This is a genomic window from Candidatus Eisenbacteria bacterium, from assembly GCA_035712145.1.
GTDB lineage: Bacteria > Eisenbacteria > RBG-16-71-46 > RBG-16-71-46 > RBG-16-71-46 > DASTBI01.
Genome location: DASTBI010000252.1, coordinates 57,672 through 115,342, shown reverse-complemented (window position 1 = coordinate 115,342; position 57,671 = coordinate 57,672). Strand labels below are relative to the sequence as shown.

The 57,671-nt window shown below is 69.2% G+C and carries 55 protein-coding genes (2 of these 55 cut by a window edge); 51 read left to right on the top strand and 4 right to left on the bottom strand.

The features are described 5' to 3' along the window. The 35 genes from VFQ05_17895 to glyA all read left to right on the top strand — a co-directional run. Nucleotides 1-1,577 carry the 3' portion of a bifunctional (p)ppGpp synthetase/guanosine-3',5'-bis(diphosphate) 3'-pyrophosphohydrolase gene (locus VFQ05_17895; GenBank protein HET9328645.1) on the top strand. The gene continues 625 nt to the left of window position 1, outside the view, so the window shows 1,577 of its 2,202 coding nt (coding positions 626-2,202); its start codon lies beyond the left edge, outside the window; its stop codon occupies nt 1,575-1,577. An 8-nt stretch (nt 1,578-1,585) separates the two neighbouring features. Beyond that, complete coding sequence (gene dtd, locus VFQ05_17890) at nt 1,586-2,044, top strand: D-aminoacyl-tRNA deacylase (protein HET9328644.1); 459 nt, start codon at nt 1,586-1,588, stop codon at nt 2,042-2,044. Further along, nucleotides 2,041-2,634, top strand: coding sequence for a Maf family protein (locus VFQ05_17885; GenBank protein HET9328643.1), 594 nt, complete (start codon nt 2,041-2,043; stop codon nt 2,632-2,634). Before dtd ends, VFQ05_17885 begins: the two co-directional genes overlap by 4 nt. 131 nt (nt 2,635-2,765) lie before the next feature. After that, complete coding sequence (gene rplM, locus VFQ05_17880; protein ID HET9328642.1) at nt 2,766-3,200, top strand: 50S ribosomal protein L13; 435 nt, start codon at nt 2,766-2,768, stop codon at nt 3,198-3,200. Between the two features lie 18 nt (nt 3,201-3,218). Continuing rightward, nucleotides 3,219-3,614, top strand: coding sequence for a 30S ribosomal protein S9 (gene rpsI / locus VFQ05_17875; GenBank protein HET9328641.1), 396 nt, complete (start codon nt 3,219-3,221; stop codon nt 3,612-3,614). A gap of 98 nt (nt 3,615-3,712) precedes the next feature. Then, nucleotides 3,713-4,486: a 30S ribosomal protein S2 gene (gene rpsB, locus VFQ05_17870; protein ID HET9328640.1), complete on the top strand. Its 774-nt coding sequence runs from the start codon at nt 3,713-3,715 to the stop codon at nt 4,484-4,486. Nucleotides 4,487-4,561: 75 nt separating this feature from the next. Then, complete coding sequence (tsf, locus tag VFQ05_17865) at nt 4,562-5,158, top strand: translation elongation factor Ts (protein HET9328639.1); 597 nt, start codon at nt 4,562-4,564, stop codon at nt 5,156-5,158. 4 nt (nt 5,159-5,162) lie between these two features. After that, nucleotides 5,163-5,882 (top strand): UMP kinase, encoded by a 720-nt coding sequence (gene pyrH / locus VFQ05_17860; protein ID HET9328638.1) that lies wholly within the window; start codon nt 5,163-5,165, stop codon nt 5,880-5,882. Beyond that, a complete protein-coding gene (gene frr, locus VFQ05_17855; GenBank protein HET9328637.1) occupies nt 5,879-6,436 on the top strand; it encodes a ribosome recycling factor in 558 nt (185 codons plus the stop codon). Before pyrH ends, frr begins: the two co-directional genes overlap by 4 nt. A 32-nt stretch (nt 6,437-6,468) precedes the next feature. Then, nucleotides 6,469-7,212 (top strand): isoprenyl transferase, encoded by a 744-nt coding sequence (locus tag VFQ05_17850; GenBank protein ID HET9328636.1) that lies wholly within the window; start codon nt 6,469-6,471, stop codon nt 7,210-7,212. A 1-nt stretch (nt 7,213) separates the two neighbouring features. Then, complete coding sequence (locus VFQ05_17845; protein ID HET9328635.1) at nt 7,214-8,137, top strand: phosphatidate cytidylyltransferase; 924 nt, start codon at nt 7,214-7,216, stop codon at nt 8,135-8,137. Beyond that, nucleotides 8,134-9,285 (top strand): 1-deoxy-D-xylulose-5-phosphate reductoisomerase, encoded by a 1,152-nt coding sequence (gene dxr / locus VFQ05_17840; GenBank protein ID HET9328634.1) that lies wholly within the window; start codon nt 8,134-8,136, stop codon nt 9,283-9,285. Before VFQ05_17845 ends, dxr begins: the two co-directional genes overlap by 4 nt. Further along, nucleotides 9,282-10,328 (top strand): PfkB family carbohydrate kinase, encoded by a 1,047-nt coding sequence (locus tag VFQ05_17835; GenBank protein HET9328633.1) that lies wholly within the window; start codon nt 9,282-9,284, stop codon nt 10,326-10,328. The genes dxr and VFQ05_17835 overlap by 4 nt, the downstream gene beginning before the upstream one ends. After that, entirely contained in the window at nt 10,325-10,819 is a 495-nt protein-coding gene (locus VFQ05_17830) for an adenylyltransferase/cytidyltransferase family protein (protein ID HET9328632.1), read from the top strand. Before VFQ05_17835 ends, VFQ05_17830 begins: the two co-directional genes overlap by 4 nt. Next, entirely contained in the window at nt 10,816-11,865 is a 1,050-nt protein-coding gene (locus VFQ05_17825; protein HET9328631.1) for a glycosyltransferase family 9 protein, read from the top strand. Before VFQ05_17830 ends, VFQ05_17825 begins: the two co-directional genes overlap by 4 nt. Beyond that, entirely contained in the window at nt 11,825-12,595 is a 771-nt protein-coding gene (locus tag VFQ05_17820) for a glycosyltransferase family 2 protein (GenBank protein HET9328630.1), read from the top strand. Before VFQ05_17825 ends, VFQ05_17820 begins: the two co-directional genes overlap by 41 nt. Then, nucleotides 12,592-13,698, top strand: coding sequence for a glycosyltransferase (locus VFQ05_17815; protein HET9328629.1), 1,107 nt, complete (start codon nt 12,592-12,594; stop codon nt 13,696-13,698). The genes VFQ05_17820 and VFQ05_17815 overlap by 4 nt, the downstream gene beginning before the upstream one ends. A 161-nt stretch (nt 13,699-13,859) precedes the next feature. Continuing rightward, entirely contained in the window at nt 13,860-15,227 is a 1,368-nt protein-coding gene (rseP, locus tag VFQ05_17810; GenBank protein HET9328628.1) for an RIP metalloprotease RseP, read from the top strand. Next, on the top strand, nt 15,208-17,187 hold the full coding sequence (locus VFQ05_17805; protein HET9328627.1) for a BamA/TamA family outer membrane protein: 1,980 nt from the start codon (nt 15,208-15,210) through the stop codon (nt 17,185-17,187). The genes rseP and VFQ05_17805 overlap by 20 nt, the downstream gene beginning before the upstream one ends. Before the next feature lie 15 nt (nt 17,188-17,202). Beyond that, entirely contained in the window at nt 17,203-21,351 is a 4,149-nt protein-coding gene (locus tag VFQ05_17800; protein HET9328626.1) for a translocation/assembly module TamB domain-containing protein, read from the top strand. An 87-nt stretch (nt 21,352-21,438) separates the two neighbouring features. After that, entirely contained in the window at nt 21,439-24,630 is a 3,192-nt protein-coding gene (locus tag VFQ05_17795) for a BamA/TamA family outer membrane protein (protein ID HET9328625.1), read from the top strand. 99 nt (nt 24,631-24,729) lie between these two features. Next, complete coding sequence (locus tag VFQ05_17790; protein HET9328624.1) at nt 24,730-26,973, top strand: UvrD-helicase domain-containing protein; 2,244 nt, start codon at nt 24,730-24,732, stop codon at nt 26,971-26,973. After that, complete coding sequence (gene gatC / locus VFQ05_17785) at nt 26,963-27,262, top strand: Asp-tRNA(Asn)/Glu-tRNA(Gln) amidotransferase subunit GatC (GenBank protein ID HET9328623.1); 300 nt, start codon at nt 26,963-26,965, stop codon at nt 27,260-27,262. The genes VFQ05_17790 and gatC overlap by 11 nt, the downstream gene beginning before the upstream one ends. Next, nucleotides 27,259-28,728: an Asp-tRNA(Asn)/Glu-tRNA(Gln) amidotransferase subunit GatA gene (gene gatA, locus VFQ05_17780; GenBank protein ID HET9328622.1), complete on the top strand. Its 1,470-nt coding sequence runs from the start codon at nt 27,259-27,261 to the stop codon at nt 28,726-28,728. The genes gatC and gatA overlap by 4 nt, the downstream gene beginning before the upstream one ends. Then, nucleotides 28,710-30,158: an Asp-tRNA(Asn)/Glu-tRNA(Gln) amidotransferase subunit GatB gene (gatB, locus tag VFQ05_17775; protein ID HET9328621.1), complete on the top strand. Its 1,449-nt coding sequence runs from the start codon at nt 28,710-28,712 to the stop codon at nt 30,156-30,158. The genes gatA and gatB overlap by 19 nt, the downstream gene beginning before the upstream one ends. 99 nt (nt 30,159-30,257) lie before the next feature. Then, nucleotides 30,258-30,620: a YciI family protein gene (locus VFQ05_17770; protein ID HET9328620.1), complete on the top strand. Its 363-nt coding sequence runs from the start codon at nt 30,258-30,260 to the stop codon at nt 30,618-30,620. A gap of 9 nt (nt 30,621-30,629) precedes the next feature. Continuing rightward, nucleotides 30,630-31,886 carry an RNA polymerase sigma factor gene (locus VFQ05_17765; GenBank protein ID HET9328619.1) on the top strand — a complete coding sequence of 419 codons (1,257 nt, stop codon included), beginning with the start codon at nt 30,630-30,632 and terminating at the stop codon, nt 31,884-31,886. Nucleotides 31,887-31,979: 93 nt separating this feature from the next. Beyond that, nucleotides 31,980-32,534 (top strand): hypothetical protein, encoded by a 555-nt coding sequence (locus VFQ05_17760; GenBank protein HET9328618.1) that lies wholly within the window; start codon nt 31,980-31,982, stop codon nt 32,532-32,534. A 56-nt stretch (nt 32,535-32,590) separates the two neighbouring features. Then, nucleotides 32,591-33,892: a phosphoribosylamine--glycine ligase gene (gene purD / locus VFQ05_17755; protein ID HET9328617.1), complete on the top strand. Its 1,302-nt coding sequence runs from the start codon at nt 32,591-32,593 to the stop codon at nt 33,890-33,892. A 5-nt stretch (nt 33,893-33,897) separates the two neighbouring features. Continuing rightward, entirely contained in the window at nt 33,898-34,386 is a 489-nt protein-coding gene (purE, locus tag VFQ05_17750) for a 5-(carboxyamino)imidazole ribonucleotide mutase (GenBank protein HET9328616.1), read from the top strand. Nucleotide 34,387: 1 nt separating this feature from the next. Then, complete coding sequence (locus tag VFQ05_17745; GenBank protein HET9328615.1) at nt 34,388-35,041, top strand: L-threonylcarbamoyladenylate synthase; 654 nt, start codon at nt 34,388-34,390, stop codon at nt 35,039-35,041. A 35-nt stretch (nt 35,042-35,076) separates the two neighbouring features. Next, nucleotides 35,077-35,568 carry a low molecular weight protein arginine phosphatase gene (locus tag VFQ05_17740; protein ID HET9328614.1) on the top strand — a complete coding sequence of 164 codons (492 nt, stop codon included), beginning with the start codon at nt 35,077-35,079 and terminating at the stop codon, nt 35,566-35,568. 29 nt (nt 35,569-35,597) lie between these two features. After that, the gene (locus VFQ05_17735) at nt 35,598-36,545 is read left to right on the top strand and encodes a branched-chain amino acid transaminase (protein HET9328613.1); all 948 of its coding nucleotides are present in this window, start codon (nt 35,598-35,600) and stop codon (nt 36,543-36,545) included. A gap of 10 nt (nt 36,546-36,555) precedes the next feature. Continuing rightward, nucleotides 36,556-37,011 carry a ribose-5-phosphate isomerase gene (locus VFQ05_17730; protein ID HET9328612.1) on the top strand — a complete coding sequence of 152 codons (456 nt, stop codon included), beginning with the start codon at nt 36,556-36,558 and terminating at the stop codon, nt 37,009-37,011. 1 nt (nt 37,012) lies between these two features. After that, nucleotides 37,013-38,266, top strand: a complete 1,254-nt coding sequence (glyA, locus tag VFQ05_17725) for a serine hydroxymethyltransferase (protein ID HET9328611.1) — start codon at nt 37,013-37,015, stop codon at nt 38,264-38,266. Here the strand turns inward: glyA and VFQ05_17720 are convergent. Genes VFQ05_17720 through VFQ05_17710 form a run of 3 tightly spaced genes read right to left on the bottom strand, consistent with a single transcriptional unit; the run spans nt 38,263 to nt 41,473 of the window. Continuing rightward, the gene (locus VFQ05_17720) at nt 38,263-39,882 is read right to left on the bottom strand and encodes a sulfatase-like hydrolase/transferase (GenBank protein ID HET9328610.1); all 1,620 of its coding nucleotides are present in this window, start codon (nt 39,880-39,882) and stop codon (nt 38,263-38,265) included. The genes glyA and VFQ05_17720 overlap by 4 nt on opposite strands. Then, nucleotides 39,879-41,312: a methyltransferase domain-containing protein gene (locus tag VFQ05_17715; GenBank protein ID HET9328609.1), complete on the bottom strand. Its 1,434-nt coding sequence runs from the start codon at nt 41,310-41,312 to the stop codon at nt 39,879-39,881. Before VFQ05_17715 ends, VFQ05_17720 begins: the two co-directional genes overlap by 4 nt. After that, complete coding sequence (locus VFQ05_17710; GenBank protein ID HET9328608.1) at nt 41,312-41,473, bottom strand: hypothetical protein; 162 nt, start codon at nt 41,471-41,473, stop codon at nt 41,312-41,314. The genes VFQ05_17715 and VFQ05_17710 overlap by 1 nt, the downstream gene beginning before the upstream one ends. A gap of 276 nt (nt 41,474-41,749) precedes the next feature. Here VFQ05_17710 and VFQ05_17705 point away from each other — a divergent pair, with 276 nt between their 5' ends. From VFQ05_17705 to VFQ05_17660, 10 genes are all read left to right on the top strand, one after another. Beyond that, nucleotides 41,750-42,745 carry a MoxR family ATPase gene (locus VFQ05_17705; protein HET9328607.1) on the top strand — a complete coding sequence of 332 codons (996 nt, stop codon included), beginning with the start codon at nt 41,750-41,752 and terminating at the stop codon, nt 42,743-42,745. Beyond that, a complete protein-coding gene (locus VFQ05_17700; GenBank protein ID HET9328606.1) occupies nt 42,745-43,629 on the top strand; it encodes a DUF58 domain-containing protein in 885 nt (294 codons plus the stop codon). The genes VFQ05_17705 and VFQ05_17700 overlap by 1 nt, the downstream gene beginning before the upstream one ends. Beyond that, the gene (locus VFQ05_17695) at nt 43,629-44,648 is read left to right on the top strand and encodes a DUF4381 family protein (GenBank protein ID HET9328605.1); all 1,020 of its coding nucleotides are present in this window, start codon (nt 43,629-43,631) and stop codon (nt 44,646-44,648) included. Before VFQ05_17700 ends, VFQ05_17695 begins: the two co-directional genes overlap by 1 nt. Next, nucleotides 44,648-45,628, top strand: a complete 981-nt coding sequence (locus tag VFQ05_17690) for a VWA domain-containing protein (protein HET9328604.1) — start codon at nt 44,648-44,650, stop codon at nt 45,626-45,628. The genes VFQ05_17695 and VFQ05_17690 overlap by 1 nt, the downstream gene beginning before the upstream one ends. Before the next feature lie 10 nt (nt 45,629-45,638). Further along, a complete protein-coding gene (locus VFQ05_17685) occupies nt 45,639-47,324 on the top strand; it encodes a VWA domain-containing protein (protein HET9328603.1) in 1,686 nt (561 codons plus the stop codon). Then, nucleotides 47,321-49,612: a BatD family protein gene (locus tag VFQ05_17680; protein ID HET9328602.1), complete on the top strand. Its 2,292-nt coding sequence runs from the start codon at nt 47,321-47,323 to the stop codon at nt 49,610-49,612. The genes VFQ05_17685 and VFQ05_17680 overlap by 4 nt, the downstream gene beginning before the upstream one ends. 13 nt (nt 49,613-49,625) lie before the next feature. Beyond that, the gene (locus VFQ05_17675) at nt 49,626-50,195 is read left to right on the top strand and encodes a phosphatase PAP2 family protein (protein ID HET9328601.1); all 570 of its coding nucleotides are present in this window, start codon (nt 49,626-49,628) and stop codon (nt 50,193-50,195) included. Nucleotides 50,196-50,249: 54 nt separating this feature from the next. Then, on the top strand, nt 50,250-50,714 hold the full coding sequence (locus VFQ05_17670; protein HET9328600.1) for a PTS sugar transporter subunit IIA: 465 nt from the start codon (nt 50,250-50,252) through the stop codon (nt 50,712-50,714). Further along, nucleotides 50,711-51,055, top strand: coding sequence for a hypothetical protein (locus tag VFQ05_17665; protein ID HET9328599.1), 345 nt, complete (start codon nt 50,711-50,713; stop codon nt 51,053-51,055). Before VFQ05_17670 ends, VFQ05_17665 begins: the two co-directional genes overlap by 4 nt. Nucleotides 51,056-51,118: 63 nt before the next feature. Further along, nucleotides 51,119-51,541 carry a hypothetical protein gene (locus VFQ05_17660; protein ID HET9328598.1) on the top strand — a complete coding sequence of 141 codons (423 nt, stop codon included), beginning with the start codon at nt 51,119-51,121 and terminating at the stop codon, nt 51,539-51,541. On the opposite strand, the gene VFQ05_17655 is transcribed toward VFQ05_17660, so the two are convergent. Then, the gene (locus tag VFQ05_17655) at nt 51,538-51,957 is read right to left on the bottom strand and encodes a hypothetical protein (protein HET9328597.1); all 420 of its coding nucleotides are present in this window, start codon (nt 51,955-51,957) and stop codon (nt 51,538-51,540) included. The genes VFQ05_17660 and VFQ05_17655 overlap by 4 nt on opposite strands. A gap of 1 nt (nt 51,958) precedes the next feature. Here VFQ05_17655 and VFQ05_17650 point away from each other — a divergent pair, with 1 nt between their 5' ends. From VFQ05_17650 to VFQ05_17625, 6 genes are all read left to right on the top strand, one after another. Then, complete coding sequence (locus VFQ05_17650) at nt 51,959-53,416, top strand: HD domain-containing protein (protein HET9328596.1); 1,458 nt, start codon at nt 51,959-51,961, stop codon at nt 53,414-53,416. Between the two features lie 86 nt (nt 53,417-53,502). Further along, complete coding sequence (locus VFQ05_17645) at nt 53,503-54,477, top strand: polyprenyl synthetase family protein (protein ID HET9328595.1); 975 nt, start codon at nt 53,503-53,505, stop codon at nt 54,475-54,477. A 25-nt stretch (nt 54,478-54,502) separates the two neighbouring features. Continuing rightward, complete coding sequence (gene rsfS / locus VFQ05_17640) at nt 54,503-54,889, top strand: ribosome silencing factor (protein ID HET9328594.1); 387 nt, start codon at nt 54,503-54,505, stop codon at nt 54,887-54,889. Continuing rightward, nucleotides 54,867-56,609 (top strand): arginine--tRNA ligase, encoded by a 1,743-nt coding sequence (locus VFQ05_17635; GenBank protein ID HET9328593.1) that lies wholly within the window; start codon nt 54,867-54,869, stop codon nt 56,607-56,609. The genes rsfS and VFQ05_17635 overlap by 23 nt, the downstream gene beginning before the upstream one ends. Next, a complete protein-coding gene (locus VFQ05_17630; protein ID HET9328592.1) occupies nt 56,606-57,529 on the top strand; it encodes a PfkB family carbohydrate kinase in 924 nt (307 codons plus the stop codon). Before VFQ05_17635 ends, VFQ05_17630 begins: the two co-directional genes overlap by 4 nt. Nucleotides 57,530-57,608: 79 nt before the next feature. After that, on the top strand, nt 57,609-57,671 hold the start of the coding sequence (locus VFQ05_17625; GenBank protein ID HET9328591.1) for a hypothetical protein. The gene runs 759 nt beyond the window's last position; the window shows 63 of its 822 coding nt (coding positions 1-63); the start codon lies at nt 57,609-57,611; its stop codon lies off the right edge, out of view.

The following is a 57,671-nucleotide window of genomic DNA, read 5'->3' as shown; positions in this document are numbered from 1 at the left end:
CCCGGCGCATCCAGGCCAAGCGCGACGAGCGCGAAGCGTTCCTCGACGCGGTGCGCAAGCGCCTGGTCGAGGCGCTCAAGGCCGCCGGTCTCAAGGCGGAAGTGAGCGGCCGGCCCAAGCACTTCTATTCCATCTATCTCAAGATGAAAGCCGGGCGGGAGCTGGAGGGCATCTACGACCTCCATGGACTGCGCATCCTCACCCAGACCCGGAACGACTGCTATCGCGCGCTGGGCGTGGTGCACGACGCGTTCACTCCGGTGGCCGACCGCTTCAAGGACTACATCGCGACCCCGAAGAGCAACATGTACCAGTCGCTCCACACCACGGTGGTGACCGAGGGGGGCGAGATGGTCGAGGTGCAGATCCGCACCTGGGAGATGCACCGCACCGCCGAGACCGGCATCGCCGCGCACTATGTCTACAAACAGGGCGGCCAGTTCGACCGCGAGCTGGACGCCAGGCTCGGCGGCTTCGTGACCCAGACCGTGGACTGGCAGCAGGAGGCGACCGACGACGAGTACATGGACTTCCTCCGCACCGCGCTCTACCAGGAGGAAGTCTTCGTCTTCACGCCGCGCCGCGAGCTCAAGCGCCTTCCGAAGGGCGCGACGGCCCTCGACTTCGCCTTCCTGATCCACACCGAAGTCGGACAGCGCACGATCGGCGCGCGGGTGAACGGCGAGCTGGTGCCGCTGCGGCACGAGCTGAAGAACGGCGATACGGTCGAGATCATGACCTCGCCGCAGGCGCAGCCGCACGACGATTGGCTCAAGATCCTGCGCACCGCCGGCGCGCGCTCGAAGGTGAGGCATTGGATCCGGCAACGGCGCCGGACCGACAGCGTCGAGCTGGGCAAGGAAATGCTGGAGCGCGAGCTCAAGAGGCTCCGCTTGAAGCCGACCGACCAGGAGCTCGAAGACCTGGCCCGCGGGCTCGGCTGCCAGGATCTGGAGCAGATGAACGCGCGGCTGGCCGAAGGACAGCTCTCGCTCACCCAGGTGGTGCGCAAGCTCTCGCCCGAGCCGACAACGTTTGCCGAGCGGTTCGCCAAGGGCCCGCTCGAAGCATTCGGTCTCGGCAAGAAGACCGTCGGCGGCGTGCGGATCCAGGGCCTCGACAACGTGATGCTCACCTTCGCGCGCTGCTGCCAGCCGGTGCCCGGCGATCGCGTGGTGGGCGTGGTGACGCAGGGCCGCGGCGTCTCGGTGCACCGCCTGGACTGTCCGAACACGTTCGACGACCGGATCCCGCCGGAGCGGAAAGTGGCGGTCGAGTGGGATGCCGGCCGCGGGGAGACGTTTCCCGTGCGGCTCCTGGTCTATGGCCAGGATCGCACGTCGCTGCTGGCCGACATCGCCAAGGCGATCTCGAGCGCCCAGGTCAACGTCCGCACCGCGGGGATGGCGAGCGAAGACAAGACGGCGCGCGGCATGTTCGTGGTGGAGGTGCCGCATCTGGCCAAGCTCCAGGAAGTGATCGGCGCGATCCGCAAGGTCAAGGGTGTCGCGCGAGTCGAGCGGCGCCAGCGCATCCTCAAGATCAAGCCCCAGCGCCGCGCCCGCGGCAGCGCGTAGGGATCGCGGTGCGCGCTCTGGTTCAACGCGTGTCGCGGGCCAGCGTGCGCGTCGACGGGGATCTGACGGGTGAGGTCGGCCCCGGGCTCCTGGTGCTGGTCGGCGCCACGCACGGCGACGACGAAGAGGCGGCGCGGTGGCTGGCACGGAAGGTCGGCGAGCTGCGGATCTTCAGCGACGGGCTGGGCAAGATGAACCTCGACGTGCGCGAAGCGGGCGGCGCGGTGCTGGTGGTTCCCCAGTTCACTCTCTATGGCGACGCACGCCGCGGCCGCCGGCCGGATTTCATGGCCGCGGCGCGGCCCGAGCTCGCAGCGCCGCTGGTCGACGCTTTCGTCGCCGCGCTCGAAGCCCTCGGTCTCGAGGTTGCGCGCGGCGTGTTCGGAGCGCACATGGAAGTGGCGCTGGTGAACGATGGTCCCGTGACGCTCATGATCGAGAGCCCGCGCGAAACGGCGGCGCCGTGAGCCGGCGGCGACCGTCGCTGTTCTGGAGCGGAAGCCGCCCGCTGGTGCTGGCCTCGGCCTCGCCACGCCGGGTCGCGCTGCTGCGGCAGGTGGGGGCGGAGTTCGTGGTCGTCGATCCGGGCCCCGACCGAGCGTGGCCGGGCGAGGCCGAGCCGCGTCACGGCGTCCGCGCGCTGGCGCTCGACAAGGCGCGCCGAGTGGCGGAGCGCCGCGCGGGCGCGGTGGTGGTCGGGGCCGACACGGTGGTGGTGCTGCGCGGGCACCGGCTCGGCAAGCCGAAGACTCCGGGAGAAGCGGCGCAGATGCTCGGGCGGCTCCACGGCCGCACGCACGAGGTGTGGACCGGCATCGCGGTCGTGAGCGGCACCGAGCAGCGCACCGCGTCCGAGGTGACGCGCGTGTCGTTCGTCCGCATGCACCTCGACGAGATCCACAGCTATGTGGCCAGCGGAGAGCCGCTCGACAAAGCGGGCGCTTACGGCATCCAGGGAGCGGCCGGGCAATTCGTGAAGCGGATCGAAGGGGATTACTTCAACGTCGTGGGACTTCCGCTGGCGCGACTGCGGGCGGTGCTGGCCGAGTTCACATGAGCCGCACCCCCTGCGCTTGACAGCTTTTCGACGGGCGTGCTAGGTTCCGCCGCTTCTTATGGATAGGGGCGACTGCCCCGCGCGCTTCCCACTATCGCGCACCGTCGCCCCGATGGGACCGGAGGAACCGCATGAAGACGTACACCGCCCGGCCGGCGGACATTCAGCGGCAGTGGCTGCTGGTGGACGCGAAAGGCAAGACGCTGGGCCGGCTGGCCACCCAGGTGGCGACGGTGCTGAAGGGCAAGCACAAGCCCATCTTCACCCCTCACATGGACACTGGCGATCACGTCATCGTGATCAACGCCCGCGAGGTGGCGCTGACCGGGCGTAAGCCCGAAGACAAGCGGTTCTTCCACCACACCCTCTATCCCGGCGGCGCCTACTGGGTCTCGATCCAGACCTTGATGGAGAAGCATCCGGAGCGGGTGGTGATGCAGGCGGTGCGCGGCATGATGCCGAAGACCAAGCTCGGCCGCGCCATGATCAAGAAGCTCAAGGTCTACGCGGGTCCCGAGCACCCCCATGCGGCGCAGACGCCGGTGGCGTGGGAGCCCAGGATCTAATCGGAGGAAGGTCTTCGCATGACGGTCAGCACTCAGCCCGGCACCACCGGCCGCCGCAAAGAGGCGGTCGCGCGGGTGCGTCTGGTGGTCGGCACCGGCCGGCACCTGGTCAACGATCGGCCCATCGCCGACTACCTCACGCGCGACTCGCTCGTGCGGCAGGCCCTCCACGCCCTCAACGTCACCCAGACCATGGAGAAGTTCGACATGCTGGCGCGCGTCCGGGGCGGCGGACTCACCGGGCAGGCGGGGGCGCTGCGGATGGCGATCGCGCGCGCGCTGGCGCGGGAGGATCAGAGTCTTCGGCCGCAGCTGAGCCGTGAAGGACTCCTGACTCGCGACGCGCGCATGAAGGAGCGTAAGAAGTACGGGCAGCCAGGCGCCCGCAAGCGGTTCCAGTTCAGCAAGCGGTAAGACCGCGCGAGCGGTCATCTCACACGTCCGCCGATCAAGGCTGGGGTCCCGGAGACGGGCGCGCGGACGGAGGACCAAACCCCAGGAGGAGGAACACGGTGGCTGAGATCACCATGAAGGACCTGCTCGAAGCGGGTGTCCACTTCGGGCATCAGACCCGGCGCTGGAATCCGAAGATGAAGCGCTTCATCTTCATGGAACGGAACCGGATCTACATCATCGATCTGCACAAGACGCTCAAGTGCATCCAGGACGCCAAGGCCGCGATCGAGAAGGCCGTGCGTGGCGGCGGCCACGTGCTGTTCGTGGCCACCAAGAAGCAGGCCAAGCAGGCGCTGGTGGAAGAGGCGGCGCGCTCCAACCAGTTCTACATCACCGAGCGCTGGCTGGGCGGCATGCTCACCAACTTCAAGACCATCCGCACCAGCATCAAGCGCCTGAAGGAACTCGACGCGATGGCGACCGACGGCACCTTCGAGAAGCTCTCGAAGAAAGAGGTGTCGCGCCTTTCGCGTGAGCGCGAGCGCCTCGAGTTCGCCTTCGCCGGCATCAAGGAGATGCCCGGGCTTCCGGCGCTGGTGTTCGTGGTCGACACCAAGAAGGAAAAGATCGCGGTTGCGGAAGCGAACCGCCTGGGAATCCCGATCGTCGGCGTGGTGGACACCAACTGCGACCCCGACGTGATCGACTACCCGCTCCCCGGCAACGACGACGCGCTGCGGGCCATCCGGCTGTTCACCAAGCTGGTCGCGGACGCGGTGCTCGAGGCGCGGGCGACGGCGCTCGAGGGCCGGGACCAGGAGACGGTGTCGTTCGGTGGCGAGGGAATGGACGCCGAGTCGGAGTCGACGCCGGCCGCCAACGTTCGTTAGCAGTCTGTCGTTCAGCACCGTTCGCCCGTCGGACCTCAGTGTCTGGCGGGCGTTGCGACGCACAGGGGATCATCCATGCAGATCACAGCCGATCAGGTGAAGCAGCTTCGGGAGATGACCGGGGCTGGAATGATGGAGTGCAAGAAGGCGCTGGCCGAAACCGGCGGGGACGTCGAGAAGGCCGTCGACGCGCTTCGCAAGAGCGGCGCCGCCAAGGCCGAGAAGCGCTCGGGACGGATGGCCAACGAAGGCCGCGTCGACAGCTACATCCATCCGGGGAATCGCGTGGGTGTGCTGATCGAGGTGAATTGCGAGACCGACTTCGTGGCCCGCACTCCGGAGTTCGAAGAGCTGGTGCGCAATCTCGCCATGCAGGCCGCCGCGGCGGGTGCGGAGTACATCCGGCGCGAGGACGTTCCGGCCGAGCGCATCGAGCGGGAGCGGGCGATCTACGCCGCTCAGCTCGAGGGTCAGGGCAAGCCTGAGGCGATCGTCGGCAAGATCGTGGACGGCAAGCTGGACAAGTTCTACTCCGAGATCTGCCTGCTCGAGCAGGTCTACATCCGCGACGACAAGAAGACGGTCGGCGACCTCCTCAAGGAGGCGGCCTCCAAGACCGGAGAGAACCTCGTGGTCCGGCGCTTCGCGCGTTTCCGCCTCGGAGCGGAGTGACGGCGTGGTCCCGCGGTATCGCCGCATCCTCCTCAAGCTGAGCGGCGAGATCCTGGCCGGGAGCGCGGGCCACGGGATCGACGAGAAGGTGATCGGCGGGCTGGCCGACGAGATTCGCGACGTTCAGCGGCTCGGCGTGCAGATCGGCATCGTGCTCGGAGGCGGCAACATCTTTCGCGGTCTGGCGGCCAGCGCCCGCGGCATGGATCGCGTGGGCGCCGACTACATGGGCATGCTGGCCACGGTCATCAACAGCCTGGCCCTGCAGCACGCACTGGAACACCGGGAAGTCATCACCCGTGTCATGTCGGCGATCGAGATGGCCCGGGTCTGCGAGCCCTACATCCGCCGCCGCGCCGTGCGCCACCTGGAGAAGGGGAGGGTCGTGATCCTGGCGGCGGGGACCGGCAATCCCTACTTCACCACCGACACCGCTGCCGCGCTGCGCGCCATCGAGACCGGGGCCGAGTTGATCCTCAAGGCCACCAAGGTGGACGGCGTGTTCAGCGACGATCCCAAGAGGACGCCCGAGGCCACCTTCTTCCCTCGCATCACCTATCTGGATATTCTGACGCGCGGACTCAAGGTGATGGACTCGACCGCCATCTCGTTGTGCATGGACAACCGTCTGCCGCTGGTGGTGTTCAACGTCGGCACGCCGGGGAACCTGCTGAAGGTCGTGCAGGGCGAGCCGGTCGGAACCGTGGTCGGGAGCGAGACATGACCCACAAGATGCTGATCGAGGCCGAGGAGCGGATGAAGAAGGCGCTCGAGGGCGTGCGGCGCGAATTCACCGGAATCCGGAGCGGCAAGGCATCGCCCGCGCTGCTCGACACCGTGCGCGTCGAAGCCTATGGGCAGGCGATGTCGCTGAAGGAAGTCGGGCAGGTGAGCGCCCCCGAAGCACGTCTGCTGGTGGTACAGCCCTACGACAAGTCGCTGGTCAAGGCGATCTCGCGGGCCATCCAGCAGTCCGAGCTCGGCCTGAATCCGACTGACGACGGCCTGGTCGTGCGGGTGCCGATTCCCACTCTGACCGAGGAGCGCCGCAAGGACATGGTAAAGCTCGTGTCCAAGCTGGCGGAGGAAGGGCGCGTGCACATCCGCCAGGTGCGGCACGATCTCAACAAGGACGTGAAGCACCAGCAGGACGAGGGCGCGGTCTCCGAAGACGACGCCAAACGGCTCACCGCCGACGGACAGAAGCTGACCGACCGCTACGTCGGTTTGGTGGACGAGCTCCTGAAGAAGAAGACGGCCGAGGTGATGGAGGTCTGACCCGCGCGGCACGCCCGCCGCCCGGAGGTCCATTGTCGAGCCGAAGTCTGACGCCTCACGAGCTGTTGCGGCGCGGCAACGTCCCGCGCCACGTCGCCATCATCATGGACGGCAACGGCCGCTGGGCGAAGGCCCGAGGGGTGCCTCGCTTGATGGGTCATCGCGCCGGACGTGAAGCGGTTCGTGAATCGGTCAAGGGCTGCGTCGAGCTCGGCATCGAGGTGCTGACCCTCTACACGTTCTCCACCGAAAACTGGGAGCGTCCCGCGCGCGAGGTCAAGGCGCTCATGAACATCCTGCGGCAGACGCTCAAACAGGAGCGGCGGGAGCTGCGGGAGCGCAACGTCCGGCTCCAGGTCATGGGTCGCCTGGAGGACCTGCCCGCCGAGGTGCGGGACACGCTCCAGGAGACCCAGGACTACCTGTCGCGCAGCTCCGGCCTGCTGCTCAACCTGGCGCTCTCGTACAGCGGACGCACCGAGATGGTGGACGGGGTGCGTCGCCTGATGCGCGACCAGGCAAGCAACGGTCTCAAGCCGGACGACGTGGACGAGGCGCTGGTGTCGAGCTACCTCTACACCGCCGGTCTTCCAGACCCCGACCTGCTGATTCGCACGAGCGGCGAGATGCGCATCTCCAACTTCATGCTGTGGCAGCTCGCCTATACCGAGCTGTGGATCACCTCGACGCTGTGGCCCGACTTTCGGCGCCGGCATCTCTACCAGGCGGTGGCCGAGTACCAGGGGCGCGAGCGACGCTTCGGGCGGACCGACTGAGATGACCGAAGACACGCGCGGCTTCGTCCAGGCGCTCAGGGCCGAAGGCTCGGACCCCGCATCGGGCGAGCCGGCGCCCAAGCGATCGTCCTGGGCGCTGTCCTGGCGGGTGGCGAGCGGAGTCGCGTTCGTGCCACTCCTCGTGTTCCTCGCCTGGATCGGGGGGCTGACCTTCCTCACCTTCGTGGCGGTCCAGGTGACGATTGGTCTGATCGAGTTCTACTCCATGATGCGGGGCCGCGGACTGCGTCCTTACCGGCGGCTCGGCGTATTGGCTTCGCTGGCGCTCCTGTGGATCTGCTACCAGCGCCACGTGCCCTACGTCGGTTTCCTCACGACCGCCGTGCTTCTCCTCGTGCTCGCGCTCGAGCTGCGCCGTCCGGAGGCGCGTCAACGGGTCGAGGACATCGCGGTGACCTGCTTCGGCGTGCTCTACGTCGGCTGGCTGTCCGCGCACATGGTGCTGCTGCGAGAGCTGCCGTGGTCGGCGGGCACTTCGTACCGCGACGGCGCGGCATTCGTTCTGCTCGCGTTCTTCGTCACCTGGAGCTGCGACACCGGCGCCTACACCGTGGGCCGGCTGTTCGGGCGCAATCGTCCGTGGACGCGGATCTCGCCGCGCAAATCGGTGGAAGGCTCGGTCGGCGGCTGGATCATGGCGGTGGCGGCAGCGTTCATCGCCCGCGTGTGGTTCGCTCCGTTCCTGCGACTGGTCGACGCGCTGGCGATCGGCCTCCTGGTCGGTGTCTTCGCCCAGGTCGGCGACCTGGTGGAATCGCTGCTCAAGCGGGATGCGCGGCACGGCGACTCCTCCGACCTCATTCCGGGGCACGGCGGCGTGCTCGACCGCTTCGACAGCCTCTTCTTCGCCGCCCCGGTGGTCTACTACTACCTGGCTCACGTGGTGTTCGGAGTGCCGCGTTGAAGCGCCTTGCGATCCTCGGCTCGACAGGCTCGATCGGTCGCCAGGGCCTCGAGGTCGCCGCGCGGCATCCCGACCGCCTGGAGGTGGTGGCGCTCGGGGCCGGCAGCGATCTGAATGGCCTGTGCGATCAGGCGCGCCGGATGAAGCCGCGGGGCGTGGCGCTCGAGCGCGCCGCGGACGTGGAGTCCGCGCGGGCGGCGCTGCAGGCAGCCGCGCCGACCGCGCGGGTCGAGATCGGGCCGGGCGCCGCGACGCGGCTGATCGAAGGGGTGCCGTGCGATCAGGTGCTGAACGGCATCGTCGGCGCCGCCGGGCTCGCGCCTTCGCTGGCCGCGCTGGACGCCAAGGCTCGTCTCGCGCTCGCCAACAAGGAAACGCTGGTGGTGGGCGGCGCGCTGATCCAGGGAGCCCTCGCGCGTGGCGGGGAGCTGATCCCGGTGGACAGCGAGCACAGCGCCGCGCTCCAGTGCCTGGGCGGCCGGCCGACGGCCGAGGTCGCGCGCCTGACCCTCACCGCGTCGGGAGGACCGCTGCGCCGGCATCCGAGCTGGCGGAACGCCACGCCCGCCGAAGTGCTGGCGCATCCGGTGTGGGCCATGGGGCCGCGGATCACCGTGGACTCGGCCCTGCTCTTCAACAAGGGGCTCGAGCTGATCGAAGCTCGCTGGCTCTTCGCGCTCTCCTGGCCGCAGCTCGCGGCGGTGCTGCATCCGCAGGCGCGGGTCCACGCCATGGTCGAGTTCATCGATGGATCGGTGATCGCGCAGGCCGGAGCGCCCGACATGAGGCTGCCGATCCAGCTCGCGCTGAGCTGGCCCGAGCGCTGGCCGGACGAAAGTCTGCCGCGGCTCGAGCATCCGCTCGAAGCGCTCGAGTTCGAGCCGATCGTCCCCGGCCGGTTTCCCGCGTTCGAGCTGGCGGTGGCGGCGGGTCGGGAGGGAGGCACGGCGCCGTGTGTCGTCAACGCCGCCGACGAGGTGGCCGTGCAGGCGTTCCTCGACGGTGCGATTTCGCTCGGACAGGTCCCCGAGGTCATCGCGCGCGTGCTCGGCGCGCACGAGACGAAGACGGTGGAGTCGCTGGCCCAGCTGCAGGAGGTCGACGCTTGGGCGCGCGCGGAGGCGCGAGGACAGGCGGTGCGCGTTTGAAGCTGCTGCGCGCGCGGCCGCCGGCTCCCGATCGGCTCGTGCGGTGGGTCGAGCGGCTGAAGGATGGCGTGGCCGTGGTGTGGGGCGACTTCGTGCTCGACGAATACTGGCGCTGCCTGTCGCGCCGCGTCTCGCGCGAGGCGCCGGTGCTGATCCTCGAATACCTGGGCCGCAGCACGCAGGGCGGAGGCGCCGCCAACGCGGCGCTCAACCTGGCCGCGCTGGGCATGACCACCCGGGCGGTGGGCTTCGTGGGGCAGGATCCGGCGGGTCGCGAGCTGACGGAGATGCTGAGCAAGGCCGGCGTGGACTGCGCGGGCTTGATCCCGCTGCGGCGCGCCTCGACGGTGGTGAAGACGCGCGTCGTCGCCGGCAGCGTCCACACCGCGCTGCAGCAGGTGGTGCGCGTCGATCGCGGCCGGCCTTTCACGCTCGATGCCGCGAGCCGGCGTCGTCTCGACGGCGCGCTGCGGAGCGCCGAGCGGGAGGCGCGCGTCGTGCTCCTCTCCGACTACGGCTACGACTCCGTCACGCCCGCGCTGGCCGCGCCGCGCATCCGGCGATGGCGCGCCCGGCGCGTGACCGTGGCGCTCGATGCTCGCTACCGCATCACGGATTACCGCGGGGTCACCCTCGCCACGCCCAACGAGAGCGAGGCCAGCGCGGCGGCGGGTCTGGCCGTGGCCGACGACCGCGACCTGGCGGCCGTCGCCTCGCGGCTGCAGGAGCGCATGCGCGCCGCGCATCTCGTGATCACGCGCGGACGCGACGGGCTCACGGTGTGGGGAAGGAGCAGCGGCCAGAGTCTCGGCGCCTTTGGGGGGCACGAGGCGGTCGACGTGACCGGCGCGGGAGACGCGGTCGTCGCGGTGAGCGCCGCGGCGCTGTCGGCCGGAGCCTCGGCGCTCGAGGCGGCGGCGCTCGCCAACGTCGCGGGCGCGATCGCGGTGAGCCGGCGTGGGGCCGTGGCGGTGAGCGGCGGCGATCTCGAGCGCGCGCTCCGCACCGGCGCCTCGCGACGCGCCACGAAGGTGCGCTCGTGAGAGCCCGGACCGCCGAGCGTATCGTGACGCGCGACCGTGCCGTCGAGATCGTGCGGGCTTACCGATCGGACGGCCTGCGCGTGGTGCTGGCCAATGGCGTGTTCGATCTCCTCCACGTCGGACACGCGCGCTACCTGGCGGGCGCCCGCTCTCTCGGCGACCGCCTCGTGGTGGCGGTCAACGGTGATCGCTCGGCGCACGCGCTCAAAGGTCCTGGCCGGCCGGTGCAGGACGCGCGCGAGCGGGCCACGGTGGTGGCGGCGTTGCGCGCGGTGGACCACGTGGTGATCTTCGAGGAGCCGAGCGTCGACTCGCTGCTCGTCGCCCTGGCGCCGGATGTTCACGCCAAGGGAACCGATTATCGAGTCGACACCGTCCCGGAGCGCGCCACCATGGCCCAGCTGGGGGGCGTCACCGCGATCGCCGGTGACGTCAAGCAGCACGCGAGCGGTGAGTTGTATCAGCGTATCCGGCGCGGAGATGCGGGTTGAGCAGGAAACTCCTCGCGATCCGCCTGAGGGCGCTCGGCGACGTGGTGCTCACGATCCCCGCGCTGCGGGCGCTGAAGCGCGGGCATCCCGGCGCGGATCTCGAGGTGGTGACCGATCCCCGCTACGCGGCATTGCTGGAGTGGGTGCCCGAGGTGAGCCGCGTGCGGCCGCTCGAGCGCTCGACGCTCGCGGTGTGGCGCCTGGCCTCGGAGTTGCGCCGCGAGCCCCGCGAGTGGGCGATCGACTTCTTCGGCAATCCCCGCAGCGCGACGCTGCTCCGAATCAGCGGCGCCCGCCGCACCGCCGGATTCGACCTGCGCGGCCGCCGCCACGCCTACCAGGTGCGGGTTCCGCGAGACGCTCCGGGGCCAGGCGGTGGCCGCGAGCACGCGTCGAGCGCGCACCTGCGACTGGCGCTCGCGGCAGGCGGGATCGCGGATGGCCAGGGAGCAACGCTGACGCCGCCCGCCGAGGCGCTGGCGGCCGGGGCGCGTCTGATCGATGCCGCCGGCGTCCGCGCCCCGTCGCGCGCCATCGGGCTCGTGGCCGCGGGAACCTGGCCCACCAAGACCTGGCCGGCCGCGAATGCCGCCATGCTGGCGCGACTCCTGACCCAGGGACGCGAGGTGGTGCTGATCGCGGGACCGGGCGAAGAGGGGGTGACCACGGTGGTGAAGCGGCACGCTCCGGATGTGCGCGTGATGCCGCCCTGCGACGTGGCCGGGCTCGCGGGGGCGATCGCGCACCTGGGTGCCTTGGTGGGCACCGACAGCGGTCCTCGGCATCTGGCGGCGGCGCTCGGCGTCCCGACCTATGCCTGGTTCGGTCCCACGCATCCCGACACATGGCAGCCTCCGGGCGAGGCCCACGGCTTCTGGCGCGCGCCGGTTCCCTGCGCGGGGTGCGATCGCACGCGCTGCCCGCACTGGATTTGCATGCCGAGCCTCACGCCCGCCGAAGCCGCGCGACGCGTCATCGATCATCTCGACCGTTTCGAATCCCACCGTGAACCCACTGCCGCTCTCCGTCCTGCTGCTGGCGCGTGACGAGTCGGCGCGCCTCGCGGCGCTGCTGCCTCGACTCGCCTTCGCGCGTCAGGTGCTCGTCGTGCTGGACGCCGCGACCCGCGACGACAGCCGGGCGGTGGCGGCGCGCGCGGGCGCGGACGTGGTCGAGCGTCCACTCGAAGACTTCGGCAAGCAGCGACAGTTCGGCCTCGAGCACTGCCGCGAGCCCTGGATCTTGTGGCTCGACGCCGACGAGCGTCTGGATCCCGCCGCGGAAGCCGCGCTGCGGCGCGCCGTCGAGAACGATGGACCCGCCGCCGGCTACCGCCTCGAGCGCCGCACCTGGTTCCTGGGACGGCGGATTCGCTACTGCGGATGGCGGGGAGAGCGAATCGTGAGAATCTTCCGGCGCGATCGTGCGCGCTTCGAGCCGGCGGCCGTGCACGAGCGCGTCACCGTCGAAGGCGCGATCGCGGACCTGCCGGGCACGATGGAGCACCACAGCTACGAGGACTGGCGCGCCTGCCGGGACAAGCTGGTGCGCTACGCCGCGCTCGGCGCGGAGAAGGCGCGGCGCGAAGGCCGCCGGAGCGGACCTCTGGACGTGCTCCTGCGGCCGCCGCTCCGCTTCTTCCGCATGTACGTGCTCCAGGCGGGATTCCTCGACGGCGCGCATGGCCTGGCGCTGTGCGCGCTCGCTTCCGCCCAGGTGATGCTCAAGTACCTCGAGCTCTGGGCGGATCCCGCCGGCGCCGAACGCCGCGAATGAGCGCCGCGGCCGTCCGGCGCGTGGTCCACCTCGACACCGGCCGAGAGTGGCGAGGGGGACAGGCGCAGGTCCACATGCTGATCCGCGGCCTGCGCCGCCACGGGGTGGAGTCCATGCTGCTCGCGCCCGACGCGCCGCTGCTCCGGCGCGCGCGAGCCGCAGGCGTGATGGCGGAGCCGTGGGATCCGCGCTTCGATCTGGATCTCGGCGCCGGGTTCGCCGCGCGCGGCATGATCGGCGCGTGGAAGCCCGATGTCGTCCACGCGCACACGGCGCGCGCGCATGCGCTCGGCGTGCCGGCCGCGCGCATCGCCCGGGTGCCGGCCGTCGTCGTGTCGCGGCGCGTGGCGATGCCGGTGCGCGGCGGACTCCTGGGGCTCAAGTACCGAATGCCGGTGGACCGCTATCTGTGTGTGAGCCGCGGCGTCCTCGAGACGATGGCGAAGGGCGGCGTGCCGCGCGAGCGATTGGTGGTCGTGCCGAGCGGCATCGAGCCCGCGCCTTCGTCGTCGATCGACGTGCGCCGACTGCTCGGAGTCGCGAGCGATACCCTGCTGATCGGGACCGCGGCGGCGCTCACCGCCGAGAAGCGTCACCGTGATCTGCTCGAGGCTTTTTCCCTGGTGGTCGCCTCGACAGCGGCCGACGTGCACATGGTCTGGCTGGGCGAGGGTCCCCTGCGGGAGAGCTTGGAACGGCAGGCCAGGGCGCTCGGCCTCGAGAAACGCGTCCATCTGCTCGGGTTTCGAGAGGATGCCCGCGTCCTGATCGCACAATGCACGATGGCCGCCCTGGCTTCGGACTCGGAAGGGATCGCCACCACCTTGATCGAGGCCCAGGACGCGGGAGTCCCGGTCGTGGCGACCGCGGTCGGAGGGGTCCCCGAGGTGGTGCAGGATCGCGTCACCGGTCGCCTGGTTCCACCACGGGACCCCCGGGCGATGGCCGGGGTCCTGACGGAGCTGCTGAATTCGCCGGAAGCGCGCGCGGCGATGGGCAGAGCGGGAAAACAGGCAGCCCAGGAATTTCACATCGATCGGACGGTCGAGCGCACGCTGGACGCGTACCGTTCGGCGCTGGGCGCGGGCCGCTCGAGCTCGTGATCGAGCGGCATCTTCGCGGCACGAAACCTGCCTTTTTGGCTTGGTCATGGCTGGCCGCCGAGTGGCAGGAGTCGGCATCCAAGAAGGCGGTCCCGCGCGCTTGACGCTGTCGAACCGCAGGGCGTAATCTCGCAATCGCCTTGGCCCATAAGGAGTTGCCCGTGATCTGGTCGCTCGTTCTCCCTGGTTTGCTCCTGCTCGGGCTCGTGATCTTCGTGCACGAGCTGGGGCACTTCCTGGTGGCCAAGTGGCGAGGCGTCCGAGTGCTCAAATTCTCGCTCGGATTCGGCCCGCCGCTGATCAAGTGGACGCATGGCGAGACCGAGTACCGGCTCTCGATCATTCCCCTCGGCGGCTACGTGCAGATGGCGGGCGACAGTCCCGAGGAAGACGGCACGATGCCGGGCGGGAAGGATGAGTTCCTGTCGCATCCCTGGTTCGGCCGACTCCTGATCGCGGTCGCCGGACCTGCCGCGAACCTCGTCACCGCCTTCGTGGTGATGGTCCTCGTCGGATTGATCGGCGTGAGCTATCCCGACTATTCGAACCAGCTCGGAGCCGTCCCCGACACGAGCCGCGCCTATCAGGCCGGATTGCGCGAAGGGGACCGTATCGTTGCGGTCGCCGACCGACCGGTATCGAGCTGGATCGCGATCTTCGTCAAGGCGTCCGAGCACCCCAAGAACGAACCGATGAGTCTCACGGTGTCGCGCAGCGGACAGACGCTCCGGATTCCGATCGCCGCCGACGCGCGCGAGCCCGTGCTGTCGGGCCTGCATCGTCCCCCCGAGCCGCCGGTGGTGGGCGGGGTGGTGACGGGCATGCCCGCGTACAAAGCCGGCCTCAAGGAAGGCGACCGCATCCTGGCGATCAATGGTCAGTCGATCGCGGTCTGGGAAGACCTGCCGCGCGCGCTGCAGGGCAACGCCGACAAGCCGATGACGCTCACCATTCAGCGCGGCAGCCAGCAGTTCGATCTGCGGGTGACGCCGATGAACCCCGACGGGCGGCGCGGCAACGATGCGCGCATCGGCATCGAGGCTCCGCGGCACGGCGTCTACGTGGAACGTCACCCGTTGCTCGAATCGCTGCAACTCGGATTCCGGGCGACCGGCGCGCTGGTGGCCAACGTCTACGGCGGGCTCTGGCTCACCTTCACGCGGCCTCTCTACTACCGCGAATACCTCGGAGGTCCGCTGTTCATCGCCCAGGCGGCCAGCGAGCAGGCTCGCCGGGGCATCGACTCGTATCTGCAGTTCCTGGCGATGATCAACGTCGCCATCATGGCGTTCAATCTGCTCCCCATCCCGGTGCTCGACGGCGGTCACATCCTGCTTGCGCTGGTGCAGGCAGTCCGCCGCCAGGCCATCTCCGCACGGGCGTACATCCGGTTCCAGAAGGTCGGTCTCGCGGTGATCGCGACGCTGTTCATCCTGATCGTCTTCAACGACCCTCTGCGTCTGGTGCAACGTCAGCGCGCGCTCGACAAGGCTCCCCAGGAGGGGGAGGTTGCGCCGAGCCCGCCGTAGCGCGCGGCGCGCGGCGATCATCCTGGGGGGGTTGCTCGGCGTCTGCGGTCTTGCCGCGGCGGCGAGCGCCCAGGAGGAGCTCCTCCAGGAGCTGAAGAAGGTGTCGCGGGTCGAGCTCATCGGCCGGCGGCAACTGAGCGCGGGAGCGATACGCAAGGTGTTGAAGACGAAGAGTCCTTCGTTCTGGCCGTGGCGCGAGAAGCCCACGCTGCGCTTCGACTACCTGACCTCGGACGTCGAGGCCATCAGGCAGATCTACCGCCACAACGGCTTCCTCGACGCCACCGCGTCCTACCGCGTCAGCTCCAGCGATTCGATCGATCTGGTGACCGTGGACTTCCTGATTCGCGAAGGCGAGCGCTCACGAATCCGCAGCGTGACGTTCCAGGGAACGAACGTCTATCCGGCGAAGGACCTGCGCAAGAAGGTATGGGCAAGGGAAGATCGCCCGTTCGATCCCGGCTTCCTCCAGCTCGACACGCTCATCATCTCGGCCATGTACCAGGAGCGCGGCTACCGCCCGCACGCGGCCGCGAGCTATCGCCGGGGCGATCCGGATTCGACGCAGGTGGACGTCACCTACGTCGTGGAGGAAGGCGAGCGGTACAAGGTGGGCGAAGTGACGGTCTCGGGGCACGACAAGGTGAAGGACCGGCTGATCACGCGCGAGCTGTTGCTCAAGCCGGGCGCCAACTACCAGCTGTCGCGCGTGACCCGGACCCAGGAGCATCTGTACGAGTCAGGGCTGTTCAGCCAGGTGCAGATCGAGCCGCTGCCCGATTCCACCCACACCACGATGAACTTCGACGTGCGCCTGCGCGAGCGGCGGCCGCGCTGGATCGATGCCGGCGTCGGCAGCGGCACCGACGAGCGCCTGCGCATGCTGGGCGCGTGGGGACACCGGAACCTGGCGGGCCAGGGGCTGCAGGGAACGATCTCGTCGCTGCTGGCATTCAAGCCCGACGACAAGAAGTTCATCATCTTCAAGCGCTGGCACATCGAGGGCTCGCTGATCGAGCCGTGGTTGTTCGGCACGCGCACGCGCGGGATCGTGACGCCCTTCTACGAGCGTTACGACGACCGCGAGGACTTCCGCTGGGTCGTGCGCCAGGAGTTCAAAGGCCTGAACTTTCAGCTGCGGCGCGAGCTCAACCGCTTCGCGCGGCTCACCCTCAGCCAGGAGAATCAATTCGTGCGGCAGGAGCTCTCGATCCGCTCCGGCATCGCCGACACGATTCCTCCCGCCACGCTCGACTCGCTGCTGAACACCGCCGAGCCCGACTACACGACCCACCGGCTCTCGCTCGCCTTCGAGCGGGATCTCCGCGACAACCCGTTTTCGCCATCCCGAGGCTCGACCACGCGCCTCGTTGCCGAGCTGGCCGGCGGTCCCTTGCGCGGGACCAGCAGCTTCAACAAGTTCGAGGTGAGCGCCTCCTGGTACACCCCTCTGCGGAACGGATGGACGCTGGCCACGCGAGCGCTCGGCGGCGTGATCCATCCCACGGGATCTCCGCCGAACTTCACCCCGGTGGCGGGCGCCGCGAGCGATCCCGAGGTGGCGCGCGTGCCGCTCGAGGACCGCTTCCGGAGCGGCGGCGTCAACTCGATCCGCGGATACGTCGAGAACGTGATCCCGCCTCCGGGCTCGGGCGGGCTCGCCCAGCTGCAGAGCAGCGTCGAGCTGCGCATCCCGACCCCGCTCCGCATGCCCCTGCTCGGGACCATCGGGCTCGAGGTCTATTCCGACATCGGCAACGTATGGCCGCAAGCGAAGTTCGTTCGATGGGACAACTTCGCCGCCACGCGCGACCTCGATCCGAATGCCGTTCGCATGGTGGTGGGCTTGGGCCCCCGCGCCGAGCTGCCGATCGGGCCGCTGCGTGTGGACGTCACCTGGCGCGTGTTGCCGGAGCGCTGGCAGCCCATCGTTCAATTCGCGCTCGGTCCATCCTTCTAGCCGGAGCAGACCCCCGTGACCAGTCCCCAAGAGCCCGCTGAACAGCTGCCGGAAGAGCCCGAGCGCCCCGGCATCGGCGAGCGCGTCGGCGAGGCGGTGGAGCGCGTCGAGGAGCGGGTCGAGAGCGCCGTCGAGGAAGTGGCGGAGGAGGTCGCCGAGCACGTCCCGGAGCAGATCCGTGCGCCGGTCCGGTGGACGGTTCGCAAGCTCCTGCTGGTGGGCGGGCTCTCGCTGGTCGCGGTCGTGCTCATCGCGCTCGGCGCCACCATGTACTACGTCTGGAACCACACCCAGTGGGCTTCACACGAGCTGACCTGGCGCGTGAACCAGGTGCTGCGCGAGCACAGCGATCTGGCCCTGACGGTGCAAAGCGTGCGCGGCAATCCGCTGCGATCGGTCCGGGTGCTGCACCCGCAGGTCAATCAGAAGGGCGGCGGCGCACCGCTGTTCGAAGCCCAGTCGATGACGCTGCGCTATTCGACCTGGAACCTGTTCGCCGGCCAGCGTGGCGCGCTGGTGATCGAGGTCGACCGTCCGGTCGTGCGTCTGGAGCGCGGCGCCGACGGCAAGCTGCGCGTGCCCGAATGGCGGCCGGGCAAGGGCTCGGCGAAGAGAGGTCGCGCGTTCGACTACGAGATCCGCATTCGCGACGGAAGTCTGGCGTTGCCGGAGGGCGAGCACTCGATCAGCGGGTTCGATCTCGACGCCGCCGTCACCACTGGAGGCGCCACCGAGGTCGAGATCCGCTCTCTCTCATGGAACCGCGGGCCCTGGGGAATGCCGCTCCACAAGCTGGTGGCGAGCATCACCGCCGGCGACAGCGTCACGATCGACGTGCAAAGGCTCGACTCGCCTCCGCTCGCGCTCCATGGCCAGGCGAGCTGGAAGCGCGGCGAGACGCGGCGAGCCCTGGCCGGCGAGATCGAGCGTGTGCAGTGGCGCTGGCTGGCGAAGGTCTTCCGCAACCGCACCTTCGAGGTCGACGGCCAGGGCGCGTTCTCGTTCCAGGCGACGCAGGAGGAGTTCGGATGGACCGGCGCCGCGACCAGCCGCGCGATCTGGGCGGATCTCCCGCTCGAGTCGCAAGGAACCTTCTCGTTCCGCGACGGCAAGCTCACCATGCCTTTGCTCTCCGGCACCTCGCCGGCGGGGGACCTCGAAGGCGGCCGGCTCTCATGGTCCAAGGCGGGATGGGAGATCAGCGGCCGCGCGCAGAAAGGCGACCCGGCGCGCTGGACCGTGCTGGGACTCAAGGACTGGCCCGCGGGCGATCTGAAAGGACGCTTCCGGTACGTGGTCGACACCCGGCGCACGCCGAGCTCGGTGCTCGACGCCACGCTGGAGCCCAGCATGCTGGCGGGCTGGCGCGCCGACAGCGGCGTCGTCCGGGTCTCGTTCCCGCCCAATGCTCCCGACAGCTTTCGCGTCGACGCGGTGCGGCGTGGCGGACGCTTCGGCCTCCGCGGCCGCACGCTGCCGGGCGGATGGAGCGGGAGCTATCGGGTGGAGAGCTTCCCGCTGGACGAATGGCCCGACGGCCGCGCCAGCGGTTTGACCGGCACGCTGGCGAGCGGCGAGGGAACGGTGGAAGGTCGCGATGGCGGCCTGCACGTGACCGGAGCGCTGGAAGGGCGCGCCACGAAGTGGTTCGGCATCGACGCCGGAGGATGGAGGCTCACCGATCTCCAGGGACGGCTGCTGCCGACCCCCGATCTCACCGCGCAGGCACGGCTGCGCGACGTGATGTACCTGGGCGTCCACTTCGACAGCGCGGCGAGCCCGGTCCATCTCGGCGACGGCACGCTGACGATGTCCGCGCTCCGCGGCGCGGCTTCCGACACGCTGCTGACCATGGCGGCGGAGACCTCGTGGGACGAAGGAGGCGGCTGGCGCATGACCGCGGATCAGGCGGCGGTGAAGAGCCGGCAGTTCTCGTGGCGCGCCGTGGAGCCGATCCGCCTCTCCGGCAACTCGCAGGGGGTGACGTTCGAGCGGCTGATCGCGGAGGACGGCGAGGCGCGTCTCGACATCGGCGGACGCTGGGCGATTCCCGGCGGCTCGTACGACTGGCGCGCTCACGCGACCGCGCTCGATCTGTCGCGGCTCGGCCTTCCCGAGTCGCTCCAGATCCGCGGTCGCGCCAACGTCGACCTCGCGGTCCGCGGCGCCTCGGGCGATCCGCGCTGGGAGTTGCACGGCATTGCGTCGCGCCCAGGGATGCAGCGCACGCAGCTGGACTCGCTCGAGCTGGATCTTGCCGGAGCGCCGTCGCGCCTGGACGTGTCACGCATGGCGCTGCGCCTGGGCGGAGGGTGGGTCGAGACCCACGGGCAGTTCCGCGACACGCAACGCGACTGGCCCGACACGCTGACCCCCGAGGGCGTCACGGAATGGCTGGCCGACGCACGGCATTGGAGCGGGGACGTGGCCGTGCGCACGGTTTCGCTGGCGCCCGCGGCGCGCTCGTTCGGGATCGTGCCCGACTGGTCGGGGACGCTGAACGGCACGCTGCGCTTTTCGGGCCGGCCTTCACGGCCGGAGTTCGAGACCCATCTCGAGGCCAAGCCTCTGGCGTGGCGCAACGTGAGGCTCGATCAGGCGGTGGCCGATGCCCGCTACAACGGGCAGCGCCTGCACGTCGAGCGGCTGCGAGGCACGCGGGACTCCACGGTCTCGAGCGCGAGCGGAGACATCGACGCCAAGCTCGCCTTCGGCCGCGCGGCCGAGGTGATGGACGCGCCCATGCACTGGGTGGTGGACATCCCCAACGGCAACCTGTCCATGCTCACCCTGGTGGTGCCCCAGATCGGCTACGCCGACGGCCGCTTCGTCGTGCGCGGAGACGTGCGGGGCACGCCGCGCCACCCCGAGATGGAAGGCTACGCCCAGATCGACAACGGGAGGCTGCGGCTGGCCGGCCGCAGCGAGCTGCTGGAGGACGTGCGCGCGCGGATTCGGTTCGCCAGCTCCAGCATCACCCTCGACACGCTGACCGCGGTGCGCCGCTCCGAGGAGCGGGAACGCGAGCGCGGGCGCGTGCGCGCTCGCGGCAAGCTGGACCTGCCGGGCGAGGGCCCCGCGCACTACCGCTTCGACGTCTCGCTCCGCGATTTCACCGCGTCGGAAGACGGGCTGTACGCCGCGCGCTTCGACGGCGACTTCGTGATCCGCGACGGCGTCCGCGTCGACGGCCAGGTGTTGCCGCACATCACCAGCGACAACGTCGAGATCAGCCGCGCCGTGATCCTCTGGGACTTCACGCGCCAGAGCCAGGCCGAGGTGGTCCAGGCCAGCACGCAGAAGCTGTTCTGGACGTATCGCATCCATCTCCACGCCACCGACAACCTGCGCTGGCAGCCCGCGGACGGCGACATCGAGTTCAGCGCCGACCTCAACGTCGAGCAGCGGCCGGACAAGCTGGTCATCTTCGGCGACATGGAAGCGCTGCGCGGCACCTACTGGTTCCTCAGCAATCGTTTCAACATCACCAACGCGCGGCTGACGTTCGACAACGTGGGCGGGGTGGATCCGCTGGTCGACGCGAGCGCGACGACGCGGCTCACCCCCACGGCCATGACCACTTCGAACTCGAGCCCCGAGCCGCACACCATCACGGTCAACATCTCGGGGCGCTCCAGCATCCCGAACATCGAGTTCGTGAGCCAACCCGACGACCTCGACGAGGCGCAGATCCTTCGCGAGCTGACCATCGGGCGAGTCACACCGAACGATCCGGACGCACGGACTCGGGATCGCGCCATGGCCTACACCGACCCGCTCGACAGCTATCTCACCCGCGCGCTCAACCGCCAGCTCTCGGGCGAGCTGTCCCGCGCGTTCCGCGGCTACATCACCGACTGGGAGTTCGCGCGCCAGCAGGGCGGCGTGATCGGCGGCCAGGGCGGCCTCCTGGTGGGAGCCGGCGCCCAGCTCAGTCCGCAGTTCATGGTCCGCTACCGCCAGCTCCTCCCGGGGACCGCCCACACCGCCGTCACCAGCAATGACGACTTGGTGGAGCGTGACCTGGAGGCCGAATACCGGATCAACCGGTACTTCTACGTGACCAGCCAGCTCACCCAGAAGAAACCCGGTTCGGGCAATACCTCGAGCGTTTCCTCCTATCCGGACTTCAACCTCAACCTCAAGGCCCGCTGGGAGTACTAGCGTCTTACCCGAAGAATCTGCGAACCTATGGGCCCCTCGACGGTACCTAACAAAGGCACGACCGCGGCCGGGTTGGGAAGGACAGGCATGAAGGACGGTAGAAGGCTGAGGGGCCTTCGCGGAGCTCGGCTCGCGCTCGCGGTGGTCTTCGCCGCGCTCGGAATCGGCGCCAGCGCCCCAGCACACGCGCAGTACTTCGGGCAGAACAAGGTCCAATACCGGACCTACGACTGGCGCTCGATCGAGTCGGATCACTTCCAGATCTACTTCTATCCCGAGCTCGACAGCCTCGCCCGCCGGGTGCTGGACCTGGCCGAGAAGACCAACACCACCCTCACCAAAGTGATGGGGCACCAGCTCACCCGCCGGATCCCCATCATCCTCTACGGCTCCCACAACGACTTCGCCCAGACCAACGTCACCCCACAGCTGATCGACGCCGGCACCGGCGGCTTCACCGAGCTGCTCCGCAATCGCGTCGTGCTGCCGTTCATGGGTCCGTACGAGGATCTGCGACACGTCGTGGTCCACGAGCTCGTCCACGCGTACATGTTCGACATGCTCTACGGCGGAGCGGCCGGCGCGATGCTGGCGCGCCAGAGCTTCTATCAGGTGCCGCTCTGGTTCGCGGAGGGGCTCGCGGAGTACGTCTCGCTGGGCATGGAGTCGAACGCGGAGATGTTCCTGCGTGACGGGACCATCTCGGGCTACCTGCCGCCGCTCATGTATTCGGGCGGCTACATCGTTTACAAGCAGGGCCAGTCGGCCGTCAGCTACCTGGTCGAGCGCTTCGGCGACGAGCGCCTGCGCGACCTGCTGCAGCGGATCCGCCAGATGCGCAGCTTCGAGGGCGCCTTCCAGAAGAGTCTCGGCGTGTCGATCGGACGCTTCGACGAGCAGTGGCGTTCGTGGCTCCGCAAGCGCTACTGGCCGACGGTCGCCAGCAAGCAGGACCCCGAGCACTTCGCGCGCCGGCTCACCGACCACCGGCGCGAGCAGAACTACGTGAACACCGCGCCCTCGGTGTCGCCCCAGGGCGACCGCGTGGTGTTCGTCTCCGACCGCCGCCAGTACACCGACGTGTATCTGATGTCGGCGTTCGACGGGAAGGTCCTGCGCCGGGTGATCCGCGGCGAGCGCAATGTGCAGTTCGAGTCCATCCCGAGCTTCCGCGCGTCGCTGACCTGGTCGCCAGACGGCAGGGAGCTGGCGCTGGTGGCCAAGAGCAACGGCTACGACGTGCTCTACGTGATCTCGGCCGAGAGCGGGAAGATCATCAAGCGCTTCGACCTGGGCTGTCCTTCGATGTCGTATCCATCGTGGTCGCCGACCTCGGACTCGATCGCGGTGGTCGGGGTCAGAGGGGATCGCGCCGACATCTACATGGTCGATCGCACCAGCAACAAGGCCTGGCGCCTCACCAACGACACCTACGACGAGATGGAGCTGACCTGGCGCCCCGACGGCAACGGCATCACGTTTTCGTCGGATCGGCTGGCCCCCGTGGTGCTGCATCCGCTGCGCCGCGAGAAAGGGCACGGCGCCTATGGCATCTTCGGCATGGATCTCCAAACCCGTGAGATCACTCAGGTGCTCGACACGCAGGGCGAGGATCACTCACCGGCCTGGTCCTCCGACGGCTCGAAGCTGGCCTTCATCTCCGACCTCGGCGGCACCCCCAACATCTATCTGTGGGACGCCAAGGACGCGTCGATCACCCAGCTCACCGACGTGCAGGGCGGAGTGACCAGCCTGAGCTGGTCCCGGCAGCACGACCGCCTGGTGTTCGCCGCATTCAACAACGGCGGCGTCGACATCTTCGCGGTTCGCGAAGCGCTGTCGCTCGATCCGGTCATGGAGCGGCTGCGCGCCAATGCTCCGCACGCCGTGGTGAGCCCCGAAGGCATGCAGGAGCAGGTCGATTCGATTACCGTGACCGAGCCCGAGACGAAAGGGGCTCTGGCGGTGAGCTGGCCGGACACGCTGAGCGGTCCCGATTCGACGCTGATGGCGCGCGAGGATCCGCGTTCCGCGGGAAGCGGCGCGGCCCGTGGGGTCCAGGTGGAAAACCCGTTCGAGACCTCGCCGTGGGCGATGGGGGGCCAGCCCCAGGGCTGGGCGCCGCCGGATACCGCCGGCCCGCTGCCGACGCGGTCTCCGCTCCACGACAACGGGGGTCCGTTCGCGGTCGCCGACAGCGTGCTCTGGCAGAAACCCACCAAGTACCGGGGACGGCTGTCGGCGGACTACGCGGGCGCAGGCTTCTACGCCTCGACCCTGGGGGTCATCGGGCAGACGCAGTTCGCGTTCAGCGACTTCCTCGGCAATCACAATCTCTATCTCGCCACCGACGTCATCAGTGACGACCTGAGCGAGACCAATGCGTTGCTGGTCTACACCTACCTGCCGCGCCGCTGGGATTTCTCGACCGGCGTCTTCCACTTCAAGAACTACTACTCCTCGCAGGTCTCGCCGCTCGGCGAGCAGCTCGGCACGCCGCGGCTGTTCTCGGAGCGCAGCTACGGCGCGCTCGTGTCGACCGCGTATCCCTTCGACCGCTTCCGTCGCCTCGAGTTCGGATACACGCAGATGTTCGTGGAGCGTCAGTTCTACGACGAAGATGCCAACGGCGTGCTGTTCGAGGGGCGGAAGGAGCACCTGGCGGTCAGCTCGCCGTCGATCTCGCTGGTTGGGGACAATGCGCTGTTCGGCTACTACGGCCCGGTCAACGGCGGTCGCTACAACTTCACCTACAGCCCGTCGTTTCCGGTCAACCGCCGCGGCCTCTCGTATCAGACCGCGGTGCTCGACATGCGTCGCTACTGGGACATGACCCATGGCCACTCCTTCGCCACGCGCGTGCTGGCGGGCGTGAGCGGCGGCCGCAATCCCCAGACCTTCGAGATCGGCGGGTTCTCGACGCTGCGGGGCTACGATGACTTCTCGATCTACGGATCGCGCGTGGCGCTCGCCAACTTCGAGTACCGCTTCCCGTTCATCCAGCAACTGGGGCTCGTGGGACCGCTGCCGCTCGGGTTCTTCAACCTGCGAGGCGTCGGTTTCCTCGACGTCGGCAACGCCTGGTACCAGGACTACACGCCGCGGCTCAGCAGCGTCGTCGACGGCAAGCGACGGCTGCAGGACCTCAAGGTCGGCTACGGCACGGGGATTCGCACCGCCCTGTCGTTCTTCATCGTCAAGGTCGACGTGGCGTGGAACACGGACTTCGTGAGCAACAGCAAGCCTCAGTGGTACTTCAGCATCGGTCCCGAGTTCTGAGTGAAACGGCCGCGGGTCGGCCGAGGTTGGACGGGTTCGCGCCGGTTCGTTAGAGTCGGCGCATTCCTTTTTTTCCCGCGCCGCGACCGGACCCTGCCCTTGTCGAACTCCGTATTCCTGAACGACGCCCAGCGAGCCGCCGTCGAGCACCCCGCTGGCCCGCTGCTGGTGCTGGCGGGAGCGGGGAGCGGCAAGACGCGCGTGCTCACCGAGCGGGTCGGCCGCCTGCTGGAATCGGGGATCGCCGCCGATCACGTGCTGGCCTTCACCTTCACCAATCGCGCCGCGCGAGAGATGCGGGAGCGCATCGAGCGCCGAGTCGGGCGCGAAGCCTCTCGCCGGCTCTGGGTGGGCACCTTCCACGGCACCGGGCTCAGGATCCTGCGCCGCGAGGCGAGGCGTGAAGCGGTCGCCGGGCGCGGTGCGGACTTCGTGATCTACGACCGCGAGGACCAGGAAGGCGTGCTGAAGGAAGTGCTGAAGAGCATGGGACTGACCGAGGAAGCGGCGCGTCCGGGAGAGTTCCTCGGCAGGATCAGCGATGCCAAGAGCGCGCTGGTGACTCCCGCCGAAGCGCTGCCGGTGGCGATGACCCCGCTCCAGAAACGGGTGACCGAGGCCTACGCGCTCTACGAAGAGGCGCTGCGGCGCCGCTCGGCGTTCGACTTCGACGACCTGATCGCGCAGGTCGTGTGGCTGTTCCGCGAACGTCCGCAGGTCGGCGAGTATTACGCGAAGCGCTTCGAGCACGTGCTGGTGGACGAGTACCAGGACACGAACCACGCTCAGTTCCGTGTGGTCGAGGCGCTGGGGAAGGGGCACGGCAACGTGTTCGTGGTCGGTGACGACGACCAGATGATCTTTTCCTGGCGCGGCGCAGATCTCACCAACGTCCTCGATTTCGAGCGTGCGTTCTCGGGCGCCGCGGTCATCAAGCTCGAGCAGAACTACCGCTCGACCGGGAACATCCTGGCTGCGGCCAACGCGGTGATCGAGAACAATCGCGACCGCAAGGGCAAGCGACTGTGGTGCGAGCGCGACGCAGGAGCTTCGCTCCGTTTCGTGCTTGCTCCCGACGAGACGGAAGAGGCGCGCCGGGTCGTCCAGTTCATCCACGACCGCGCGCTCGCGCCCGGTGCGAGCCAGAAGCTCAGGGACTGCGCGGTGCTGTACCGCACGCACGCCCAGTCCCGCGCGCTCGAGACCGAGCTGCGGCACCGGAAGATTCCCTATGAGCTGGTGGGCGGCATCTCCTTCTACCAGCGCCGCGAGGTGAAGGACCTGCTCGCCTACCTGCGGCTGGCGGTCAATCCCAGCGACACCGCCGCCTTCTGGCGCGCGCTCAATACGCCCAAGCGCGGTCTCGGCGAAGCCGTCCGCGCCCGCATCGAGGCGCGCATGGAGTCGGGGGCCAAGGCCCCGGTCGAGGCCCTGCGCGGAGCGCTGCAGGAAGGCGCGCTGGCACGGGGCGCTGGGTCGGCAACCGCGTGGCTGTCCTTGCTGGACGAGCTGCGGACTCGCGTCGCCGAGCCGGCCGATCAGCTGCTGCGGCTCGTGCTCGAGCGCACCAGCTATCTCGACTGGATCGCGGAAGAGGACGAGCGCCTGGCCATGGAGCGCGTGGGCAACGTGCAGGAGCTGCTCGAGTCGGCGGCGGCCTTTGCGGCCACCGCGGCGGATCCCGGGCTCGCGGCGTATCTGGCGGAGGCGGCGCTGCTGACCGACGCCGACCGCCTCGAAGAAGGCGCCGACCGGCTGCTGCTGCTCACCGCTCACAATGCCAAGGGTCTCGAGTTCGACGTGGTGGTGGTGGCCGGGCTCGAGGAAGGACTGTTTCCGCATGCCAGCTCGCTCGAAATTCCCTCCGAGCTGGAAGAGGAGCGCCGCTTGTTCTACGTCGCGCTGACCCGCGCGCGCGACCAGCTGCTGCTGACCGCCGCCGCGTTCCGCCACCGCTACACCTCGGGCGGGTACGGCGCGGCGGGCGGGCAGGTGTCGCGCTTCGTGGACGAGATCCCGAGCGAGCTGCTGGACCGCGATGAGCCGGTGGCGGTGAGGCGTGCGGTCGAGGACGACGACTATCCGGACGCCTGGCGGCCACGGCGCGGACCGCGGGAGCCGCGCGAGTGGGACAGTGGGTCGCCGCGCGATTCGTGGACCTCGTCCGGGCCGACCAAGCGGTCGCCTGCGGTCGGTCGCGAAGTGTTTCACGAGAGCTTCGGACGCGGAATCGTCATGGCCGCCGAAGGCCAGGGCGACACGCTGCGCTACACCGTGCGCTTCGGCACCCGCATCAAGAAGGTGCTGGCGCGTTTCCTCACCGAGGGCAGCCATGTCGATTGATCGTGCCGAAGTCGCCCGCATCGCCGAGCTGGCTCGGCTGCACATCCCCGAGGACCAGGTCGAGCGTCTGGCTTCGCAGCTCTCGCAGGTGCTCGACTTCGCCGCGACCATCCAGCAGCTCGACTTGGAGGGCTGCGAGCCGACGGTGTTCGCGCCGGCCGACGCTCCTCTCCGTCAGGACCAGCCCGATGGTCGGCGGCTCACGCCCGAGCAGGCGCTGGCGGCCGCACCGGAAGGCGAGCACGGCTTCTTCCTGGTGCCGCCGATCGTGGAGAACGTGAACCCGTGACCGATCTCTGGAAGCTGTCGGCCAAAGCGCTCGCGGAGCGGGTGAGAACCGGCAAGGCCAAGGCCGTCGAGGCCGTCGAGTCGGGGTGGGAGGGACCCGCGAAGACGTGGGAGTCGGACGTCCACGCGATCCTCGCCGCGGACCCGAAGGCACGCGCTTCAGGCGCCGCCGCCGTGGTGGACGGCCCGCTCACGGGCGTACCGGTGGTGGTGAAGGACAACCTGTGCACCACCGACTACCCGACGACGTGTGGCTCGAGGATCCTCGCCGGCTATCGCTCCCCTTACGACGCCACGGTGATCCGGCGACTGCGCGGCGCCGGTGCGGTGGTGACCGGTAAAGGCAACATGGATGAGTTCGCGATGGGCTCGTCCACCGAGTACAGCGCCTTCGGACCGACTCGCAACCCTTACGACCTCGAGCGTGTTCCCGGCGGCTCGAGTGGCGGCCCCGCGGCGGCGGTGGCCTATGGGCTCTCGCCCGTCTCGCTGGGCTCGGACACCGGGGGCTCCGTGCGGCAGCCTGCGGCGTTCTGCGGCGTGCTCGGCCTCAAGCCCACGTACGGCCGGCTGTCGCGCTACGGGCTGGTCGCGTTCGGCTCGTCGCTCGATCAGGTCGGGATCTTCGCCCGCCACGTCTCCGACGTCGCGACCACGTACACGTCGCTTGCCGGTCCCGATCCGTGTGACGCCACCACGCGGCAGACGCCGGCCCCCGATGTGAGCGGCTGGGACACGGGCGTGCGCGGGTTGCGATTCGGCTGGCCGGCGAATCTCTGGAAGGCCGGCGTCGAAACCGACGTGGTGCGCGGGCTGGAGGAGGCGGCCGAGTGGCTCGAGAAGGCGGGAGCGGTGCGTGTGCCGCTCGAGTTCATGCCCGGAGAGTTCGCGGTCGCGACGTACTACCTGGTGGCGACCGCGGAGGCCAGCTCCAACCTGGCGCGCTTCGACGGCGTTCGCTACGGCTTCCGGCACGCGGACAGCGAAGACGTGAGGGCGCTCTACACGAAGACGCGCAGCGAGGGCTTCGGCCCCGAGGTGCAGCGCCGCATCCTGCTCGGCACCTATGCATTGTCGGCCGGCTACTACGACGCCTACTACCTCACGGCGCAGAAGGCGCGCACCCGCATCCGGCGCGAGTTTCAGGAGGCCTTCGCCCGAAGCGACTTCATGGTGCTGCCGGCGTCGCCGACTCTGCCCTTCAGGATCGGCGAGAAGACCGACGATCCGCTGGCGATGTACCTGAGCGACATCTTCACCATCGGCGCCAACCTGGCCGGCATTCCGGGACTCACCGTGCCGGTCGGGCTGACCGCGAGCCGGCTGCCGAAGGCGGTGCAGCTGCTCGGGCCGGAAGACGCGGAGCCCACGCTCCTGCGCGCGGCGCGCGCCATCGAGGTGCGGGGCGACATCGCGCGCATGGCCGCCGCTCACGAGACGGAGTTCGCATGGCCTACGAAGCGGTAATCGGGCTGGAGTGCCACATCCAGCTCCGCACCCGCACCAAGATGTTCTGCGAGTGCCCGGCCGAGTTCGGGGCGGCGGCGAACAGCAACGTGTGTCCGGTGTGCCTCGGGCTCCCCGGAGCGCTGCCGATCGCCAATCGCTCGGCGATCGACTTCGCGCTGCGGCTGGGACTGGCGCTGAAATGCGAGGTCCGCGGCGAGAGCGTGTTCGCCCGCAAGAACTACTTCTACCCCGACATGCCGAAGAACTACCAGATCACCCAGTATGACCGGCCTCTGTGTGAGGGCGGAGCGCTGCCGGCACGCATCGAGGGGGAGGAGCGAAGCTTCGCGCTGACTCGCATCCATGTCGAGGAGGACACGGGAAAGTCGTTCCATCCCGAGAAGCTCGGCGACCGCAGGATCTCTCGCGTCGACTTCAATCGCGCCGGCGTGCCGCTGCTCGAGATGGTGACCGAGCCCGTCTTCCACGCGCCGGCCGAGTGCGCGGCATTCCTGGCGGCGCTGCGGCGCCTGGTGCGCTGGCTCGACATCTCGGACGGAGACATGGAGAAGGGCCATCTGCGCTGTGACGCGAATGTCTCGATCCGCGCGCCGGGGACCACGAAGCTCGGGACCAAGACCGAGATCAAGAATCTGAACTCGATCAAGGGGGTCGAAAGAGGGATCGCCGCGGAGATCGCGCGGCAGACCTCGGTGCTCGATTCGGGCGGCAGGATCGAGCAGGCGACGCTCCTGTACGACGCGGACCACGACAAGCTCGCGGTGATGCGCTCCAAGGAGCACGCACATGATTATCGATACTTTCCGGAGCCCGATTTGCCGCTGTTGAGAGTGTCCGGCGAGTGGATCGCCGAAGCCAAGGCTTCCCTGCCCGAGCTGCCGTGGGAGCTGGAGGCACGCTTCGTCTCTGGATTTGGATTGCCGGCCTACGACGCCGCGGTGCTGTCTCAGGATCGCGGCCTCGCGGACTACTTCGAGAAAGTGGCCGCGATCGCGTCCGCCAAGGCCGCCAGCAACTGGGTGATGGGAGAGGCGCTCGGCCGCATGAACGCGCGCGCGTGGTCCCTCGCGGAGTGGTCGAAGCGGGTCACGCCGGTTTCACTCGGCGAGCTCGTTCGCCGGGTGGAGAGCAAGGAGATCACCGGTCCTCTGGCCAAAGTGGCGCTGGACGCGATGGCCGACGAAGGCGCGGATGCGATCACGGTGCTGGAGCGCGCCGAGTACCAGGTGCGCCGCGGCGCCGACGAGCTGTTGCCGCTGGTGAGAGAGGTGATCGAGGAGCACCCCGGTCCGGTGGCGCAGTATCGCGGGGGAAAGGCCGCCACGATCGGCTTCCTGGTGGGCCAGGTGATGAAGAAGAGCGGCGGCCAGGCCGTGCCGCAGGTGGTGAAGGAGCTGCTCGAGAAGGAGCTGGTGGGGAAGAGCTAGCCCCCCTCAGCGCTCGTCCGTCCCTGTCGAATTCGCCCCCTCTCGTTCGACTACCTGGCGTCCACAGTCCAATTTCACCCCAGGAACGGGAGGCGAAACATGAAGTACCTGTGCCTGATCTACTCCGACGAGTCGCAATGGCCCAAGCTGCCTCAGGCAGAGACCGAGCAGGTTCTGGCCGAGTACGGAGCCTTCGGGGAGAGCATCAAGTCGAGCGGCCATTGGGTTGCGGGACATCGACTGCACTCGACCTCCTCGGCGACGACGGTCCGGATCCGCAACGGCAAGCTGTCGACCACCGACGGCCCATTTGCAGAGACCAAGGAGCAGCTCGGCGGCTTCTACATGATCGAAGCCAAGGATCTGAACGAGGCCATCCAGATCGGCTCGCGTATCCCAGGGGCCAAGTACGGCAGCATCGAGGTGCGGCCGGTGTGGGAAGTGCCGGTGGCCGTCCGTTAGTCTTGCGGCATGAGCGATGAGGCGGCCGATCGGGCGCGGGAGACGGTCGACGCCGTCTATCGCACCGAGTCGCGCCGCATCCTCGCCACGCTGATCCGCCTGCTCGGCGATTTCGATCTGGCGGAGGAGGCGCTGCACGACGCCTTCACCGCGGCGGTCGTCCAGTGGGCGCGCGACGGCGTGCCCACCAAGCCCCGCGCGTGGCTGGTCTCCACGGGCCGGTTCAAAGCAATTGACTCCATGCGGCGCCGCGCGCGGTTCGATGCGTCATGGGGGGAGATCGCCGAGCGCCTGGAGTCCACTCCGCCCGATCCGGCGAGCCTCGACGATGAGTGCGCCTTCGACGATCGCTTGCGGCTGATCTTCCTTTGCTGTCACCCGGCGCTGCCGCCGGACGCCCAGGTGGCCCTGACGCTGCGCGAGGTCTGCGGACTCACCACCGAGGAGATCGCGCACGCGTTCTTCACGCGGCCCCCGACGATCGCTCAGCGCATCGTGCGCGCGAAATCGAAGATTCGCGACGCCGGCATCTCTTATCAGATTCCGCCGCGGAACGAGCTGGCCGAGCGCCTCGACATGGTGCTGCATGTGGTCTACCTGGTCTTCAACGAGGGCTACCACGCGACGTCGGGCGGGTCCCTGACTCGCCATGATCTGTCGAGCGAGGCGATCCGGCTGGGTCGCCTGCTGGTCGAGCTGCTTCCCGAGCCGGAGTGCGCGGGACTGCTGGCGCTCATGCTGCTCCACGAGTCGCGTCGCGCCACGCGCACGACCGAGGACGGCAGGATCGTGCTGCTCGACGAGCAGGATCGCTCTCGGTGGAACTCGGCGATGATCGCCGAAGGCCTCGACCTCGTACGCCGCGCGCTCCAGTCCAGGCGGTTCGGGCCGTACGCACTGCAGGCCGCGATCGCCGCGGTTCATGCCGAGGCGCCCACCGCGGCAGCCACGGATTGGCCGCAGATCGTCGGGCTCTACGACGTCCTGTCGCGGGCGGCGCCTTCCCCGGTCGTCGAGCTCAACCAAGCCGCAGCGATCGCGATGCGGGATGGGCCACTGGCCGGACTGGAGCTCATGGACGCGATCCTGGCGCGCGGGGATCTGAAGGATTATCCGTTCGCGCACTCGGCACGCGCCGAGCTGCTACGCCAGTTGGGGAGAAATCATGAAGCGAGAGTCGCGTACACGCGCGCGCTCGAGCTGGCACGACAGGAGCCCGAGAGACGGTTTCTGGAGGAGCGACGACGTGACCTCTCGGTCTCATGAATCTGCGCGTGTCTGAACGCGTGGAGGGTGCTACTCGGCCCGGGCGCCGCGGGTCCCTCGAGATGGCCTCGCTCGCCGCCGATAACCAATTGCATGGGCCCCATTCTCACTGCTCTGGTCACGGTATGCGTCGTCACCACGACGACACCTCCATACGGGAACGATGCCGGCCTGGCGACGTTCAAGAACTGGCTCGATCGGACGCGTCCTGGATACGGATGCGACGAAGGTCCCGCACGACTTCGCAATTCGGCGGTCGAAGCGGCATACCCAGGGCGGCGCTTCTACTATGTGCTCACGCACGCGCGCGGGATCCAGCCGCCGTTCGAGAGCTCCGTCACGATGGTCGCCGAGGTGAACGAGCAAGGCCAGGTGCGGCCGCTCCGAAGCGTGGAAGAATTGCGGGTGGGGTTGATGAAAGTGTCCTCGGCCAGGAGCGCAAGGCTCGCGGCGGCCGCGGTGATGTCGCTGGGCTCCTGTGGCGAGCGCCGCTGGAATTACTCGCCCGAGTCGTTCACCGCCAAGCGCAAAGGCGGCGGCTGGGTTTGCTCCTACGAGCACGGAGCTCGTCATTACCTCTCACAGGTGACTTTCGACCGAAAGGGCCTGCTTGCCGCCATGTCGAATGGAGCGCCTCCGGTCCCCTGAGCCGAAGGCTCCGGCAGGCTTGACCCCCTCGGACGCCCGCTTCTAGATTCCGTCCTGTGAAGGGACTCCGCATTCTCGTTGTCGGATCGGGCGGTCGCGAGCACGCGCTCGCATGGCGCCTCGCGCAGGACGCGGAAGTGTCCGAGATCATCGTGTCACCGGGGAACGACGGCATGGGTCGCTCGTTCCGGCGCCTCGACATTCCGGACACCGACGGCGCCGCCTTGGCCAAGACGGCCGAGGACGAGAAGATCCAGCTCGCCGTCATCGGACCGGACGCGGCGCTGGCCGCGGGCGTGGCCGACGCCTTCGACGCCAAGCGCATCCCCGTCTACGGTCCCACGCGCAGCGCGGCCAAGCTCGAATGGAGCAAGTGGTTCGCGAAAGAGGTCATGACCCAGGTGGGCGTGCCCACGGCTCGCGCATCGCGCTTCGATCGACTCGACGATGCCCGGCAAGCGCTCCCCTCATTCGGCCCTCCGTGGGTGATCAAGGCCGACGGCCTCGCCGCGGGGAAGGGGGTCCTGGTGTCGCGGGAGCGCGAAGAAGTGCTGGACTTCCTGGCCGGCTCTCTCGAAGGCGATCGCTTCGGCGAGAGCGGCCGTACCGTGGTGATGGAGGAATATCTCGAAGGCGACGAGCTGTCGTTGACCGCGGTGTGCGACGGCCGCGCCTACGTGCTGCTCGCTCCGGCGCGTGACTACAAGCGCTCGCGCGAAGGCGACCAGGGCCCGAACACGGGTGGAATGGGCGCGTACGCGCCCGCGGTGGAGCGCGCGATCGCCGACCAGGCCGGGCGCCGCATCATCGCGCCGCTGCTCACGGTGATGTCGCGGCGCGGGATGCCGTTCCGCGGCACGCTCTACGCCGGTCTCATGATCACCCGTGACGGGCCCAAGGTGCTGGAGATCAACGCACGCTTCGGCGATCCGGAGACCCAGGCGGTGCTGCCGCTCGTCGAAGGCTCGTTCGCGCGGCTCTTGATGAGCGCGGCGCGCGGAGATCTCGAGTCGCAATCGATTCGTCCGAGCGACCAGCATACGGTGGTCGTGGCCCTGGTGGATGAAGGGTATCCCGAGGCCGTGCATGGAGGCGGAACGCTGACGGGGCTCGACCGCGCCGCCGAGCAGCACGGGGTCACGGTCTTTCACGCCGGCACGCGGTGGGAGAACGAGGAGTGGGTGGTGCGCGGCGGGCGCGCGGCTTATGTCGTCGCCAAGGCTGCGACCCGCGAGGAAGCGAGAGACCACGCGTACGCGGCCATCGCGGACGTGGGAAGGAACGGTTGGCGATATCGAACCGACATCGCCTTTGACGGCGTCTCGGCCGCCACATCGCGGCCGGGTACAAACTCGTGAGGGGGATGAGCGTGGCTTCGAGGAAGCAGGCTTCAAAAGTTCGGGTCGGCATCGTGATGGGCAGTGAGTCGGACCGGCCGGTGATGGAGGAAGCGTCCCGCGTCCTCGACGATTTCGGCATCGGCAACGAGATCGCCGTGCGCTCCGCGCACCGCACGCCCGAAGCCGCGGCCGAATACGCGCGCACCGCGAGGGCGCGCGGCCTCGAGGTGATCATTGCCGGGGCGGGAGGGGCCGCGCACCTGGCCGGCGCCATGGCCGCCAACTCGAAGCTGCCGGTGCTGGGCGTGCCGCTCGCGAGCTCGCCGCTCTCGGGGTTCGATGCCTTGCTGGCCACGGTGCAGATGCCGCCCGGAGTTCCGGTCGGGACGCTCGGCGTGGGATCGTGGGGAGCGCGCAACGCGGCGCATCTGGCGGTGCGGATCCTGGCGGTGTCCGATCCGGCGCTGGCCCGCCGCCTCGAATCCCCCAAGCCGGCCGCAAGGAAACGCTGATTTGGATCTCTTCAAGATCGATCCCGACTCGCCCGACGAGGAGGCGCTCGACGCCGCCGCCGAGACGGTGCTGCGCGGGGGCGTCATCGGGTTCCCGACCGACACCCTCTATGGCCTCGGGTGCTCGCTCTTCGATGTGCGGGCGGTCGAGATGGTGGCGCGTCTCAAGCGGCGTGATCTGTCCCTCGCGGTGATCTCGCTGATTCCGACGCCTTCGCAGGTCTATGGACTCGCGGCCGACGTGCCGCCGGTCGCCGAGCGGTTGATCCAGCGTTTCTGGCCGGGGCCGCTGTCGATGATCTTCCTGGCCGCCGCGGTGGTGCCGCCGCCGGTGCGCGGGGCCGGAGGCACCATCGCGCTGCGCTGCCCCAAGGATCGGCTGTGCGAGCGGCTGCTGTCGCGCATCGGCGGGCCAGTCGTGGCCAGCAGCGCCAACCTCACCGGCCAACCCCCCGCGCGGACCGCCGAGGAGGTGATGCGGATCTTCGGCAATCAATTGGATCTGGTGCTGGACGGCGGACCCCGGGACAAGCGGTTCCCTTCGACTCTGGTGGACGTGAGCGCAACGCGTCCGCGTCTGCTGCGGCGCGGCGCCGTCGACGTCGAAGCCGAGCTCGGCGAGTTCGACGACGAGACGAAGGCCGACGCCGATTGACTCGCCCGCGCGGGGCCTCCTATCCTTGGCCCAGCGTGTCGCGCTCCGAATCCCTCTTCCGCGTTCTCCTGGTGTGCACCGGGAATACCTGCCGCAGTCCCATGGCGGCCGGTCTGCTGCGCCGTGAGCTGGGTGCGGACACCGAGCGAGTGGAAGTGGAGTCGGCGGGAACGGCGGCCTGGGAGGGACAGCCGGCCACCGAGCCCAGCATCAAGATCGCAAGCGACAACGGAGTGGATCTCACGAGCCATCGATCGCGACGCCTGACTCCGGCTCTCGTCCGTGAAGCCGACCTCATCCTGGTCATGGAGCGGGCCCACCTGGCCGCGGTTCACACGCTGGGCGGCGATCCCAAGAAGGTGCACCTGTTGAGCGACTACCCACCGCCGGGGGAGCCCGCCTGGCCGGTGTCGGATCCCTTCGGGGCCTCGATCGAGGCGTACGAAGAGTGCTGGCGCCGGATCCAGCGTCACCTCCAGCGGGTCGTTCCTTCGATTCAGGAGGCATTGCGGACCCGGTCCGCCTGAGGTCCCGGGACCGCAGCCAGAGGTAAGCCATGGCCATCACCAAGGTCGAGAAGATCTGGATGAACGGGAAGTGGGTGGCTTGGGAAGACGCCACCATCCACGTTCTCGCCCATGTCGCGCACTATGCCTCGAGCGTTTTCGAAGGGATCCGCTGCTACAAGACCAAACGCGGACCCGCGATCTTCCGGCTCGACGAGCATCTCGACCGGCTGATGGGCTCCGCCAAGATCTACCGCATGGAGCTGCCGTTCACGCGCGAGCAGATCCGCAACGCCTGCCTGGAGGTCGTCGCGGTCAACGACCTCGGCGACTGTTACCTGCGTCCGCTGATCTACCGCGGCTACGAGAACCTGGGCGTCAACCCCTTCGGCTCTCCGGTCGAGGTCGCGGTCGCCGCCTTCCCGTGGGGCAAGTATCTCGGCGAGGAGGCGCTCAGCAAGGGCGTGGCGGTCAAGGTCAGCTCCTGGTGGCGCTTCGCGCCCAACACGCTTCCGGCGCTGGCCAAGGCCTCGGCCAACTACATGAACTCGCAGCTCATGAAGATGGAGGCGCTGGTCGACGGATACGCCGAGGCCATCGCGCTCGACGTGCGAGGCTTCGTGAGCGAAGGCAGCGGCCAGAACGTCTTCGCGGTGCTGAAGGGCGATCTGGTCACGCCGCCGATCACCAGCTCCATCCTCGCCGGCATCACCCGCGCCAGCGTCATCCAGCTCGCCGCGGACCTGGGCTACACGGTCCGCGAGCAGGTGATCCCGCGCGAGCAGCTCTACCTGATGGACGAGATGTTCTTCTGCGGCACCGCCGTCGAGATCAATCCGATCACCTCGGTGGACCGGATTCCGATCGGCACCGGAGAGCCGGGGCCGATCACCAAGGCGCTGCAGACCGCGTTCTTCGGAATCGTGCGCGGCGAGACGCCCGACCGCCATCAGTGGCTGACGCCGGTGCCTCAGCCGGCGGCCTCGCGGACACGCTGAGCCCGGGCGCGTGCGCGTCGCGATCGGAAGCGATCACGCCGGCTTCGCGCTGAAAGAGCGTCTCGAGCAGGAGCTGATCCGCGCGGGTCACGAGGTCGAAGATCTCGGCACCCATGCCGCCGAGCCCCCGGTGGACTATCCCGACTTCTGCATTCCGGTCGCCGAGCGGGTCGCCTCCGGTCGCGCGGAGCGTGGCATCGTGCTCGGCGGAAGCGGAATCGGCGAAGCGATCGTGGCCAACAAGGTGAATGGCGTGCGCGCGGCGCTCGTGTACAGCGACGAGACCGCGCGTCTCACGCGGCAGCACAACGACTCCAACGTGCTCGCGCTCGGGGGACGGCTGGCGAATCCCGACGACGCGGCGCGCTGGCTCGAGATCTGGCTCCAAACCCCCTTCGAAGGCGGCCGTCACGTCGCGCGGATCCAGAAGATCAGCGCCTACGAGCACCGCCTGATCAGGAGCTGACGTGTCGGAACTGAGGGATCAGGATCCCGTCATCGCCGAAGCGATCGCCGCGGAGCGCCGGCGTCAGATGCAGACGCTCGAGCTGATCGCCTCCGAGAACTTCGCCAGCGCGGCGGTGCTCGAGGCGATGGGCTCGGTGATGAACAACAAGTACGCCGAAGGCCTCCCGGGGAAGCGCTATTACGGCGGCTGCGAATTCGTCGACGTGGCCGAGAACCTGGCGCTCGAGCGCGTCGGCCGGCTGTTCGGTGCGGGGCACGCCAACGTGCAGGCTCACTCGGGCGCGTCCGCCAACCTTGCCGCGTACCTTGCGGTGGCCGCGCCGGGCGACACGCTGCTGGGCATGAGCCTGGCGCACGGCGGGCACCTCACCCACGGGCATTCGGTGTCGTTCTCCGGACGGCTGTTCAAGGCCGTTCAGTACGGCGTCCGTCCCGAGGACGGGCGCATCGACTACGAGCAGATGGAAGCGCTGGCGCGCGAGCATCGGCCGCGGCTCATCGTCGCCGGGGCGAGCGCGTATCCTCGGGTCATCGATTTCGAGCGCTTCGGCCGCATCGCCCGCGAAGTCGGCGCCACGCTGGTCGTCGACATGGCCCACATCGCCGGCCTGGTGGCCGCCGGGCTCCACCCGAGCCCCGTGCCGCACGCGGACCTGGTGACCAGCACCACGCACAAGACCCTGCGCGGTCCCCGCGGCGGGTTCGTGCTGTCGCGCCAGGAGCTCGGCGAGAAGCTCGACAAGACAGTGTTCCCGATGCTGCAGGGCGGACCGCTCATGCACATCATCGCCGCCAAGGCGGTGTGCTTCGGCGAGGCGCTGACCGAGGGGTTCAAGAGCTACCAGGCGCGCGTGATCCAGAATGCGGCGACTCTGGCCTCGGGGCTCACGGCGCGCGGCTTCGACCTGGTGTCGGGCGGCACCGACAATCATCTGCTGCTCGTGGATCTGCGCCGCCGCTCGCTGACCGGCAAGATCGCCGAGGAGGCGCTCCATCGCGCCTCGATCACCGTCAACAAGAACGCCGTGCCCGACGATCCGCAGAAGCCGTGGGTGACGAGCGGCATCCGGATCGGCACCCCGGCGCTCACCACGCGCGGCTTCGGGGTGGAGGAGATGCGGATGATCGCCGATTGGATCGCCCGGGTCCTGGAGCGGCCCGAGGACGAGGCCCACGGCGAGGCGGTCGGCCGCGAGGTGCGCGAGCTGGCCGCGGCATTCCCGCTCTTCGCCTGGGAGCCGGTGCTCCGCTAGGGAAGCCCGCTGGCGCGGCCCGAACCGGGCGGCGCGTCGATGCGCCCGGAAGTGGATTCGGCGCACTGCCGGAGGATCGCCTCGATCTCGGGATCGTCGGCATCGCCGCGCAGCACGTGACGCACGAAACCCTGATACCGGATATTCGAGATGGGGGTGTCGATCACGCACCCTCGAGTCTGGCCCGGTAGCTTGACGATCAGCGGCACCCAGCGACGCGCCCCGTTGGCGAGCTTGGAATCCGGATCGAAGCGCCACGAGTGATCCGACGTGAGCACGATCAGCGCGTCGTCGTACTTTCCTTCCTTCCTCAGCCGGTCCATCAGCTCGCCGACGACTTTGTCGAAGTAAACGAGCTGCCGCTGATACTCCTCTTCGGTTCCCAGAGCACCGTCCATCTCGGCGCTGGTGCGATGCCAGTCGATCGGATAGACGCCGCGGAATGTGCCGTCCTCGTTCCAGATGAAGGGCGCGTGCGGCAGGGGGTAGTGGACGAAGGTGAGCGTGTTCTTCGGCATCTTGTCCACGGCGTCCTCGATGCCGCTGCCCATGCGCTCGTGCAGCCGCAGCCAGTTCCGAGTGAACACCTTGGCGTAGAGGATGCGGAAGAGGTGGCGGGATATGGGATCGGTCTCGTAGCGCAAGGCTTCGAGCGCGTCGAGCAGCATCCGCCTCCACAGGCTCGAGGTCACGGGGTAGAAGGAATAGCCGCGGCCGAAGTCCACGGAGTCTCGGAACATGCTCTCGTAGGGAAGATAGAAGCCGATCAGCGCCGTGTTGTAGCCGGCGCTTCTTGCCACCGAGAAGATGCTCTCCACGCGCTGCGGCGGGCGGCTGCTGGTGACGTACTCCCGGCCCCGCTTGCCGATCTTGTTGAACACCCGCGGCAGGTGGTCGAGCGGGTGATCCCCGTAGAGCAGGAGCGGCAGGGCCCGATAGGTGTCGTCCCCCGGCGACTGGGCGTTGCGGAAGAACAACGAGCGCTCGGCCAGCTCGCGCAGATGCGGAAGCGTCGAGCGGAATTCCCCGCCGGGTGCGGAGCGAACGAACGACCACTCGTCGAATACGAACACGAACACGGGACGCGAAGGACCGGTGGGAAACGACACCCGCAGCGGGCGGTGCGGGGCCCCCCAGGTGCTCCACATGAACATCTGGATCAGGACGATCGGGATCAGGGGCGAGAAGACCAGCGAGAGCTTGTATGCGAAGCGCACCACCCGGCTCTGGGGCTTGGCGAGGGAGTAGCCCACCGCTCCGGCCATCAGCAGCCACAGGATCTCGAACGAGAGGAAGTGCGGGCGGTGGAGGATCTCGATGTTGGCCACGATCCCGCTCACGATGGCCAGCACGAACAGCGCGCGGATCACGCCCCGCACCCGTGGCCACTGCGGGCGGTCGAGCGCCTGCACGACCAGCGTGATGAGCGTGCCGAGCACGAAGATGTCGAGCGTCAGCGAGATCGCGTCGTTGAGGCTCCACTGCCGGAAGAAACGGTTGCGGACGTTCTGATAGGAGCTGATCTCGGGGGCGAAGTGCAGGAAGACGACGAACGTCGCCGCGACGAACCGTCCGAACAGGTGGCGCGCTCCCGAGCTTCGGAGCGCGTCGCTCATATCGGGGCCTCCTTGGCATAGAACAGCAGCGTGCGGGGCGAGCCCTCGATGGCGTGTTCTTCGAGCAGGCGGAAGCGCTGGCCGAAGGCGCGCTTGCAGGCCGCCAGGTCGATGCCCGAGAAGAGATCGCGCCGGAACTGCAGCATGCGGCGGAACATCGGGTCGTCGGTGGGCACGAACTCGAGCACCAGCAGATCGCGGGTCAGCGCGGCGAACAGCTCGCAGGCCGCGTCCAGCGACAGATTTCCAGAGATCAGCAGGTGGTGGAGCAGCGCCAGGCCGAGCACGCAGTCGGTGTCGAGGCGCTCCAGGAAAGAAGGCCGCTCCTGGTTGAGGAAGCCGATCGCGGGACTGGGGTTCGTGATGTCGACCACCATCGGCGTGATGGAGGCCGGCTCGCGGCGCAGCCGCCGGTAGAGGATCTCGACCGCGTCATGGTCGCCGTCGGCCGCGATCACCTCGGCGCCGGCCGCCGCGGCGATGCGGCTGTAGTCGCCGGTGTTGCATCCGAGGTCGAGCACGCGCTTCGGCCGCCGGGCCTCGATGAAGCGCCGCACCAGCGCCTTTTTCGCCTCTTCGGCGGCGTCGGTATACGTGCAGGTGCGCTCGTAGTCCGACCAGGCGCCGGCGGGCTTGTAGGAGGAGGCGAGCTTGCGCAGCTTGCCGCGCAGCCGGTCGATCTGCAGGCGCTGCGCCCGGGCATCGGGGTTGGCCTTCTCGAGCAGCGAGCGGTCCACCTGGGCCTGCTTTTGCGCCGCGCGGTTGAGCGCGAGCGGCAGCGTGACGTCGAAGAGGGCGCGCGGTCCCCATCGCTCCAGGCGTCCCAGGGTGCGCGCGACGTCCTCCACCGAGCGTCCCGAGAGGCGCGGCAGGAAGTAGGCGCGCGGATCCCAGCCATGGTGAACGCACAGGAGCAGCGGAAACACGAACATCTGGTTGAACTGTCCGAGCGCGAACCACACGTCGAGGCGCGCGGGCCGCTCGAAGGAGCCGAGGTCGATGAAGACGGGACGGCCGCGCACGAACTGGACGTTGAAGGCGGTGGCATCCTTCAAGGAGGCGCTGGCCGCCAGCGCCTGATCCTGCACGTCGAGCGTCGCGAGGCCGGCGTCGGCGATCATCGACACCGTCCACTCGTAGGGAAAGCTCAGCGTGGCGATCAGGTCGTGCTCGAGAAAGGCGGCGAACGGCGCGTGCTCGGCCGCGAGGCCGGCGCTCAGGTGCGGATCGTCCACGAAGCGGGTGCGGACGACCGCGCCCGACTCGATCAGCCGGGAAAGGACACCGGCTCGTTCGAGGGCTCGGAGATGGCCGGCCGTGGCCTCGTCGATCGCGCGAAAGATCCGTCCTTCGCGGGCGAACACGTAACCGGCGGGATCACGGAACGAGCCCCCGATCCGATGACTCGACGGACCGGCGACAGCGGGCATCAGCTCTCGCGATTCTCCTTGGGGCCGAAGAGGCGGGTGAAGAACGCCCAGATGGACTTACGCCAGAACGCCACGGCGCCCAGGAACCCCGCAATCAGGGTCTGGAAGAGCAGAGACCCCGAAACCGGATCGATGTAGAGAATGACCATGGACTTGTGCAATACGCCTCCCTGCGACTCTCGAGTGGGGACTTCGTGGACCTTCGTCCCACGCTTCGAACCACCTCCGTTATCGGCTTCGGAGAACGGCGACTAAAGATACTCCTCGCGGGGGTCGAAGGCACGTTGGGCCCGGGCGCCCTGCCGTCCCGGGCCCGGGACGGCCGCGACCAGCGCGTGATTTGCGGCTCCGCGCGCGGCCGCGTGCGTTGGTGCCCTTGGGGGGCTTCGCTATACTGCGGCCTCGCGTCACCACTTGGCCGATTCCGTTGTCAGAGGATGGAACCGATGAGCGTCGAGACCAAGGAAGCGAACCGGAAGATCGAGCGTGCGGCCGAGATCCTGACCCGGGTGAGCGCCGAGGTGGGGCGCGCCGTGGTCGGGCAGAGGATGATGGTGGACCGCCTGCTGATCGGGCTCCTGACCGGCGGCCACGTGCTCCTCGAAGGCGTCCCCGGGCTGGCGAAGACGCTGGCCATCAAGAGTCTCTCGGATGCCCTGTCCCTCAAGTTCCGGCGCATCCAGTTCACGCCGGACCTCCTGCCCGCCGACCTCACGGGCACGCTCATCTACAACCCGCGCGACGGCTCCTTCAGTCCCAAGCGCGGACCGATCTTCTCGAACCTCGTGCTGGCCGACGAGATCAACCGCGCGCCGGCCAAGGTGCAGTCGGCGTTGCTCGAAGCCATGCAGGAGAAGCAGGTCACGATTGGCGACGACACGCATCCGCTCGAGGAGCCTTTCCTGGTCATGGCCACCCAGAATCCCATCGAGCAGGAGGGCACCTATCCGCTCCCCGAGGCCCAGAGTGACCGCTTCATGCTCAAGGTGAAGGTCGGCTACCCGGAACGCAGCGACGAAAAGGAGATCCTGCGCCGTGCCGGGCTCGCCGAGCTGCCGCCGCTCACCGCCCAGGCGTCGAGGGCCGACGTGCTCGAAGCGCGCGCCTCGCTCGGCTCGGTCTACGTCGACGACAAGCTCCAGGAGTACGTGCTCGACCTGGTCACCGCGACCCGGCGCCCCAAGGACTTCGGATTGTCGATCGAGGGGCTGGTGTCCTTCGGCGCTTCACCCCGCGCCACGTTGTTCCTGGTGCGAGGCGCCCAGGCGGTCGCCGTGCTCGAGGGCCGCGCGTACGTGCTGCCCGAGGACATCAAGGCCATCGCCCCCGATGTGCTGCGCCACCGGATCCACGTCTCGTACGAAGCCGAGGCCGAAGGCATTGATGGCGAGGAGGTGGCCCGGCGCATCCTGGAGCGGGTGCGCGTGCCCTGATGCAGACCACGGAGCTGCTGCGCAAGGTCCGCCGCATCGAGATCCGCAGCCGCCACCTGGTCGAGGATCTCCTCGCGGGCCAGACCGAGAGCGTCTTCAAGGGCCGCGGCATCGAATTCGAGGAAGTGCGGCCGTACGTTCCCGGCGACGAAGTCCGCGACATCGACTGGAACGTGACCGCGCGCTACGGCCAGCCCTTCGTCAAGCGCTTCGTCGAGCAGCGCGAGCTCACGATCATCCTGGTGGTCGACATCTCACGCTCGATGCGCTTCGGCACCGCGGGCGCCGAGAAGCGCGAGCTGGCCGCCGAGCTGTGCGCGATCCTCGGCTTCGCCGCGCTCCGCAACGACGATCGCGTGGGCCTCGTGCTGGCGGCCGGAAAGGTCGAGCACGTCGTGCCGCCCGCGCGCGGACGCCACCACGTGCTGCGGATCCTCCGTGACGTGCTCACCGTCAACCCCAAGAGCCAGGGCACCAGGCTCGGTGAAGCCGCGCGCTTCGTGACCCGCACCACCCACCGGCGCAGCCTGGTGTTCTGGGTCTCCGACTTCCAGGACAGGATCGACCCGCGCGACTGGCGCGTGATGGGCCGGCGCCACGAGCTGACCGCGTTGGTGCTCCGCGATCCGCGCGACGAGGTGCTTCCGGGTGTGGGCTGGGTGGAAGTGGAAGACCTCGAAACGGGCGAGCGGCGGCTGGTGAACACGGGCAGCCGGCGGCGCCGCGAGCGCTATCAGCAGGAGGCGCGCGCGCAGTGGCAGGAGGTGGAGCAGGCGCTGGCCCGAAGCCGCTGCCCGCTGGTCGAGATTCGCACCGACCGCTCCTACCTTCCGGTCCTGATGCGCTACTTCGGGCGGCGCGGTCGCCGTCGAGGCGCGGAGTGATGCGACCCGCGGCACGGATCAAGCTCGGCCTGGCGCTGGCGTTCGTCGTGCTGACCGCCGCCGCCGTCGCGCACGCGCAAGCTCCCCAGGTTCGCGTCATCCTGCGTCCGCCCATGGCCCGGCTCGGCGAGCGGGTGGCCTATCGCGTCGAGGTGATCGGCGGCGTCAATCCCTGGGGAAAGGTGACCTGGTTCGCTCCGGACTCGGCGACGGCGTTCACCTGGGGCGAGCCGCGCGAAGGATTCAAGAAAGGCCGGGAGCGCGAGGCGGCCCGCTTCGGGATTGGCGCCCGCACAGGACGGATCAAGGAGGGCACCTCCGACACCTCGTGGGTCGAGATTCCGCTCCAGGTGTTCGAGCTCGGCGTGGTCTCGATTCCAGGGATCGGGTTCCGCTATCCGCCGATGACCGGAGTGACGGGAGGGCAAGAGGTCACCGCCCGCGCTCCCACCACGCGCCTCGTGGTCATCCCGGTGCTCACCGCGGCGGACAGCAACGCGACGCTGCGTCCTCTCCACGGCCCGCTGGCGGCGCCGTGGTGGGAGCGCGTGCCCTGGCTGTGGGTCGCGGCCGTGGCATTGGTGATCGCGTTGATCGCGCTATGGCTCAGGGCTCGCCGCCGCAGGAAGCCGGTGGACGGTGCGGCGCCGGCGCGCATTCCGCTGTCCCCCGCTGCCGAAGCGATGGCCGCGCTCGCGGAGCTGCGCCAGCTCGAGCTGCCGCGGCAGGAGCGCTTTGCCGAGCACTCGTTCCGTCTCGGACAGATCCTGCGGCGATTCCTCGAGGCCACGGTCGCCACCACGCACCCGGGCGACACCACGCCCGAGCTGGTCCGTCATCTGGCCGAGGCGGGACTCTCGGACGAGGATCAGAAGCGTCTGGCGGGCCTCCTTCGCGTGTGGGACCGCGTGAAGTTCGCGCGCGACCCGTTCACTCACGATGAAGCCATCCGCGCCGAGAGCGCCGTCGAAGCGTACGTCCGGCGGGCCGCGGGCCACGCCAGCGAGGAGGCTGCCTGATGCGCTGGGACACTCCATGGCTCTTGCTGCTTCTGCTCGCGGTGCCGTGGCTCGTGTGGCGCGTGCGCCGGCCCGCGGCGCGGCGTCCCGCCCTGGAGTGGGTGCGCACCACGGGTGCGTGGGCGCAGAGCCGCGGAGCGCTGCTGGTGAGATCGATCGCGCTGCTTCCGTGGCTCGTCCTGCTCACGGCGCTGGTGGCGTTGGCGCGTCCCCAGCAGGGAATCCGACAGACCGAGACCGAGACCCGCGGCGTCGACATCGTCCTGGCCATCGATCTCTCGCCCAGCATGCGCGCCGAGGACTTCCGGCCGCGAAACCGGCTCTTCGTCGCCAAGCAGACGGCGCGCGAGTTCGTGAAGCAGCGCGATCACGACCGCGTGGGCCTGGTGGCGTTCGCGGGCACGTCGTTCACGGTTTGCCCGCTGACGCTCGACCACGACGTCCTGCTCGAGCTGCTCGACGGCCTCGACTTCGGCCTGGTCGAGGACGGGACGGCGATCGGCATGGGGCTGGCCACCGCGGTGGCGCGGCTCAGAGAGAGCAGGACGCCGAGCAAGGTGGTGATCCTGCTGACCGACGGACAGAACAACCGCGGAGCGATCGATCCGCTCACCGGCGCGGAGCTGGCACGCGCGTTCGGCATCAAGGTGTACACCGTGCTCGCGGGACGGGGGGGCGTGGTGCCGGTGCCGGTCGACGATCCTTTGATGGGACGAAGGGTGGAGATGGTGCGCATGGAGGTCGACGAGACCACGATGCGCCAGATCGCCGAGCGCACGGGCGGCCGCTTCTACCGCGCCACCGATCCGCGAGCCCTGGAAGCGATCTACGCCGAGATCGACCGTCTCGAGCGAGCGCCGATCCGCTCGGTCGACTACCGCGACTACCAGGACCTGGGTCCATGGCTGCTGGGCTGGGCCGCGGTCGCGCTGGCGTTCCACGCGCTCAGCGCATCCACGTGGGCGATGAGGCTGCCATGAGGGCGCGGCCATGACGTTCGAGCGACCCGAATGGCTGTGGCTGCTGGTCGCGGTGCCGGTGCTGCTCCTGATCGAGTGGCGCGCGACGCGGCGCGCGGAGAAGCGCCTGAGTCAGATGACCGGCCCCCACGCGAGTCCGGTCTTGCTCGAGCAGCGAATGCCCGGAAACCGGCGGCTCGGCGCCGCGCTGCGTCTCCTGGCGCTCGCGATGCTGGCCTTCGGCGCGGCGGGACCCGAGTGGGGCTACGAGCTGGTGCGCCGCAGCGCGCTCGGCTCCGAAGTGGTGTTCGTGATCGACGTCTCGGCGAGCATGGACGTTCGGGATGTCCCGCCGAGCCGCCTCGAGGAAGCGCGGCGGGAAGCGCTGGCGGTGCTCGAGCAGCTCGCCGGCAGCAAGGTGGGGGTGGTCGCGTTCGCCGGCGACGCCGCACGACTCTGTCCGCTGACGCTGGATCGCAGCGCCGCGCGGTTGGTCATCGAGTCGCTCTCGAGCAGCACGCTCTCCGAGCCCGGCTCCGACCTCGGCCGAGGCCTGCGCGCGGCCATGAAGCTTCTTCCGCCCAAGCGGCGCGGCGAGCAGGCGATCGTCCTGTGGACCGATGGCGAGGATCTCGAGTCGCAAGGACGAGCGGCGATGCAGGAGATCGTGGCCACCGGGATCCGGGTGTTCGCGACCGGCGTCGGCACGCCGATGGGCGACATCGTCCCGGTGCTCGACGATCAGGGTCGCGTGGTGGACGTGAAGCGCGATGAAGCCGGGGGGCCGGTGCGCAGCCGTCTCGACGAGCACCTGCTCAAGGCGCTGGCTCGCCGCACGCGCGGCGGCTACTTCTCCGCCGGACGGCCGGGCGGCGAGCTGCCGCGCCTGATGGCCGCTCTGGCTCCACTCGGTCGCGCCGAACGGCGCGGCGGCGGGGAGCGTCTGGTGGAACGGCCGGTGGCGCGCTTTCCGTGGTTCGCGGGTCTCGGGGCGCTGCTGATCGGCTACGACCTGCAGCGACGCCGTCGGCGGACGCCGGCAGCCGCAGCAGGCTTCGTGATGGCACTCCTGACCCTCTCGGGTGCGCGCGGCGCCGAGGCGCAGAGTGACTGGGCCAGGGGAGACGCCGCGTTCAAGAAGGGCCAGTTTTCAGCCGCCGAGTCGCTCTACGCCCGCCGGCTGCGGCAGGGAAACGATCCCAAGGTGCGGGTCAACCTCGCCACCGCCCGCGCGCGCGGGGGCAAGGCCCAGCTCGCCAAGGCCGGACTCGAGGAAGCGGTCACGTCACCCGGTGTGGCAGGACAGACGGCGGCTTACAACCTGGGAACCATTCACGCCGAAGCCCGCAACTTCGATCCGGCGCTCGCCGAGCTGCGCCGCGCGCTCGAGCGGGATCCCAATGATCAGGACGCGCGCGCCAACTATGAATGGGTGCTGCGCGAGAGGGAGCGCCGGCAGAAGCCGCCGCCCTCGCCCCCCAAGCCGGAGCCGCAGCCTCAGCAGCCGCAGCCTCAGAGCGGAAATCCCACGCCCACGACCGGCAGCCCGCAGCCGTCGCCGCCTCCCCAGGGCGGACCGCCGCCGCAGTTCGGGCGCGGCCTGGATCGGCAGCAGGCGGAGCAGCTGCTCGGAAGCCTGCACGAGCTCGAGCGGCTCGAGCAGCAGCGCATGCGCCGCGTGCGCGTGATGCGCGAGCGCAGGGGGAAGGATTGGTGAGCCGGTCGAAGCCCCGGGCGCGGGGACTGGCCGGCGGGGTTCTGGGTGTGCTCATGGTGATGCTGTCTCCCGCGCCGAGCACGGCGCAGAGCGTGGAGGCGAGCATCGACCGAGGCCGCATGACCGTGGGGGAGACCACGACGCTGCGGGTGGTGGTGCGTGGCGCCACCGGAGTGAAGGTTCCAGAGTTCGAGGTGCCGGACGGGCTCGGCGTGCTCGGCAGCTCGCGTCAACAGAGCTTCGCGTGGGTCAACGGCCGCGCCTCGGTGGAGACCGAGTTCCGCTACGAGATCGAGGCGGTGCGCCCCGGAAGCTTCTCGATCGGACCCATCCTGGTGAGCGCCGGCTCGCAGGCGTATCGCAGCGGCGTCATCCATCTCGAGGTCACCGAGATGTCGGCCTCGATGGGCGGGAGTGACATGCGCGCGCCTGCCACGCTGCAGGTCGACGTCCAGCCGCGCGATCCGTATCTGGGCCAGGAAGTGACGCTGACCGTGCGGCTCATCCAGCGCACCAACTTCGCCGAGGACCCGCAGTACACCCCGCCGACCACCACCGGCTTCTGGACCGACAAGCCCACCGCGCCCGAATCCTTCTACGGCATGTCGCACGGCGAGCGCGTGCTGGTGACCGAGACACGGCTGCGCGTCTATCCGCTCGCCATCGGGCAAGCCACGATCGGCGAGGCCACCGCGCGGGTCGTCCTCGCGCCCGACGGATTCGGCCTGCCGAGCTGGCTCGGCGGCGATCGCCGCGATCTCGAGCTGAGGAGCCCCCCGGTCCGCGTCCGGGTGCGGCCGCTTCCCGGCGGCGCTCCCGCGGGGTTCAGCGGTGCGGTGGGGCGTTTCGATGTGTCTTGGACACCGGATCGATCGCACACCTCGCGCGACGTTCCGATCACGCTCCGGCTCGACGTTCGAGGACGGGGAAACCTCCCGCTCGTCCGGCCGCCGCGCTTCGACGATCCCCAGCTCGAGGCGCTCGCCCACACGACCGAGGACAGCCTGCCGATCCCAGGACAGAGCTTTGGCCGCAAGCGCTTCCAATGGACGGTGATGGCGAAACGCGAAGGCCGGACCGAGATCGGCGCTCCGGAGTTCGCGTGGTTCGACCCGGCCGCGGGGACCTACGTGGAGTCGCGTGCGGCCGTCGCCGTGGTCGACGTGGGCGCCCCCGTCTTCTCCGGTCCTGGCGCCGAGGCGGGTTTCCCCCGTGCGTTCGCCGACCATCCTGTGGCCCCGGACGCTCGCACGCCATCGCCCTGGGCGTTCGCGCTCGCCGGTCTCTCACTCGCCGGCGCGTGGCGCCTGTGGCGCGCCGCTCCGAAGAAATCGGCCACGGCGAGCTCCGCCGCGGCATGGACGGCACGGCTGCGCGGCGTGACCGGTCCGGCGCTGTGGCGCGCCATGGAAGAAACCAGCCTGTGGCTCGAGACGCAGCCGGGCGCCACCGGCGATCCGGCGTGGCGAGGCGTGCGAGATCGCATCGCGGCGGCGCGCTACGGAGGATCGGTGGAGAACCCTGAGGCGGTGAAGCGTGAGCTCATGAACCGCGTGTCGCGCGCCGCGCCGAAGACCCAGGCGCGCGTGCCTCTCAGGCTGATCGCGGTCGGGCTTCTGCTTCTCGCCATCGGTCTCGGTGTGGGGTTCGGGCCGCGGCCGGGAGGGGATCGTGCCGCGCAGCAGAGCGCGGCCGCCGATCAAGCCGCGCGGCGGGGTGAGGTCGAGAAGGCCCGGCGCGTGTGGCTCGAGCTGTGGCGCATCCACGGCGGACGCGCGGGTCTCGCCGCGCGCCTGGCGTGGGCGCGCGTGCAGGCCGGCGAGGTCGGACCCGCCGCGTTGTGGGTCCTGCGGGGCGAGATGATCGAGCCGCGCGATCCAGCGCTCCGCTGGGTGGAAGAGCGCGTGCGGGAAGCGGGCGGCCTCGTGGGGGCCGCGGCGCCGCGCTTGCCGGTGCGGCCGATCGAATGGAGCGCGCTTTCACTGGCGCTCGGATTGTGCACGGGACTCGCCTGGCCGCGAATCGGTCGCAGCGTCCTTCTGGGATTGCTCGCCCTCTCGTGCGCCGCCATCTTCCCGATGCAAGGCTGGTTGTCGGCGCGCTCGGGTCAGGCGGTGATGCTCGCGGTCGCGCCGCTCGAGGGCTCCGACGTCGAGCTCGAAGCCGGGCAGATGGTGACGATCCGCGAACGGGAGGGAGGCCGGGTGCACGTGGCCGCGGGGCGGGTGATCGACGGCTGGGTGCCGGCGACGTCGGTGGCCCCGATCGCGGGAGGCGAGGATGGTTGACCTCGGACGCGCGGTGCTGCCGCGGCTGGTTCTGGTCTTCTCGCTGCTCGGTGGCATCGAATCGCTCGACTGGAAGATGCAGCGCGCGGTGCAAACCCTCTCGCCTTCGCCATTCGACGGACCGATGCACACGATCAGCGACATCGGTCGCCCCCAGCTCGTGTTCGGAGTCCTTCTCGCGATCGCCGCCTTTGGAGGTCCCGCCGGAGCGGCGACGGCGCGTCACGCGATCCTCGCCCTGATTCCTGCCAACCTCGCGGTGGAAGGACTCAAGCGCGCGACGCAGCGCACACGTCCGGACGGCGAGCGCTCGTCGTCCAACTCGTCCTTCCCGTCGAGCCACGTGGCCAACGCCGCAGCACTGGCCTGGGTATTTGCCCGGAGGTGGCGCCGGGCGGCGCCCGCCTTCTACCTATTTGCCGCGCTGGTCGCCTTTTCCAGGGTCTACCTGAACCGACACTTTGTCAGCGACGTGTTGTGCGGTGCCCTGATTGGTGTTGCGTCGGGCTGGCTCATCGAACGGATGATCCGCCGCTGGCCTGGACACCTCGAGACGACGGAGCGGAAAGCCGCAAGCAGGTGACCGCCGACATGGGGTCTGGTAGCCTCGCGCTCACGCGCGGAGGATTTCGAGCCTATGGCGTTGGCGGCTCTACCGGAAAACGACCTCTCGCTCTGCATCCCCGATCTCAAGTCCAGGAAGAAGGACGCGGCCCTCGCCGAGATGGTGGCGGCGGTGGACGCCGCAGGTGTGTTGACGGGAAGCGACCTGCTGCTGGAGCTGCTCAAGCTCCGCGAGCGACTCGGTGGCACGGGGCTCGGCAAGGCCGTGGCTCTTCCTCACGCCCGGTCGCTCACGGTTTCCCAGCCGCGCATCCTGGTGGCGCGCTCGACGCGCGGCATCGATTGGCAGGCGCCCGACGGTTTGCCGGTGCAGCTGGTGCTGCTGACCCTGGCGCCCGCCGAGTGGTCGGACGACGCCTTCCATGCCCTGCTCGCCCGCGCGGCGGCGAGCTTCCGGCTGCAGCGCACGCGTCAGAAGCTGATCTCGGCGCCGTCCGCAGAGGAATTCGCCATGGCCTCGCGACAGGCGCTGGCATGAACACGATCGAGTCGGTGGTGCTGCTCGCGGATGTCGACGCGATGATCCGCGAAGCGCAGAGCTCCGAGTCCCGCATGCGGCTCAGGAAGCTCGGCTTCGGGCTCGAAGGACTTCCGCGCGTGATGGCCGCGCGCGGACGGCTGGCGGAGACCATCGACCGCCGCTGGACGGTCTCGTACGAGCGCACCCGGCAGCGCTACGGCCGGGCGGTCGCCGCCGTGCGCGAACGCGTGTGCTCAGGCTGCTTCGTCACGCTGCCCACGACCGCGCGTCCGAAGGGCGGCGATGCGCCGACCCCGCAGCACTGCGAGTCTTGCGCCCGGATCCTCTACTGGACGTGAGCGAGGAGGCCTTTCGCCTCCGCCTGCTATCCTGATCCCGACCGGAAGTCTACGGGGAGGATCATGATCGACTGGAAAAGGTCGCACCGCGCCTGCGCGCTCGTATGCCTGTTCGCCTGTTCGTGTGCCGTGAACCGTGAGATCCCGCGCGGGGAGTACGCGGCGCGTCCCGAGCGCGAGCGGGTCACGGTGGTGACCAAGGCGGGCGCCAAGTACGAGTTCGACCGCGTGCAGGTGCGCGCGGACAGCCTGTTCGGCCAGAAGCAGCTCGAGACGGAGGGGTCGTTCGACGAGTACCGGACCACGGCGCTCGCGCTCGACGAGGTGTCGACCCTCTCGGTTCGCCAGCTCGACTGGTTCAAGGTGGGGGTCGTGGCCGGTGTGGCGGCGGCCGTGGTCCTGGCGGCGGTCCTCACCCAGCCGAGCAGCGGCGACGGCGGTGATGGCGGGGACGACGGGAACTGCGGCCCGAGAGGTTGTCCCTAGGGCTCGAGCCAGTGGGTGACGAGCGCGGCGAGCCCGGCGCCGACGAGATCCGCCAGCAGATCGGTCTTGTCGAAGCGCTCGTCGAAGATCTCCTTGCCCACGCCGAACGTGATCGACACGCCGGCGGCAGCCGCGGGCTCCTCGGTCGCGACACCGACCGCGAGCCCGATGGCGAAGGAAAGCGACGCGTGCTGGTAGAGGTCGGCTCGACCGCGGGTCGTCTCGAGCGGTGGAGGAAGCTCCTTCGGAACCTCCCAGCCTATGATTGTTCCACCCGATCGACTGACCTCCACGGTGTCGATCCCCTGAGCCACGAAGCCATGATCCAGGCGCGGAGCCTCGGCGAACGCGGGCGACGCTGACAGGAGCAGGAGCGTGATGGCGCCCGCCCACGCTTGGCGTAGAGTTGGGTTCATCATGCCTCTCATGATGCCTCGCTGGCTCGACGACTGGATGAAAGGCCGCGGCGCCGCGGCTCGGCTGCGCGCGCAGAGAACCCTGGCTTCGCACGTCTGGCCCGCCCGGCTCCTCGACGTGCTGGCCCGGCTGCGCGAAGGCGGTCATCGCGCCTACCTGGTCGGAGGTACGGTGCGGGATGCGCTGCTCGAGCGCAAGGGCGACCCGACGTTCGATGTGGCCACGGACCTGCCGCCCGATCAGGTGAGCGCGCGCTTCACGCACGTGGATCCGATCGGGTTGCGCCACGGCACCGTGCTCGTGATCGAGCCGGGCATCGAGGTCGAGTGCACGACGTTTCGCCGCGAAGGCGCGTATTCCGACGCGCGCCGGCCGGACCACGTGACCTTCACTCGAGACCCGCTCGAGGATCTCGACCGCCGCGACTTCACCGTGAACGCGATGGCATGGGATCCGGCGCGGGCGGAGCTGCTCGATCCGCACGACGGCGCGAACGATCTCGAACGCCGCCGGCTGCGCGCGGTGGGAGAGCCGCTGGAACGGTTTCGCGAGGATGCGTTGCGGCCGCTGCGCGCGGCCCGGCTGGCGGCCGCGCTCGAAATGTCGCTCGATGCCGAGCTGCAGCGGGCGCTCGCTTCGATCTCGGCGCCCGAGAGCGGAGTGAATCTCGAAGCGGTGGCGCTGGAGCGCGTGCGCGTGGAGCTTTCGAAGATGATGGCCTCGCGGCAGCCCTCGGTCGGGCTCGAGATCATGCGCGAGTCGGGGCTTCTCCAGCGCTGGCTGCCGGAGCTCGCGCACTGCGTGGGCGTGCCGCAGAACCGCTACCACGCCTATGACGTCTATCGCCACAGCCTGGTGACGTGCGATGCCGCGCCGGCCGAGAAGCCCGTGGTGCGGTGGGCCGCGCTGCTCCACGACATCGGAAAGCCGGACACGCGGGTCGAGCGGGAGGGTGAGGGGACGTTCTACGGTCATCAGAACGTCGGCGCCGACCTGGCCGACCGGCTGCTCGGGCGCCTGCGTTTCGCCACCGAGTTTCGCGAGCAGGTGGTGCACCTGATCCGCGAGCACATGTTCGACTACCGCCCGGAGTGGAGCGACGGCGCCGTCCGGCGCTGGATCCGGCGCGTCGGCCCGGAGCGGGTGGCGGATCTATTCGACCTGCGGCTCGCGGACGCGATCGGCAACGGCAAGCGTCGCGGCTTCCCCGCCAACCTGGAGGCGTTGCGCGCCCGCATCGAGCGCGTGCTCGGCGACTCGCGCGCGCTCACGGTCGCCGATCTCGCGATCGACGGCCACGGCGTGATGCACGAGCTGGGACTCGGCCCGGGTCCCGAGGTCGGATCGGCGCTCGAGGCGCTGCTCGAAGAAGTGCTCGACCATCCGGATCGCAATCAGGAGGAGGTTTTGCGATCCCGCCTGCGTCAATGGCGCGCGGAACGGGCCCCGAAACCTTGACACCTTTCACGGCACCCCCGTATCCTGCGGCCCGCAAAGGAGGTGGGGCCTCTCCTTCCTGCCCCACGTTGAGACCCGTGGTGTCGATGTCCGCAGTCCAAAAGCCGGTGCGACACGAGCTGGCGCGGGTGCAGACGCACCTCCGCGAGCTCTTCCGCACGCCCATTCCCATCCTCAACCAGGTGGGGGGGCACGTGCTGGCCACTCGGGGGAAGAAATTCCGCCCGACGCTGCTCCTGCTCACCGCCAGGCTGCGGGGGCACCTGGGGCAGGACGCGGTCTTGTGCGCGACGGTGGTCGAGATGGTTCACGCCGCCGCGCTCATCCACGACGACTCCGTCGACCGCAGCGACCTGCGGCGCGGCGTGCCCACGGTGAACGGCCTCTGGACCGACGAGATGGCGATCATCATGGGCGACTACCTGTACGCGCAGGCGATGACCACGCTGGTCACGAACAAGTTCGATACCGCGATGGCGATCATGGCGCGGGTGGTCACCGAGATGTCGTGTGGCGAGGCACTCGAGTTCCAGTATGCGCGCGATCTCGACGTCACCGAGGAGCAGTACGAGGTCCTGATCCGCAACAAGACCGGATCGCTCATCGGGGCGGCCACCGAGATCGGCGCCGGGCTCAATGGCGGGGCCAAGGATCTGACGCGTCGCGAGCGTTACCGCCGCTTCGGCGAGCAGGTGGGAGTCGCCTTCCAGATCGTCGACGACCTCATCGACTACCTCGGCGATCCCGAGATCACCGGCAAGCCGGTGGGCGCCGATCTGGCGGAAGGCAAGGTGACGCTGCCGCTCATCGCCGCGCTCCGCGACGCGACGGAAGCCGATCGGCGCCGGTTACGCGAGCTGGCGGCGCGCAAGCGCTGGACGCCTCATCAGTGGAACCGGCTCAAGGGCCTGATGGAGAAGAGCGGCGGATTCGCCTACGCGCGCCGGCGCGCCGAGTCCCTCGCGGACGAGGCGCGGCGCACGCTCGAAGGCGAGCCGCGGGGCGTGGCACGGAAGGCACTCGATCACGCCATCGATTACGCCGTGCACCGAGATCGGTGAGCGGCGCGCTCCGCCGACCCCTGCGTTGACCACTCGTTCCCGCACCTCGACTCGCGCCGCGGCCTCTCGCCTGCTCCACGAGGCTGCGAGCGCCGTGCAGAGCAAGAAGGCGGTGGAGCCGGTCGCGCTCGATCTCCGCGGACTCGAGGGCGTGGCCGACTACTTCCTGATCTGCTCCGCGAGCAGCGAGTTGCAGGTGCGCGCCATCGCCGAGGCGGTCGAGGAGAAGCTCTCCGAGCTCGGCGCGCGTCCGTGGCACATCGAAGGCCGCGAGGGATGGCGATGGGTGCTGCTCGACTATGTGGAGCTGGTGGTTCACGTGTTCCACCATCGGACCCGCGAGTACTACCTGCTGGAGCGATTGTGGGGCGACGCAAAGAAGGTGGATCTTGATCTGGACCCGGCTGACTGAGGGCCTGGCCGTCGCGCTCCGGAGCGCCGGCCTCGGAGACCCCCGCCATCTCGAGCGCATCGAGCTCGCGATCCCCCGCGACCCAGGCCACGGCGACTGGACCACCAACATCGCCCTGCTGCTGGCCCGGGAGGTCGGGAAGCCTCCGCGCGCGCTGGCCGAGGCGCTCGCCGCGGCGTTCCCGCGTGACCCGGAGATGTTCGCCTCCGTCGACGTGGCCGGACCCGGCTTCGTGAACTTCCGCTACAGCGACCGCTTTCTTGCCGAGCTGCCCTCGACGATTCGCCGCGCCGGCGAGCAATTCGGCGCGTCCGACACCGGCCGCGGCGTCACCGTGCTGGTCGAATACGTGAGCGCCAACCCGACCGGCCCCTTGAACGTCGTGAGCGCGCGCGCGGCGGCGGTGGGCGCCGCGCTGGTGCGTCTGCTGAGCGCCGCGGGCTTCCGCGCGGCCGGGGAGTTCTACGTCAACGACGCAGGCCGCCAGGTGGATCTGCTCGGCGAATCGTTCGCCGCGCGCTTCGCCGAATCGATCGGGGAGGAACGGTCGTTCCCCGAGGAGGGCTACCGCGGCGCGTATGTCGCGGATCTGGCCGGCGAGCTGCCACGCGCCGAAGCGCGGGCGGCGCTCGAGCGCGCCGACCTGGAATGGTTCCGCGATCAGGCGCTGGATCGCATGCTGGCCTGGCAGAAGAAGGACCTCCAGGCCTACGGCGCCGAGTTCGACCGCTGGTTCCGCGAGACGGAGCTGCACAAGGGCGGCAAGGTCCAGGAGACGCTCGAGGCGCTCGAGACGCGGGGCATGACGTACGTGGCACGGGAGCCCGAAGGCGGCCCCGGCGACCGGCCGCATCAGCGGGACGCGGAGGACGCGACGCTCGAGGAGGCGACCTTCCTGCGCACGTCGCGCTTCGGCGACGACATCGACCGCGTGGTGGTGCGCAGCAATGGCGCGCCCACGTACCTGCTGCCGGACATCGCCTATCACCGCGACAAGCGGGCCCGCGGCTTCCGGCACGTGATCGATCTGTGGGGCCCGGACCACCACGGCTACGTGCCACGCATGAAGGCCGCGCTCCTCGCCCTGGGGCTGGAGCCGGACTTCTTCGAGGTCCTGATCGTCCAGCAGGTCAACCTCGTGTCGGGAGGTCAGCCGGTGAAGATGAGCAAGCGGGCGGGAGAGTTCGTGACGCTGCGCGATCTGGTGGATGACGTGGGCGCCGACTGCGCCAAGTTCTTCTTCCTGATGCGGTCGACGAGCGCTCATCTCGACTTCGACCTCGACCTGGCGAAGCGCCAGAACGACGAGAACCCGGCCTACTACGTCCAATACGCGCACGCTCGCATCGCCTCGATCCTGCGCTTCGCGGCGGACCGCGGGCTGGCGCCCAACGCTCCGGGCGCCGCGCGCAAAGTCGAAGACGAAGCCCCCGAGGAGCGCGCCCTGGAGCGCCGGCTGGCGGCATTTCCGGAAGTGGTGCGCGGCGCCGCGGCGACGCGCGAGCCGCATCGGATTCCGGGCTACCTGATGGAGACCGCGGCGGAGTTCCACCGCTTCTATCACGCCTGCCGCGTGGTGAGCGACGACGTGGAGAAGTCGCGGCGGCGGCTCGAGATCACCGACGCCGCCCGCATCGTGCTGAGGAACGGGCTCTCGCTGATGGGTGTGAGCGCCCCCGAGCGCATGACCCGGGCGGAAACGGAGGTGAGCCAGGCATGAGCGAGATCCTGGTGGTCGGCTCGGTGGCGCTGGACACGATTCGCACGCCGTTCGGCGAGGCGGTGGAAGCGCTGGGCGGCTCGGCGTCCTACTTCTCGTTCTCGGCCAGTCACTTCGCCAAGGTCGCGATCGTCGCGGTGGTGGGCGAGGACTTTCCCGCGGAGCACCGCCAGGCCTTCCTGCAGCGCGGCGTCGACCTCGGCGGACTGCAGAGCGCTCCGGGTAGAACCTTCCGCTGGCGCGGGGAGTATGCGGCGGAGCTGGGTCACGCGCGCACGCTCGAGACCCAGCTCAACGTCTTCTCGACCTTCCACCCGAAGCTCGACGACACGCACCGGGCGTGTCCCTACGTCTTCCTCGCCAACATCGATCCCGACCTGCAGCTCGAGGTGCTGGATCAGATGAAGCGGCCGCGGCTCACCGTGTCCGACACCATGAATTACTGGATCGCGCGCAAGCCCGAGCGGGTGATGGACGTCCTGAGGCGTGTGGATGTCGCGCTGCTCAACGAGGAGGAGGCCCGGGCCCTCTCGGGGGAGACCCAGCTGGTGCGGGCGGCCGGCCGGCTGGTGGAGCGCGGCGGCAAGGCGGTCATCGTCAAGAAGGGGGAGCATGGGTCGCTCTACCGCTCGGAGGACCAGCTCTTCGTCACTCCGGCCTTTCCGGTGGCGGGCCTTCAGGATCCGACCGGCGCCGGGGACAGCTTCGCCGGCGGCTTCCTCGGGTGGCTGGCCCGGTCAGGCAGCCTCGGGATGCCGGTGCAGCGCCAGGCCATGGCGTTCGGCACCGCCATGGCTTCGCTGGCGATCGAGGCATTCAGCCCCGCGCGGCTGATCGCGGCGGACGGCGATGAGATCTCCCGCCGCGTCGCCCGGCTGCATGAAATGGTTGCTTTCGACCTCGAGAAGTCCTTTCCTTGAGCTTCAGGCGATCGTCCAGGCGGCGCCCGTTGTGCTATGCTCTCCCGTCACTTACTACCCCGGACGGTGAGGAGGGGCCGTGTCAGTCGTGGACGCGCAGACATCCTGGTTCGCCAAGGCCGAGTCCGAGATCAAGACACTG

Bases quoted from the DNA above. Each gene is read 5' to 3' on its own strand.
- VFQ05_17760 (HET9328618.1), top strand. From the start codon at position 31,980: ATGGGCCCCATTCTCACTGCTCTGGTCACGGTATGCGTCGTCACCACG.
- VFQ05_17770 (HET9328620.1), top strand. From the start codon at position 30,258: ATGAAGTACCTGTGCCTGATCTACTCCGACGAGTCGCAATGGCCCAAG.
- VFQ05_17630 (HET9328592.1), top strand. From the start codon at position 56,606: ATGAGCGAGATCCTGGTGGTCGGCTCGGTGGCGCTGGACACGATTCGC.
- rplM (HET9328642.1), top strand. From the start codon at position 2,766: ATGAAGACGTACACCGCCCGGCCGGCGGACATTCAGCGGCAGTGGCTG.
- VFQ05_17655 (HET9328597.1), bottom strand. From the start codon at position 51,957: ATGAACCCAACTCTACGCCAAGCGTGGGCGGGCGCCATCACGCTCCTG.
- VFQ05_17765 (HET9328619.1), top strand. From the start codon at position 30,630: ATGAGCGATGAGGCGGCCGATCGGGCGCGGGAGACGGTCGACGCCGTC.
- VFQ05_17660 (HET9328598.1), top strand. From the start codon at position 51,119: ATGATCGACTGGAAAAGGTCGCACCGCGCCTGCGCGCTCGTATGCCTG.
- gatB (HET9328621.1), top strand. From the start codon at position 28,710: ATGGCCTACGAAGCGGTAATCGGGCTGGAGTGCCACATCCAGCTCCGC.
- VFQ05_17720 (HET9328610.1), bottom strand. From the start codon at position 39,882: ATGAGCGACGCGCTCCGAAGCTCGGGAGCGCGCCACCTGTTCGGACGG.
- VFQ05_17650 (HET9328596.1), top strand. From the start codon at position 51,959: ATGCCTCTCATGATGCCTCGCTGGCTCGACGACTGGATGAAAGGCCGC.
- VFQ05_17795 (HET9328625.1), top strand. From the start codon at position 21,439: ATGAAGGACGGTAGAAGGCTGAGGGGCCTTCGCGGAGCTCGGCTCGCG.
- VFQ05_17670 (HET9328600.1), top strand. From the start codon at position 50,250: ATGGCGTTGGCGGCTCTACCGGAAAACGACCTCTCGCTCTGCATCCCC.
- VFQ05_17700 (HET9328606.1), top strand. From the start codon at position 42,745: ATGCAGACCACGGAGCTGCTGCGCAAGGTCCGCCGCATCGAGATCCGC.
- VFQ05_17690 (HET9328604.1), top strand. From the start codon at position 44,648: ATGCGCTGGGACACTCCATGGCTCTTGCTGCTTCTGCTCGCGGTGCCG.
- VFQ05_17815 (HET9328629.1), top strand. From the start codon at position 12,592: ATGAGCGCCGCGGCCGTCCGGCGCGTGGTCCACCTCGACACCGGCCGA.
- gatC (HET9328623.1), top strand. From the start codon at position 26,963: ATGTCGATTGATCGTGCCGAAGTCGCCCGCATCGCCGAGCTGGCTCGG.
- frr (HET9328637.1), top strand. From the start codon at position 5,879: ATGACCCACAAGATGCTGATCGAGGCCGAGGAGCGGATGAAGAAGGCG.
- VFQ05_17715 (HET9328609.1), bottom strand. From the start codon at position 41,312: ATGCCCGCTGTCGCCGGTCCGTCGAGTCATCGGATCGGGGGCTCGTTC.
- VFQ05_17695 (HET9328605.1), top strand. From the start codon at position 43,629: ATGCGACCCGCGGCACGGATCAAGCTCGGCCTGGCGCTGGCGTTCGTC.
- rpsI (HET9328641.1), top strand. From the start codon at position 3,219: ATGACGGTCAGCACTCAGCCCGGCACCACCGGCCGCCGCAAAGAGGCG.
- purE (HET9328616.1), top strand. From the start codon at position 33,898: ATGAGCGTGGCTTCGAGGAAGCAGGCTTCAAAAGTTCGGGTCGGCATC.
- VFQ05_17705 (HET9328607.1), top strand. From the start codon at position 41,750: ATGGAACCGATGAGCGTCGAGACCAAGGAAGCGAACCGGAAGATCGAG.
- tsf (HET9328639.1), top strand. From the start codon at position 4,562: ATGCAGATCACAGCCGATCAGGTGAAGCAGCTTCGGGAGATGACCGGG.
- VFQ05_17645 (HET9328595.1), top strand. From the start codon at position 53,503: ATGTCCGCAGTCCAAAAGCCGGTGCGACACGAGCTGGCGCGGGTGCAG.
- VFQ05_17735 (HET9328613.1), top strand. From the start codon at position 35,598: ATGGCCATCACCAAGGTCGAGAAGATCTGGATGAACGGGAAGTGGGTG.
- VFQ05_17685 (HET9328603.1), top strand. From the start codon at position 45,639: ATGACGTTCGAGCGACCCGAATGGCTGTGGCTGCTGGTCGCGGTGCCG.
- VFQ05_17845 (HET9328635.1), top strand. From the start codon at position 7,214: ATGACCGAAGACACGCGCGGCTTCGTCCAGGCGCTCAGGGCCGAAGGC.
- VFQ05_17665 (HET9328599.1), top strand. From the start codon at position 50,711: ATGAACACGATCGAGTCGGTGGTGCTGCTCGCGGATGTCGACGCGATG.